The 57,397-nt window shown below is 69.1% G+C and carries 44 protein-coding genes (1 of these 44 cut by a window edge); 20 read left to right on the top strand and 24 right to left on the bottom strand.

Annotated features, from left to right (window positions below):
- Window positions 1-1,257: the 3' portion of a glycosyltransferase gene (locus tag F8M74_RS16660; protein ID WP_141255196.1), read on the top strand. The gene continues 1,086 nt to the left of window position 1, outside the view; 1,257 of the gene's 2,343 nt are visible here — the last part of the coding sequence; the start codon falls outside the window, past its left edge; its stop codon occupies window positions 1,255-1,257.
- Here the strand turns inward: F8M74_RS16660 and F8M74_RS16655 are convergent.
- Window positions 1,241-3,403, bottom strand: a complete 2,163-nt coding sequence (locus F8M74_RS16655) for a hypothetical protein (RefSeq protein ID WP_228559637.1) — start codon at window positions 3,401-3,403, stop codon at window positions 1,241-1,243. The two genes, F8M74_RS16660 and F8M74_RS16655, sit on opposite strands and share 17 nt — an antisense overlap.
- A gap of 176 nt (window positions 3,404-3,579) precedes the next feature.
- Here F8M74_RS16655 and F8M74_RS16650 point away from each other — a divergent pair, with 176 nt between their 5' ends.
- Window positions 3,580-4,773, top strand: a complete 1,194-nt coding sequence (locus F8M74_RS16650; protein ID WP_216620183.1) for a DUF2304 family protein — start codon at window positions 3,580-3,582, stop codon at window positions 4,771-4,773.
- 53 nt (window positions 4,774-4,826) lie between these two features.
- Here the strand turns inward: F8M74_RS16650 and F8M74_RS16645 are convergent, their stop codons facing one another.
- The 3 genes from F8M74_RS16645 to F8M74_RS16635 all read right to left on the bottom strand — a co-directional run bounded on the left by F8M74_RS16645 (window position 4,827) and on the right by F8M74_RS16635 (window position 9,343).
- Window positions 4,827-7,058, bottom strand: coding sequence for a glycosyltransferase (locus F8M74_RS16645; protein ID WP_228559639.1), 2,232 nt, complete (start codon window positions 7,056-7,058; stop codon window positions 4,827-4,829).
- A 133-nt stretch (window positions 7,059-7,191) separates the two neighbouring features.
- Window positions 7,192-7,713 (bottom strand): hypothetical protein, encoded by a 522-nt coding sequence (locus F8M74_RS16640; RefSeq protein ID WP_141255199.1) that lies wholly within the window; start codon window positions 7,711-7,713, stop codon window positions 7,192-7,194.
- Window positions 7,703-9,343, bottom strand: a complete 1,641-nt coding sequence (locus F8M74_RS16635; RefSeq protein ID WP_141255200.1) for a glycosyltransferase — start codon at window positions 9,341-9,343, stop codon at window positions 7,703-7,705. The genes F8M74_RS16640 and F8M74_RS16635 overlap by 11 nt, the downstream gene beginning before the upstream one ends.
- Window positions 9,344-9,463: 120 nt before the next feature.
- Between F8M74_RS16635 and rfbB the strand changes: the two genes are divergently transcribed.
- From rfbB to F8M74_RS16610, 5 genes are read left to right on the top strand one after another with little or no spacing between them, the layout of a single operon-like run.
- Window positions 9,464-10,489: a dTDP-glucose 4,6-dehydratase gene (gene rfbB, locus F8M74_RS16630; RefSeq protein WP_141255201.1), complete on the top strand. Its 1,026-nt coding sequence runs from the start codon at window positions 9,464-9,466 to the stop codon at window positions 10,487-10,489.
- Between the two features lie 3 nt (window positions 10,490-10,492).
- Complete coding sequence (locus tag F8M74_RS16625) at window positions 10,493-11,395, top strand: SDR family oxidoreductase (RefSeq protein WP_141255202.1); 903 nt, start codon at window positions 10,493-10,495, stop codon at window positions 11,393-11,395.
- A gap of 15 nt (window positions 11,396-11,410) precedes the next feature.
- Window positions 11,411-12,292: a glucose-1-phosphate thymidylyltransferase RfbA gene (rfbA, locus tag F8M74_RS16620; RefSeq protein WP_141255203.1), complete on the top strand. Its 882-nt coding sequence runs from the start codon at window positions 11,411-11,413 to the stop codon at window positions 12,290-12,292.
- Window positions 12,289-12,840 (top strand): dTDP-4-dehydrorhamnose 3,5-epimerase, encoded by a 552-nt coding sequence (gene rfbC / locus F8M74_RS16615; protein ID WP_141255204.1) that lies wholly within the window; start codon window positions 12,289-12,291, stop codon window positions 12,838-12,840. Before rfbA ends, rfbC begins: the two co-directional genes overlap by 4 nt.
- Window positions 12,841-12,843: 3 nt before the next feature.
- A complete protein-coding gene (locus F8M74_RS16610; RefSeq protein ID WP_141255205.1) occupies window positions 12,844-14,277 on the top strand; it encodes an MFS transporter in 1,434 nt (477 codons plus the stop codon).
- Window positions 14,278-14,287: 10 nt separating this feature from the next.
- Here the strand turns inward: F8M74_RS16610 and F8M74_RS16605 are convergent, their stop codons facing one another.
- Window positions 14,288-15,358: a hypothetical protein gene (locus tag F8M74_RS16605; protein WP_141255206.1), complete on the bottom strand. Its 1,071-nt coding sequence runs from the start codon at window positions 15,356-15,358 to the stop codon at window positions 14,288-14,290.
- A gap of 138 nt (window positions 15,359-15,496) precedes the next feature.
- Here F8M74_RS16605 and F8M74_RS16600 point away from each other — a divergent pair, with 138 nt between their 5' ends.
- Together F8M74_RS16600 and F8M74_RS38470 are read left to right on the top strand one after the other, a co-directional pair.
- The gene (locus F8M74_RS16600; protein ID WP_141255207.1) at window positions 15,497-15,946 is read left to right on the top strand and encodes an SRPBCC domain-containing protein; all 450 of its coding nucleotides are present in this window, start codon (window positions 15,497-15,499) and stop codon (window positions 15,944-15,946) included.
- Between the two features lie 49 nt (window positions 15,947-15,995).
- Window positions 15,996-16,127, top strand: a complete 132-nt coding sequence (locus F8M74_RS38470) for a hypothetical protein (protein WP_255470875.1) — start codon at window positions 15,996-15,998, stop codon at window positions 16,125-16,127.
- A gap of 32 nt (window positions 16,128-16,159) precedes the next feature.
- Here the strand turns inward: F8M74_RS38470 and F8M74_RS16595 are convergent, their stop codons facing one another.
- Genes F8M74_RS16595 through F8M74_RS16585 form a run of 3 tightly spaced genes read right to left on the bottom strand, consistent with a single transcriptional unit; the run spans window position 16,160 to window position 20,498 of the window.
- Window positions 16,160-17,929, bottom strand: a complete 1,770-nt coding sequence (locus tag F8M74_RS16595) for a serine/threonine-protein kinase (protein ID WP_141255208.1) — start codon at window positions 17,927-17,929, stop codon at window positions 16,160-16,162.
- A 36-nt stretch (window positions 17,930-17,965) separates the two neighbouring features.
- A complete protein-coding gene (locus tag F8M74_RS16590) occupies window positions 17,966-18,958 on the bottom strand; it encodes a lipopolysaccharide assembly protein LapB (RefSeq protein ID WP_141255209.1) in 993 nt (330 codons plus the stop codon).
- The gene (locus F8M74_RS16585) at window positions 18,948-20,498 is read right to left on the bottom strand and encodes a PEGA domain-containing protein (protein ID WP_228559641.1); all 1,551 of its coding nucleotides are present in this window, start codon (window positions 20,496-20,498) and stop codon (window positions 18,948-18,950) included. Before F8M74_RS16585 ends, F8M74_RS16590 begins: the two co-directional genes overlap by 11 nt.
- Before the next feature lie 246 nt (window positions 20,499-20,744).
- On the opposite strand from F8M74_RS16585, the gene F8M74_RS16580 reads away from it, so the two are divergent.
- Together F8M74_RS16580 and F8M74_RS16575 are read left to right on the top strand one after the other, a co-directional pair.
- On the top strand, window positions 20,745-21,824 hold the full coding sequence (locus tag F8M74_RS16580; RefSeq protein WP_141255211.1) for a YihY/virulence factor BrkB family protein: 1,080 nt from the start codon (window positions 20,745-20,747) through the stop codon (window positions 21,822-21,824).
- A 305-nt stretch (window positions 21,825-22,129) separates the two neighbouring features.
- A complete protein-coding gene (locus F8M74_RS16575) occupies window positions 22,130-26,218 on the top strand; it encodes a chitobiase/beta-hexosaminidase C-terminal domain-containing protein (RefSeq protein WP_153881037.1) in 4,089 nt (1,362 codons plus the stop codon).
- 96 nt (window positions 26,219-26,314) lie between these two features.
- On the opposite strand, the gene F8M74_RS16570 is transcribed toward F8M74_RS16575, so the two are convergent.
- Window positions 26,315-27,913 carry an ABC-F family ATP-binding cassette domain-containing protein gene (locus F8M74_RS16570; protein WP_141259029.1) on the bottom strand — a complete coding sequence of 533 codons (1,599 nt, stop codon included), beginning with the start codon at window positions 27,911-27,913 and terminating at the stop codon, window positions 26,315-26,317.
- Between the two features lie 314 nt (window positions 27,914-28,227).
- On the opposite strand from F8M74_RS16570, the gene tgt reads away from it, so the two are divergent.
- The 3 genes from tgt (at window position 28,228) to F8M74_RS16555 (ending at window position 31,265) form a co-directional block, all read left to right on the top strand.
- Window positions 28,228-29,397: a tRNA guanosine(34) transglycosylase Tgt gene (gene tgt / locus F8M74_RS16565; RefSeq protein WP_141258556.1), complete on the top strand. Its 1,170-nt coding sequence runs from the start codon at window positions 28,228-28,230 to the stop codon at window positions 29,395-29,397.
- The gene (locus F8M74_RS16560) at window positions 29,394-30,245 is read left to right on the top strand and encodes a tRNA (5-methylaminomethyl-2-thiouridine)(34)-methyltransferase MnmD (protein ID WP_141258557.1); all 852 of its coding nucleotides are present in this window, start codon (window positions 29,394-29,396) and stop codon (window positions 30,243-30,245) included. The genes tgt and F8M74_RS16560 overlap by 4 nt, the downstream gene beginning before the upstream one ends.
- A gap of 153 nt (window positions 30,246-30,398) precedes the next feature.
- On the top strand, window positions 30,399-31,265 hold the full coding sequence (locus tag F8M74_RS16555; protein ID WP_141258558.1) for an alpha/beta fold hydrolase: 867 nt from the start codon (window positions 30,399-30,401) through the stop codon (window positions 31,263-31,265).
- 449 nt (window positions 31,266-31,714) lie between these two features.
- On the opposite strand, the gene F8M74_RS16550 is transcribed toward F8M74_RS16555, so the two are convergent.
- The 6 genes from F8M74_RS16550 to F8M74_RS16525 form a co-directional block, all read right to left on the bottom strand.
- On the bottom strand, window positions 31,715-32,458 hold the full coding sequence (locus F8M74_RS16550; protein WP_216620518.1) for a type IV toxin-antitoxin system AbiEi family antitoxin domain-containing protein: 744 nt from the start codon (window positions 32,456-32,458) through the stop codon (window positions 31,715-31,717).
- 88 nt (window positions 32,459-32,546) lie between these two features.
- Window positions 32,547-33,080, bottom strand: a complete 534-nt coding sequence (locus F8M74_RS16545) for an OmpA family protein (RefSeq protein WP_141258559.1) — start codon at window positions 33,078-33,080, stop codon at window positions 32,547-32,549.
- 89 nt (window positions 33,081-33,169) lie between these two features.
- Window positions 33,170-34,543, bottom strand: coding sequence for a sigma-54 dependent transcriptional regulator (locus F8M74_RS16540; protein ID WP_141258560.1), 1,374 nt, complete (start codon window positions 34,541-34,543; stop codon window positions 33,170-33,172).
- The gene (locus F8M74_RS16535; RefSeq protein WP_171410426.1) at window positions 34,533-36,647 is read right to left on the bottom strand and encodes a nitrogen regulation protein NR(II); all 2,115 of its coding nucleotides are present in this window, start codon (window positions 36,645-36,647) and stop codon (window positions 34,533-34,535) included. Before F8M74_RS16535 ends, F8M74_RS16540 begins: the two co-directional genes overlap by 11 nt.
- A 211-nt stretch (window positions 36,648-36,858) precedes the next feature.
- Complete coding sequence (locus tag F8M74_RS16530; protein WP_228559643.1) at window positions 36,859-37,653, bottom strand: DUF3014 domain-containing protein; 795 nt, start codon at window positions 37,651-37,653, stop codon at window positions 36,859-36,861.
- A gap of 193 nt (window positions 37,654-37,846) precedes the next feature.
- Entirely contained in the window at window positions 37,847-38,464 is a 618-nt protein-coding gene (locus F8M74_RS16525) for a DUF2378 family protein (protein ID WP_141258563.1), read from the bottom strand.
- Window positions 38,465-38,747: 283 nt separating this feature from the next.
- Between F8M74_RS16525 and F8M74_RS16520 the strand changes: the two genes are divergently transcribed.
- The gene (locus F8M74_RS16520; protein WP_163884452.1) at window positions 38,748-41,486 is read left to right on the top strand and encodes a bifunctional acetate--CoA ligase family protein/GNAT family N-acetyltransferase; all 2,739 of its coding nucleotides are present in this window, start codon (window positions 38,748-38,750) and stop codon (window positions 41,484-41,486) included.
- A 130-nt stretch (window positions 41,487-41,616) separates the two neighbouring features.
- On the opposite strand, the gene F8M74_RS16515 is transcribed toward F8M74_RS16520, so the two are convergent.
- On the bottom strand, window positions 41,617-42,210 hold the full coding sequence (locus tag F8M74_RS16515) for a DUF4142 domain-containing protein (protein ID WP_228559645.1): 594 nt from the start codon (window positions 42,208-42,210) through the stop codon (window positions 41,617-41,619).
- 168 nt (window positions 42,211-42,378) lie between these two features.
- Between F8M74_RS16515 and F8M74_RS38465 the strand changes: the two genes are divergently transcribed.
- On the top strand, window positions 42,379-42,513 hold the full coding sequence (locus F8M74_RS38465) for a hypothetical protein (RefSeq protein ID WP_255470959.1): 135 nt from the start codon (window positions 42,379-42,381) through the stop codon (window positions 42,511-42,513).
- 194 nt (window positions 42,514-42,707) lie between these two features.
- Here F8M74_RS38465 and F8M74_RS16505 read toward each other — a convergent pair whose 3' ends face one another.
- Entirely contained in the window at window positions 42,708-43,388 is a 681-nt protein-coding gene (locus F8M74_RS16505) for a hypothetical protein (RefSeq protein ID WP_141258494.1), read from the bottom strand.
- Window positions 43,389-43,608: 220 nt separating this feature from the next.
- On the opposite strand from F8M74_RS16505, the gene F8M74_RS16500 reads away from it, so the two are divergent.
- Window positions 43,609-46,158 carry an RNA helicase gene (locus F8M74_RS16500; RefSeq protein ID WP_141258493.1) on the top strand — a complete coding sequence of 850 codons (2,550 nt, stop codon included), beginning with the start codon at window positions 43,609-43,611 and terminating at the stop codon, window positions 46,156-46,158.
- Between the two features lie 6 nt (window positions 46,159-46,164).
- Here the strand turns inward: F8M74_RS16500 and F8M74_RS16495 are convergent, their stop codons facing one another.
- Window positions 46,165-46,659 carry a hypothetical protein gene (locus tag F8M74_RS16495; RefSeq protein WP_141258492.1) on the bottom strand — a complete coding sequence of 165 codons (495 nt, stop codon included), beginning with the start codon at window positions 46,657-46,659 and terminating at the stop codon, window positions 46,165-46,167.
- Window positions 46,660-46,910: 251 nt separating this feature from the next.
- Between F8M74_RS16495 and F8M74_RS16490 the strand changes: the two genes are divergently transcribed.
- Window positions 46,911-49,580: a phosphoenolpyruvate carboxylase gene (locus F8M74_RS16490; protein WP_141258491.1), complete on the top strand. Its 2,670-nt coding sequence runs from the start codon at window positions 46,911-46,913 to the stop codon at window positions 49,578-49,580.
- Between the two features lie 33 nt (window positions 49,581-49,613).
- Window positions 49,614-50,327, top strand: a complete 714-nt coding sequence (locus tag F8M74_RS16485; RefSeq protein ID WP_141258490.1) for a hypothetical protein — start codon at window positions 49,614-49,616, stop codon at window positions 50,325-50,327.
- A gap of 14 nt (window positions 50,328-50,341) precedes the next feature.
- Here F8M74_RS16485 and F8M74_RS16480 read toward each other — a convergent pair whose 3' ends face one another.
- Both F8M74_RS16480 and F8M74_RS16475 read right to left on the bottom strand, forming a co-directional pair.
- The gene (locus F8M74_RS16480; RefSeq protein WP_141258489.1) at window positions 50,342-51,616 is read right to left on the bottom strand and encodes a GDSL-type esterase/lipase family protein; all 1,275 of its coding nucleotides are present in this window, start codon (window positions 51,614-51,616) and stop codon (window positions 50,342-50,344) included.
- 123 nt (window positions 51,617-51,739) lie between these two features.
- On the bottom strand, window positions 51,740-52,615 hold the full coding sequence (locus F8M74_RS16475; protein WP_141258488.1) for a hypothetical protein: 876 nt from the start codon (window positions 52,613-52,615) through the stop codon (window positions 51,740-51,742).
- A gap of 208 nt (window positions 52,616-52,823) precedes the next feature.
- Between F8M74_RS16475 and F8M74_RS16470 the strand changes: the two genes are divergently transcribed.
- Window positions 52,824-53,189: a TIGR02266 family protein gene (locus F8M74_RS16470; RefSeq protein ID WP_216608601.1), complete on the top strand. Its 366-nt coding sequence runs from the start codon at window positions 52,824-52,826 to the stop codon at window positions 53,187-53,189.
- A gap of 45 nt (window positions 53,190-53,234) precedes the next feature.
- Here the strand turns inward: F8M74_RS16470 and F8M74_RS16465 are convergent, their stop codons facing one another.
- From F8M74_RS16465 to F8M74_RS16450, 4 genes are all read right to left on the bottom strand, one after another.
- Window positions 53,235-53,636, bottom strand: coding sequence for a GNAT family N-acetyltransferase (locus F8M74_RS16465; protein WP_228559646.1), 402 nt, complete (start codon window positions 53,634-53,636; stop codon window positions 53,235-53,237).
- A 208-nt stretch (window positions 53,637-53,844) separates the two neighbouring features.
- The gene (locus F8M74_RS16460; RefSeq protein WP_141258486.1) at window positions 53,845-54,903 is read right to left on the bottom strand and encodes an alpha-ketoacid dehydrogenase subunit beta; all 1,059 of its coding nucleotides are present in this window, start codon (window positions 54,901-54,903) and stop codon (window positions 53,845-53,847) included.
- A 3-nt stretch (window positions 54,904-54,906) separates the two neighbouring features.
- Window positions 54,907-55,917 (bottom strand): thiamine pyrophosphate-dependent dehydrogenase E1 component subunit alpha, encoded by a 1,011-nt coding sequence (locus tag F8M74_RS16455; protein ID WP_141258485.1) that lies wholly within the window; start codon window positions 55,915-55,917, stop codon window positions 54,907-54,909.
- 125 nt (window positions 55,918-56,042) lie between these two features.
- Entirely contained in the window at window positions 56,043-57,152 is a 1,110-nt protein-coding gene (locus F8M74_RS16450; RefSeq protein WP_228559648.1) for a M50 family metallopeptidase, read from the bottom strand.
- Between the last annotated feature and the right edge of the window lie 245 nt (window positions 57,153-57,397).

Here is a 57,397-nt window from a genome sequence, read left to right as displayed (position 1 = left end):
CACAAGTATGACGGCAGCCTGGACGCGCTGGTGGTGGCCATGCGCAAGGCGTTGGAAGGACCGGAGCTGGCCCCCGTCCGCTGGACGGTGGACCGTCCCTATTGGGAGCGCCACGCGCGGGAGGCGCCGCCCACGCGAAGCCCTCAGGCGCCACTGGTCAGCGTGGTCATCATCAATCAGGACCAGGGCATCTTCCTGCCCATCGCGCTGCAAGGTGTCGCCGCCAGCACGTACCCGGAAGTGGAAGTCGTCGTCGTGGATGATGGGTCCACGAGCGCCTTCGACATGCAGGTCCTGCAGCGCCTGGAGCGGTCCGAGGCTGAAGGGGAAGGGCTTCGTGTCGTCCGCTCCCCGATCCGCCGCGGGTTCGCGGGGGCTCGTAACCTGGGTGTCCGCGCCGCACGCGGGGCATACGTCGTGTTCCTGGAGTCGGACGACAGCCTGTCCCCGGACTTCATCCAACACGCCGTCTCCGCACTCGAAGCGCGACAGGAGTTCTCAGGGGTGGTCCCCACCGGGGGCCGCTTCCATTCCAGCGAAGAGCTGGCCAACCGCCAGTTCAAGGGGTTCATGACGTACCTGGGGGATTGTCCGACGTACGCGCTGGCCGCGAACCAGGTCTCCGCGCCCACGGCGATGCTGCGCCGAACCGTCCTGGAGCAGCACGCCTACAATGAAACCCTGTCCGGCTATGCGGACTGGGATTTCTTCCTGCGGCTCGCGCAGGGGGGACACCGCTTCCTGGTGACGAACCAGGTCCACTTCTTCTCGCGGCGGGGGCATGCCATCACCCCGTCCGCGTCCCAGCAGCGCCAGCACTTCCGCTGGCTGGTGCGGCTCTTCGAAGGCGTGCCCGCGCCACTGCATCCGTCGACGCGGCTCTTCGCCCTGCTCGCGCACTCCCGCGAGGCCATGGTCGACCCATATGGCGCGCTCGACACGCAGGAGCGGCGGCCGTCCTCCGCGGCGTCCGCGGCCTTGGAGTCCGCCCAGGTGCTGGCCGAGGCCGTGCGCCCGCTGCGCTACGACGTGGTGGATTTGATGAACGCGGCCCTGAAGCGCCTGCCCCTCGTGCACCCTTTGCTCAAGCAGGCCGTCGCGGGCAAAACCGTTCCCACCAGCGGGGAGTCGGGGGGCGCGAGCCCCGGGGAGGCGCCTCCGCTTCGTTACGTGCTCGTGGACCGCGCGAACACGCTCTTCAAGCGGATGCCCGTCATTCACCGCGCGATTCGGAGCACGGTCAGCCGGCTGACCTGAGCGACGGCGCGTCCTGCGAGACGGAAGGCGCGCGCCGCGGCGCCTCGGCCGGCGGCGCCGCAGTCAGTCGCATCCCCGCGAGCCACGCGGGAACGAACATCAGGGCCACGAGGAACACGGGGTACTGATAGCGCACGTCGGGTGACGGAATGAGCGCGGCGAGCGCCGCCGTATGCAAGACGACGGGGAGCGCCACGGCGGCAAGTCGCCAGGTCCGATGGCGGATGCAAGCCACCGCGCAGGCGAGCAGCAGCAGGTAGAGCGGCAGCGCCGGGCGCCAGAGCAGCCAGGCCAGGTCTGGCTGAAGCGTCCGGACGGTCCACCGGAGAAGGGGCTCACGTAGGACTGGAAGGAGTGAGTCGGACCGAAGGTGTCGCGCTCCGGGCTCGATGGTGTCCAGTTCCCCGTGGGGCCCCCTCCAGATGGGAGGGCCATTGAGGTGGTCCGAGCCTTGCGAGAGCTTCCAGAGCACCGAACTGCTGCACAGCACGTGTGAGAGCACTGGCGCTGCGTCTCGTTGTGTCAGGCGGACGAGGAGCGGAAGCAATGCCTTGTCGTGCCGGGTCAGCGCGTCCCTGTCGAAGCGCCCGTCCCAGATGGTGAACACGTTGCTGAAACAGCGGTAGTTCCACTGGTCGTCGAGCGGGTGGAGCTCCTCGAGGAGGGCCCGTTCACCGGGCTCCAGGGGCGTTCCTGCCGCCACGTGGGCGCCCAGGAATCCGACCAGCGTCATCCCCTTGGGGAAGGGTTTGATGGTGTACGTCTGGCTCAGCACCCAACGGGTACCCGAGGCGACGACAAACGTGGCCACGAGCGCGAGCGCCACCGCTTTGTAGCGCTCCCTCCGGAGGAAACCCAGTGCCAGGAAGGTTCCGACCACCGCGGGCAGGCCGTTGTGACGGAACAACATGGCCATGGCTCCCAGCACCACCATGCTCACCCAGAACGGCACGTCCCAGCGCGTGGTGGGGTCGGTCGCGGAGCGGAAGAGCCAGATACACAGCGCGAGGATGCAGAGGCTGAACGGGACGTCCTTCCAGAGGGTGACGGCCATCGTCCCGTTCACAGGCGCAAGCGCGAACACCGTCGCGGTGAGCGCGATGATGCCTCGGGAGACACCTGCCCTCGCCAGGGCCGCGCAGCCCCAACCCACGAGCCCCCCCAGGCCGGCAATCTGCGCGAGCGCCACCGCCGCGGGTGATTCCCAGAGCTTCTGGAGGAATCGGATGGAGGCGGTGTGGAACAGTGGATGCGCATCATCCATGTCCCCGGAAAGGGCGTCACGCCATTGTGACGTCGAGTCTGGACTCAGCATCCCCGGGTAGACAGTCAGCAGCCAGATGCCAGCCACCACCACGGTGGGGATGGCCGTCAGCAGTCCCACCCAGCGTCGTGGCATGGGCTTGAGGGGTGGTGGCGGACGGCTCGTGAGCCAGAGCCCCATCAGGAGCAGGAGGGTGCCGAGGACCAGCGCGTGGGCCGCCAACACGACGGTGATTCGAATCCCGGCACTGGCGGTCAATGCGCTGGGGGAATGGTGGAGGACCAGGTCCCGGCGCGCGTCTGTCCCGGGCGGCGAATAGAGGTCGAGCCGTTCGGTTCGACCGTTCACGGTGTACTCCACGATGCCGGAGTACCCGTGCGCCAACAATTGGAGGACCCTGGGCTTGTGACCGCCTGCTTCCCAATGCAGGCGCGCCGGCTGGTCGAGGTGCGAAAGCCAGGCGCCTCCATCACGGCGTTCCCACTTTCCTTCGGGGCGCCAGCCATCGGAAGGCAGCGGGTTGCCGTGGGCGTCGAGCAGCCCGAGAACCCACACCTCGCTGCCCTGGGAACTGGGGTTCCGCTCGCCCGTGGCATGGACCGTCACGGGCAGCCGTTCCGCGGGCATCATGACGTGGAGCGGGGTGGCTACCATCAGGAGCACGGTGACCAGGGCGACGACTCCCAGCCAGGTCCGCTGCCGCGCGGGCGAGTAGCGCGCCAGCCGACTGTGCAACCACGGAAGTAGAAAGCAGTACAGCACCGGGCCCAAAGCCAGGCACCCCAGGACCAGCACGAGACGGGAGCTCAGGGACTGGAAGGGTGAGACCCATGCCCCCAGCGTCAATACCCCCGCGGTACTGAGCGCGAGCAACATGCTCATCGCGGCGCGAGGCCAGCGCCGTGGGGCGGGGCGTACGTCAAGGACTGGCACCGGGGCTTCAGGGGATTGCATTGATGGCGTGAGTACCGTACGGAGGGGGGGGCAATGCAAACCTGAGAAGTGTGAGTGCTTCTCTGCGTGTTCAAACGTCTGGGCATTGCTGTGGGAACTCCGAAATGTCGCTGCCATTCATTACCGTGGTGGTGGGCTTTTTCTTCGTGGTCATTTCCCAGTTCGGCTCGCGGCTCGCGGCACGGCATTCCGTGACGTGGCTCCTTGCCAGTGGCTTCGTGCTCGTGGCGGCCATCCGTCCGGATTGGTTGCTGCCCGTGGCTCGACTGATGGGCATCAGTTTGGTCAGCAACATGGTCCTGGCTGGGCTCACCATGTTCCTGTTCGTTCAGATGCTGGCGCACTACGCGGAGAGCACACGCGTGCAGCGGCAACTGGGGCAGGTCGTGTCAGCTCTTGCCGCTCAAACGTTTCCCGACGCGCCAGCGACGTCCGAAGGTGATCGCCCCCGCGTGCTGGTGGTTCTCCCTTGCTACAACGAGTCGGAAAGCCTTCCTACACTCCTGCCGCGTCTCTCGGCGCTGACTCGCGCCACGCCGGACTGGGAGCTGGATTTCTGTATCGTCAATGATGGGTCGGTGGACGGCACGGCCGGGGTGCTACGGCGGCTGGCTCCACGAAACCACGTCACACACCACACCAACATCGGCGTGTCCGGGGCGCTGCGGACGGGGTTCCTCCTGGCTCAGCGGTTGGAGGCCAGCTACGTCGTGCAGTGTGACTCCGACGGACAACATCCGGTTGAGTCCATCCCCGACCTGGTTCGCTCGGCGCGGATCGGGCAGACCGACCTGCTCATTGGCTCCCGTTTCTGCGATGTCTCGATGGGAGGCACGGACACGTTGGTCAGCACGACGCCGCTTCGCTGGGTGGGAGGTCGCGTCGTGAGCATGCTGCTGGGGATGTTTGGCCAGCGGGCCCAGGTGACAGACCCGACATCGGGCTTCAGGGTGTACTCGCCTCGCGCCGTGGCCACGTTGTTGCGCCTCATGCCGGATGAGTACCCGGAGCCAGAGTCCATCGCGCTCGTCGCGCTCGCCGGGCTTCGAATCGGAGAGGTCGCGGTCGCGATGCGCCCACGCACTACGGGGACCTCGAGCCTGACGGGGCTCAAAGGGTTCCAGTTCATGACGAAGGTGGCTTCCGCCCTGTTCGGGTTGCGGCTGCGCTCGTTGATTCGCAAGGAGCCGAGCGCTCTCGTGCCGACGGCGGAAGGCGCCGCGACCCCCATGGTGTCGCTCACCCCTCGAGAGCCTGCTTCACTTCCACCGGCAGAGGAGGGGCGGTTGGGCGGGTAGCGGGGGGAGCGCACGTCAATGGGCCTGCTCCGCCGCGTGGAGCGGCCGGCGCTTCAATTGCGGCGTCTGAAGAACCGCTCCATGACCTGATGACGCAGTGGGCGGGAGTCGTCGTCTGCTCCCGCGACCCAGATCGCGGCGCGCCTCAAGGTGGCATGGGCGAAGTCGAACCGCTTGAGCGTGGCGTTCATCTTGTCGGCGAAGCGATTCAGGAGCGGTGGGGAGGCCGCGCCTGTCGCGCGCAGACGGAGTTCCTGCCTGTGGGCCCGGCCGAGCTGCATGCGGAGTGCGCGCTCCGGGTGGAGCGGCAACGCAGGGTGCTTCTGGCACAGGTAGGCCATCTGCGCATGACGGTCGTTCACTCGCATGCTGCGGGTCATCGAGTCCGGACGCAGCCGGTACAGGAAGAGTGGTTCCGGGATGACGGAGCCCACGAGCCCTCGCTCTGCCAGGGAGCAGAAGACGTCCCAGTCTTCATAGGCCGTGAGCCACTCGTCGTAGCCGCCGATTTCTTCGATGCGCTGTCGCTCCATCAGCGCGGTGCAGGTGGATGCCACGTTCTCCGCGAGGAGTGCGTCACGCTCGGTGCCCCAGGGAATCCATCCGCCCACGGGCTGGTCCGGCGTCTCGACGAAATAGGAGACGAGTGACGTGACGTAGGCCAGCCCGGGTGTGCTGTCCATCACCGCGACGGCTTTCTCCAGGAAGGTGGGCTGGATGAGGTCGTCCGGGTCCAGCGGGAGGACATACCGGCCCCGTGCCGCGCGCAGACCGGCGTTCCTGGCCGAGCTGAGCCCTCCGTTGGGCTGGCGGAGGATGTGGAGGTCTGGCGCGTGGAGTGTCTCCAGCACGGCTCGGCTCTCCAAGTCCGTCGAGCCGTCATCCACGAGGATGATTTCGTAGTCCGTGAAGGTCTGGGCGCGAATGGACCGCAGCGTCTCGGGGAGGTAGCGCCCCATGTTGTAGTAGGGCACGAGGATGGACACGTAGGGCGTGGCCGAGTCCTTCTTCCTGGGCGCGGCGCTGATGGGGCCCACGTGACGATGGCGCCGGGCATCCGCCACTGCCGCTTCGAACTGGCGGACGATGCTGGCGGGGGCGCAATAGGACGCGATACGGGCTGGCGCCGTCTGCCGGACGGCGTCTTGGAGCGCCGGTGTGGACAGGGCTCGCTCGAGCGCGCGGGCAAGCCGCGAAGCATCGTCGCTCCGGAACAGCAAGCCGCTCTGGCCGTCCTCGATGAGCTCGGCGTTGCCCCCTCCATCGCTGCCCACCACGAGCGCTCCAGCGGACATGGCTTCCATGCACACGTGGGAGAAGTGCTCCCAGCGAGAGGGGATGCAACACACCGTTGCTTCGGCGAGCGCCGAGGCGAGGTCTGCCTCCTCGCGCGGAGGTGTGAAGTGGAACCTGTTTCGCCATGCGGGGGCGATGCGCTGGTCCAACCACTGTCGCAGGGAGCGGCCGAACGGGCCGGTGCGCGTGTCATCCCCGATGAGCCGGACCTCCGCGACGACTCCTTGCTCGAAGAGCACCTGCATGGCTTCGACGAGAAGATGCACGCCTTTTCGGTACTCCAGGTCTCCGACGTACAGCACCTGGGGCAGTCCTTCGCGGGAGCGAGGGGAGGAGCGGTGCTCCCGGAATGCCGCGAACGGAGGCGGAATGACGACGCCGGTGCGCTTCAGCTCCAGCCTGGTGCGGACTCGCTCGATGGCTGGCCCGGAGGGAGACAGCACGAGGTCCGCTTCACGGATGGACGTGTCCTCCATGTGCTCGCGCTGGGCGGTGTCCATGTCGAGCGTGGCCACCCTGTTGAGCAGCAGGCGGTCGTGGGTGGAGTCGTGCAAGCGCACCGCGAGGACCGCTGGCTCGAAGTGCCCCAGCGTCCGCCGGGCGCGCATCGCGAAATAGCCCTCGCCTGCGTCGTCGGGGAACTCGATGACGTCGAAGGGATGACGCGCGTTGAGTTCCAGCAGGCTTCTGTACGCCGACCACGCATGGCGAAGTGGTGCGTGTGGAAACGCACCCTTGAAGTCCACCTCTCGCTCATCCACGGCGTGCAGGTGCACGCCGGGAAGGTAGGACACGGCCCGCTGCCAGTCGGCATGCGCCGCCGTCAAGACATGGACCTCATGTCCGGCCTCCGCAAGCGCCCGGCTCATGGTTGCCACGTAGGTCGCGATGTCGCCCCTGTCGAAGGGGGCGAGTTCTTTGGAGACGAGGCAGATGCGCAAGGACCGGACCCTGGACAGAGGAAAGCGTCGAACGGATGGGGAATACACCCGAACGGCCGCCAGCCTCAACGCTGCCCCTGAGTCACATGCTCATGGCAGGTCGAGGCCGGAGGCTTTCGCGCATCCTCCTGCGGGACGCGGGTTCACGAGGATGACGTGTCGAGGTCCCGAGCCCTGGTCGTCACCGGCCTCGCTTGCGTGTCCGCTTGGAGGACGCGGCAGGCGTGGGCGCCTGCTGCTCCGTCTTGACGGGCTCGGTGGGGGTGCCCGTGGCTTCGAGCATCGCCAGCCTGCGCTCCAACTCCTTGCGCCATGCGGCCTGGGCACGCGCCTGTTCGCGCTGCACGTCGTGCAGGGTGGCCAGCGCGTCGAGGATGGACTCGTTGAACTCCACCTGCTTGCGCAGCACTTCGTTGATGAAGGGCTGGAAGGTGAGTCGGAAGGCTCGCTTGGCCAGGACGAGCGCGGTGCCCGTGAGGCCTCCCCGGTGGGAGGTCGCCGGTTCCGCGTAGCGGCTGTCCATCTTCCCACGCGCCTCCTGGAGCAGCGCGGGCCAGGGGGCGGGTGTGGGTGGACGAGCCGCCGCCTCCAGTGTCTGGCGAAGCGCATCCTGGGCTTCATGGGAGGGCGTGGGCAGTTGCTGCGTTTCGCGCGCCACGGCTTCGGCAGTGGGGCTGCGCGTGATGAGGTCTTCAGGTCGCACGTGGGAAGACTCCCGTTGTAGCCAGCGTCGTGAGCAGTGCCTGCAGCGCCGTCTCGACGTGAGCCGGCTCCTCCACCACCAACCTGTCACCCAGGTGCTCCCGGGCGGATGCGAGCAGGGCCGGCTGGCTGGCAGGTTCACAGACGCCCCAGGCTCGCGCCGAGACATGGGGCAGCAGTGTTTGCGCTGACACCGTGTCCGCGCTCAGCAGCACCACGGGCGCGCTCGAAGCCCGCACCGCCGTCTCCAGCGCGGAGGACCCCGGTAGGGCCGTCCTGGGATTTGAGTCCACCGGTTGGTCCGGCGTGAAGTGCGTCACCGCGACCCCCTCGTCGCTGATGGGTTCCGGCGTCAGGGCCGCGTCTTCACCCCACGGGCGCAGGGCAAGCACCCGGGCACCTGGCAGGTGCTCCGCCAACCGGCGGGCCAGACGCGAGGCTGGCTCCTCGGGCCGTACGGTGAAGCCTGGGCAGACGAGTTCCACGGTGGCTGCCGGCGCCGTGGCCACCGGGCGCTGCGGCGCCGTACCGGAGCAGATGCCTTCGAAGGCCACGCGGACCTGTTCGGCGACGGCCTCCTGTGACAGCTCGGCGATGCGTTCACGTTGCGCGGTGATGACCTGCGCGCGCAGCCCGGCGTTGCGGTCCAGCACGGCGAGCAGCTTCGCGACCTCGCGAGGCTCGTCCGAGCGCGTGGCGAGCCCCGCGCCGCCCATCGTCTCCGGCACGGCGGCGGCGCCGTAGGCCACCACGGGAACGCCCCGGTACATGGCTTCCAGCAGCGGCACGCCGAAGCCCTCGTGGCGGCTCATGGAGAGGTATGCGGACGCCGTGGCGAAGCAGGCGGAGAGCTGCGCGGCGCTGACGCGTCCCAGGAAGCGGACCTGCTCGGCGCCCAGCACGTCCTTCAATCCGTGCAGATAGGCGCCGTAGGCCCCATCCCGGTGCAGGTAGCCCGCGACGACGAGCCGGCTGCGGGGCTGGTAGAGCCGCTGGTACGCGGTGAAGACGCGCAGCACGTCATCCACCTTCTTGCTGGGCACCGCGCGGCCCACGAAGAGGATGTTGGACATGCCGTCGTCCAGCTCGGCCTGGAGCGCCGGGTCTGTCGCCGTGTCGAACGCCGCCCAGTCGATGGCGAAGGGCAGCACCGCGACGTTCGGGTAGCCCGCGGCCACCAACTCCTCGGCGCTGAAGCGCGAGTAGGCGAAGGCCGCTTCGACGTGGGGACGCAGCGCCAGCAGTTCATCCCGAGCGGCGTCACACGCGGCGGCCACTTTCCGCTCGAAGCCCTCGAACAGCCTCGCGGGCGTCACGTTGTGGTAGACGAGCACCTTGCGGCCTGGGCTCTTCGCGATGCGTGGCACCAGCCGCGACTCGAAGCTGTGATGCACCAGCAGGACGGTGTCGCGGTCCGCTTCCCGCGCGTAGTCGCGCATCGGGCGGACCTGGTCCTTGCAGGCGTCGTCCCAGGCCTCGGCGTAGATTTCGGAGGCATGTCCCCAGCGGCGCAGCAGGCCCTGGAGATAGCGCACCTGATTGCCCACGGCGTCGCCCCAGGCGAGCCGAGGGAGCACCTGATGGATGGCGGGAAGCCCGGTCCGGCGGGGAGGGGGGCGCGGTATGCTCACGACCGGCTCCCTTACCGCCGTGCAGGGCCGCCCACAAGCCTGGCCTCCCTCGCGCCTTGACGGTCGTGGACCCCTTCGATACGCAGGCGCTCGCTCCGAGCGCATGAGGTCCACGGGACAATGAACGTACTGGTGACAGGTGGCTGTGGCTTCATCGGGTCCAACCTCGTGAAGTATCTGCGCCGCGAGCGGCCTGCCTGGACGGTGGTCAACCTCGACAAGCTCACGTACGCCGGCAACCTGGAGAGCCTGTCCGAGCTGGAGGGCGACCCCCAGCACGTCTTCATCCGGGGCGACATCGGCAATCGCGAGCTGGTGGAGCACCTGATGTCCGTGCACGCCATCGACGCGGTGATGCACCTGGCGGCGGAGAGCCACGTCGACCGCTCCATCCTCGGGCCGGAGGTGTTCGTCACCACCAACGTGCTGGGCACCCAGCAGCTCCTGGAGGCCAGCCGCGCCCGCGGCGTGAAGCGCTTCCTCATGGTGTCCACCGACGAGGTCTACGGCTCGCTGGGGCCCACGGGCGCCTTCACCGAGTCCTCGCCGTTGCAGCCCTCCAGCCCGTACTCGGCCAGCAAGACGAGCTCCGACCTGGTGGCGCTCGCGTATCACCACACGTTCAACCTGGACGTCGTCGTCACGCGCTGCTCCAACAACTACGGCCGCTACCAGTTCCCGGAGAAGTTGATTCCGTTGATGGTGGTGAACGCCCTGCACGACAAGCCGCTGCCGGTGTACGGCGACGGCGGCAATGTGCGCGACTGGCTCCACGTGGAGGACCACTGCCATGCGCTGCTGTTGGCGCTGGAGAAGGGCCGGGCCGGCGAGGTCTACAACATCGGCGGCGGGGCGGAGCGGCGGAACATCGACATCGTGAAGGCGATTCTGGGCCTCGTGGGCAAGCCGGAGTCGCTCATCCAGTACGTGAAGGACCGGCCGGGGCATGACCGGCGCTACGCCATCGACCCGTCGAAGATTCGCGCGGAGCTGGGCTGGACGCCCGCGCACACCTTCGAGCAGGGCCTGGCGGAGACGGTGCGCTGGTTCGTGGACCACCCTGCGTGGTGGCAGCGCGTCACGAGTGGCGCCTATCGCCAGTACTTCGAAACGCAGTATCGCACGCGCCTGCAGGGGAGGGCCTGAGCCATGCGCTTCCTCGTCACGGGGTCCAACGGGTTGGTGGGCAGCCGCGTGTGTTCCTTGCTCCACCAGGGCGGGCACCAGGTGGTGGGCCTGGGCCGCGGTGCCCGGCGCACGGGCGGAGAGTATGGCTACGCGAGCGTGGACCTCACGCGCGAGGCGGACGTCTCCGCCGCGGTGGAGACCGCCGCGCCCGAGGTGGTCATCCACTGTGCCTCCATGACGGAGGTGGATGCCTGCGAGAAGGACCCGGAGGCAGCCTACGCGGGGAATGTCACCGCGGCCGCCGCCGTGGCGCGGAGTGCTCGCAAGGCCGGTGCGCACCTGGTGCACGTGTCCACGGACTACGTCTTCGACGGCGAGACCGGGCCCTATTCCGAGGACGCGATTCCGAATCCTCGCGGTGTGTACTCAGTGACGAAGCACATGGGGGAGCAGGCCGCGCGCGTGCTCGCGCCCGGCTGCGCCATTGCTCGCACCGCCGTGGTGTATGGCTGGCCTCCGGTGGCGGGCCGGCTCAACTTCGGTGCCTGGCTGGTGACGGCGCTGGAGAAGGGGCAGCAGGTGCGCCTCTTCGAGGACCAGATTGTGTCGCCCAGCTTCGCGGACAACGTGGCCGCCATGCTGGTGGAGCTGGGGACGCGGCGGCTGGGTGGCGTGTGGAACACTTGCGGCGGAACGGTCATCGACAGGGTGGGCTTTGGCCGCGCGCTGTGCGAGGTGTTCGGGTTCGATGCGAGGCTCATCGTCCCCACCCGCATGGCGGAGCTGAAGCTCGCCAGCCCCCGCCCGCTCAAGAGTGGTCTGCGCACCGATAAGGTCCGCGCCGAACTTTCCGTTCCTCCCTTGGCGCTCGCGGAGTCCTTGTCGCGCTTCCACGCGACCTGGCTCGCGGCTCGGGGACACTGACGTGCCGAGGTGGACATGAAAGGCATCATCCTCGCCGGTGGCTCGGGGACACGGCTGTACCCACTGACGCGCGTGGTCAGCAAGCAGCTGCTGCCCGTGCACGACAAGCCGATGATCTACTACCCGCTGAGCACGCTGATGCTCGCGGGCATCCGGGACGTGTTGGTCATCTCCACGCCGCAGGACCTCCCGCGCTTCCACGAGCTGCTGGGCAGCGGCGAGCAGTGGGGCATGCGCTTCACCTACGCGGAGCAGCCCAGGCCAGAGGGCCTGGCCCAGGCCTTCGTCATCGGACGGGACTTCGTGGGCGCTGACAGCGTGTCGCTGGTGCTGGGCGACAACATCTTCTACGGCCACGGCCTGAGCGAGCTGGTGAAGCGCGCGGCGTCGCGTACCTCGGGCGCGACGGTGTTCGGGTACTACGTGAAGGACCCGGAGCGTTACGGCGTGGTGGAGCTGGACGCGAAGAACCGCGCGGTGAGCCTGGAGGAGAAGCCGCTGAAGCCGAAGTCCAACTACGCCGTCACCGGGCTGTACTTCTACGACAACCAGGTGCTGGACATCGCCGCGGACCTCAAGCCGAGCAAGCGGGGCGAGCTGGAGATTACCGACGTCAACGCTGAGTACCTGCGACGCGGCCAGCTCGACGTGGAGCTCATGGGGCGTGGCTATGCGTGGCTGGACACCGGCACGCACGAGTCGCTGATGCAGGCGTCGAACTTCATCGAAATCATCGAGCGCCGCCAGGGCCTCAAGGTGGCGTGCCCGGAGGAGATTGCGTTCCGCATGGGGTACATCGGCGCGCAGCAACTGCTGACGCTGGCCGAGCCCATGCTCAAGAACGACTACGGCCAGTACCTGCGGGCGCTCGCGGAGAACCGGGGAGCCATTTCGTGAAGGTGACGCCGCTGGAGATTCCGGACGTGCTGCTGCTGGAGCCCAAGGTCTTCGGTGATGACCGCGGCTTCTTCATGGAGATGTTCCATGCGGCGCGGTACGCGGCCGTGGGCATTCCCGGGCCCTTCGTGCAGGACAACTACTCGCGCTCGGCGAAGGGGACGCTGCGGGGCCTGCACTTCCAGGAGCCGCAGGCCCAGGGGAAGCTGGTGCAGGTGCTGGCGGGCGCCGTGTACGACGTCGCGGTGGACGTGCGGCGCGGCTCGCCCACCTTCGGCCAGTGGGTGGCGGTGGAGCTGTCCTCGGACAACCGCCGTCAGCTCTGGGTACCGCCGGGTTTCGCCCACGGCTTCTGCGTGGTGAGTGACTCCGCGGACTTCCACTACAAATGCACCGCGCTCTACGCGCCGGAGACGGAGCGGAGCGTCGCGTGGAATGACCCGGACCTGGCGATTCCCTGGCCGGTGAGCGAGCCGCTGCTGTCGCCCAAGGACGCCCGGGCCCCGAGACTCCGCGACGCGCCCTTGCTTCCGGAGTACGTGGGCTGAGCAGTGCCTGAGCACCCGGGGCCCAGCAGCACCGACGCAGGTGGAGATTCTCCCCGGGGCTCGCGGTTGGCCTCGATTGCGGTGGCCAGTGCGCTGTTCATGGAGTTCGTGGACTCCACCGCGCTGTCCACCGCGCTGCCCCGGCTGTCGCAGGCGTTTGACACCGACCCCATCCACCTGAAGCTGGCGCTGACGTCGTACATCCTGGCGTTGGCGGTGCTCGCGCCCGCGAGCGGCTGGGTGGCGGACCGGTTCGGGCCCCGTCGCGTCTTCATGTTCGCGATGAGCGTGTTCCTGCTGGGCTCGGTGCTCTGCGGCTTCTCTCAGTCGCTGACCCAGTTGGTCATCTTCCGCACCCTCCAGGGGCTGGGCGGCGCGTTGATGACGCCCGTGGGGCGCATCATCGTGGTGAGCTCGGCGCCGCGAGAGCGCCTGGTGGCCGCCTTGAGCTGGTTCACCATGCCCGCGCTGGTGGGCCCGCTGGTGGGGCCTCCGCTGGCGGGCCTCATCCTGGGCGTCGCGGACTGGCCGTGGATTTTCTTCATCAACGTGCCCGTGGGCATCCTAGGCATGCTCGCGGTGGCGCGCTTCGTTCCGCCGCTGCACCAGCCGGACCCAGGGCCCTTCGACACGCGGGGCTTCGTGCTCGTGGCCGTCGCCATCACCACGCTGATTGGCGCGGCGGAGACGGTGGGCATCGGGCTGATGCCGCTGCCGTTGCAACTGGGGCTCGCGGCCGTCGCGTTCTCGTCGCTGGGGGCCTACGTGTGGCACGCGCTGCGCGTGGAGCGGCCCGTATTGAATATCCGGTTGCTGCGCATCGACACCTTCCGGGCCAGCATGATTGGCGGAACCCTGACGCGCATGGGCCTGGGGGCGACGCCCTTCCTCTTGCCGCTGCTCTTTCAGGTCGGCTTGGGCTGGACGCCCGTCGAGGCAGGGCTGGTGACCATCGGCGGCGGCGTGGGCGCGCTCGCCTGCAAGTCGGTGGCGCCCTACATCATCCGGCGGTTCGGCTTCCGGCAAACGCTCATCTTCGCCAACCTGACGTCCGCCGTCCTGACCGCGCTGCCGGCCTTCTTCCGGAACAGCACGCCGATTCCGCTCATCGTTGGCGTGCTCGTGGTCAGCGGATTCATGCGCTCGATGCAGTTCACCGCGATCAATACCGTGGCGTATGCGGACATCCCCTCGGACAGGGTGAGCAACGCGTCCACGCTGTCCGTGGTGACGATGCAGATGGCGCTGGGGGTGGGCATCAGCTTCGGCGGGTTGATGCTGCACCTGGCGCGAGGCGCTGGCGAGGCGCCGTTGACGCCGGACCGCTTCGTGCTGCCGTTCATCGCGGTGGGCATCGTGTCGTCGCTGGCCGGACCGCTCTATCGCCGGTTGTCGCCCAATGCCGGGGCGCACATCGGGGGCCGCAGGGTGGGGTGAGCCGAGCGGCTCATGTGCCCGAGCGAAGCCACTCCGCGAGTCTTGCGCGTTTCTTCCCGCGAAGGTTCGTCATCAACGCGCTGTCGCTGATGTTCCACTCCGCGCCGAGGCGCTTGGCCGTGCGCGCAATCCAATCAGGAAGTTGCATCAACTCGCATGCGCCAAGTCCCCGGATGTCTTTGTGCAGCTTTTCGTTGTCGAAGTGGGTGTCGCTCCAGGGGTTTCTATCGAGGCCATCCATTCGGGATGTCTGCCAGACACTGAACCAGCGAGGGGAGCGGCTATCCACGTTGATGTTGCAATGATGGACGAGGGAATTCGTCGCCTGGGTGTCCCCAGCCAGAAAGTAGATCCTGAACCAGATGGCATCTTGTTCACCGAAGCCCAGGTGCCGCGCCAGGTCGAGCGCGGGCGAGCGCGCGCGACGTCCCTGGAGCAGGGCCTCCATTCGCGCGAACAGGTCGTCCATCACGGGTGTGGAGCGCGCGTGCTTGCGCAGGTCCTCCAGACGGTCCAACTCCCAGCCCTGGCTCTGCACGGCCCGCTCCACATGGGGAATGAGCGCATCGACCGAGGCGTCCGATGCATCCACCGTCAGCACGGCCAGCATGTCCAGCGACACCTGCTCACAGGCCACGACAGCGGTCTGGATGGCCTGGAGCAGGGATGGGGTGTTCGCCAGCGCCTGGAACTTTGCTTTGCGCTGCTTCGAGCCCCACGCATAGGTCGTATCCAGGTCGAGCAGGCCCTGGAGTGCTGCCTTCCATGTCGCTCGGAGCGCTTCGTCGGAGGCTTCCTGGGGGACCGCTTCGCGTAGGAAGTAGGCGTGGGGCCGGGAGTCGGCTTCGAGCCGACCCAGGAGCGCGCGGATGACAGGGGCAGGGAGTTGCTGGCAGTTACGCCCGAATGACCAGAGGGACGCGGATTGCACGTGAATGAGGCTCAACGCGGCTTGTGACGCAAGGTCGGGGTCGACATCCGCTGGCAGCGTCTTGAGCGTCTTGGTGAACTGCTCCCAGTTCTGGCGGACTGGCGTGCGGAGAATGGATTCCACTTCCGCCACGGTGGGGCGCTGAGGCATGCCCCAGGCTCTACCAGAAACGCCCCGGACTCACCCATGACGAAGGTCAACCAAGTGGTTGTTCATTGCCACGGTCGGGAGTATGCTGAACCATGTGGTTTAGCAAAGGCGCCAAGCCTCGGATTGAAAGGAACAGCCATGTCCTCAGCACAGAGCGTCCAGGTTCGCGTCACACGGCGTTTCAACGCGTCGCCTGAGCGGGTGTTCGACGCCTGGCTCAAGCCGGAGATGGTCGGCCAGTGGATGACCGGGCCGACGGTCCGGGACGAGGAGGTGCTGCGGCTCGCCATCGACCCGCGCGTGGGCGGCAAGTTCTCGTTCTTCGTGCGGCGGGCCGGAGAAGAAATCGACCACGTGGGCACCTACCTGGAAATCGACCGGCCGCGCCGGCTCGTCTTCACCTGGCACATCGACAAGGAGGAGGACGAACTCAGCCGGGTGACGGTGGAAATCACACCGCGCGACACCGGCTGTGAGCTGACGCTCACCCACGAGATGGACGCGAAGTGGGCCGACTACGCGAGCCGGACGGAGCAGGGCTGGGCCACCATGATTGACGTCCTTGTCCGCTTGCTGGCGCAGGGCTGACACTCCGGTCGTCCGTCGCGCCTTGATTTAAAGGGCCTCCTGGGGCCGCGTGGATCACCGGAACACGCGCGCGGGATTGGAGGGCAGTGGCATCGAATGCCCGCTGGTGGACGAGTCCCTCTTCCGCACCTACTTCAAGTACTTCGTCGAGAGCGGCTTCCTCCGCGCGCCTGGAGCCTAAGCCCCGGTCCATGCCGGACGGGGCCTTCCCGCCTAGTCGGACACCTCTGGAGGCAGCATGTCCTGACAGCGCCGGATGCCCCGCTGGGCCTCCACGAGCTGCGGATGGTCGCGCTTCAGGGCGCGATAGAGGGTGATGGCCGTCTCGCAGTTGCCGTCGTTCTCCAGGGCGCGGGCGCGGGCCATGCGCTTCGAGGCGTCCTCCACCTTGCCCGCGAGTGCCGCCAGCTCGGGCTCGACGGCCTCCAATCCCAGGCTCCGTGCCTGGGCCAGCCGTTTCATCGCGCTGTCCAGCCGGCCTTCGTTGAAGTCATTGCCGATGTCGATGGCCTGTCCCGCCGCGAGCACCTTGAGCTGCCGGGTCGCGACATCATCGGGCGCCGTCTCCACCGTCCCGGTGGGGCCATGAGGTGACGCTCCGGCCTCTTTGGCGGGTAGCGCCGCAGGGGGCGCCGCTTGCGCCGGGGAGCCGACTGGAACCAGGGTTCCCACCTTGACGTCGTCGCCGCTCCCGCCCCGGAGGGACACGAGGCCCACTCCGCCCAGGAGCAGGACGCCCGCGATGCCCAGCCCCACCACCGCGCTGGACTTCGAGCGCTTCGGCGCCGCGTAGGGGGAGGCCGCGTGCGCCGTCTTGTTGAAGCCCTCCGAGCCCACCCGGAGCCCGGAGGGCGCGGCGGGCTGGGTCAGCGGAATGGGCGCGGTGCCCGTCACCGGCGCGGCCTCCGCCGGGGCGGCGCGCACCAGGGTGGCCTCGGAGCCCTCCGTGCCAAGGAGGAGCGTGGCCGGTCGCGCCGGTTCGAAGCCGCCGCCGGTGATGGCGGGGTTGACGCCGCTGACGGCGCGGCGGCTGGTGAGGGTGGGCAGCGCGTTGACCAGGTCCGACGCGAAGGCCTCCATGGTGGCGTAGCGCTCCTCGCGGCGCTTCGCGGTGGCCTTCTGGATGACGGCGTCGACGGCTGGATGTTGGAGGTCCGCCACCACCTGCGCCAGTCGTGGCATGGGCTGGTGGACCTGCTTCTGCATGATTTCGGAGATGCTGTTGCCGTCGAAGGGCTGCTGACCGGTGAGCAGCTCGAAGAGGACGATGCCCACCGCGTACACGTCCGCGCGGGCGTCCACGTCCAGGCCCATGGCCTGCTCGGGGGACATGTAGCGCGGCGTGCCGGCCACCGAGCCCTGGACGGTGAGCCGTGTCGCGCCGTCGGTGATTCTGGCGATGCCGAAGTCCAGCACCTTCACGTGCCAGCCGCGCATGCCCTGCCGGACCATGATGTTCTCCGGCTTGAGGTCGCGGTGGATGACCTGGCGCGCATGGGCATAGGCGAGCACGTCCGCCACCTGGAGGACGATGTCCACGGCTTCGTCGAGCGCGAGCCGGCCACACGCGGCGAGCAGGCTCTTGAGGTCATCCCCCTCCACGTACTCCATGGAGATGTAGAGGCTGCCTTCCTCGTCCTGCCCGAAGTCGTGCAGCGTCACCGCGTTGGGGTGGGCCACCCGCGCGTAGCTCTTGGCTTCGTTGAGGAAGCGGCGGGCCACGTCCGGGTCCATGGACAGGCCGCTGTTGAGGAACTTCATCGCCACCTGCTGGCCGATGCCCACCTGTTCGGCCAGGTACACCGAACCCATGCCGCCCTGGCCCAGCCGCCGGAGGATGCGGAAGCGGCTCGCCACGACACGGCCGAGCATCCGGTCCACGGCCGGCGCCACCGTCAGCAGCTCGGTGCCACCACAAGCAGGACAGGCGCCGTCCCACTTCTCATGCTGGACCTCGCACCGCTGGCAGATGAAGAGCGACATGGTGTCCTTGCAGGGCCGGAGGGGAGGGGACCGCGGTCAGCGCGTGGCCGGGGCGTAGCGCTGGAAGAGGATGCGTTCCAGCTCGCGAGCTCCCGCCTCGGGGGACTTCCGCTGGGCGGAGGCGGCGCGGAGCACGTCCGTGCGCGCATCTTGCGGCAGGTCCGTCTCCAGCACCGTCAGCGCGCCGTCCAAATCTCCGGCGCGTTGGAGCGCGGCGGCGCGCCACACGCGGTACTCGGTGCGCTCGGGCGCCGCTGATGCGGCCTTCGCGAACAGGCGCTGCGCCCCGGCGGAGTCTCCACTCTGGAGCGCCGCGAGCCCTTCCAGGAAAGGCGCCTGGGCAGCGGCCGTGGCGGACGACTCCCCCGTGTCGCGAGCCAGGTCGAAGAGCGCGCCGGACTCCCGCAGGCGCGCCGTGGGGAGCGCTTCACCGGCCAGGGCCCGTTGGTGCAGGTTGTCGGTGGTGGACTGGGAGGCCGCGCTCAGCCGTGCGGCCATGTCTCCCAGGTCCGTGCCCAGGTAGCCCTCGGACACCAGCGTGCGCAGCGTCTCGCCCGCCGCGCCGGGGCCCACCAGCCGGCCTTCCTCCAGCGCGGCGAAGAAGCCGGCCTTCAGCTCCACGTGCCGGGCCGTCATGTCGGGCGGCACCTTGTTGCGCTTCTTGCGGCGCGCGGCCTTCAGCTTGCGCTCGCACAGGGCCAGCTCGCGCTGTGCCTTGGTGCGGTCCTGGATGTCCGGCGCGCTGCGCACGTAGGCGCGGTAGGCGGCGCAGGCACCGGGGACGTCCTTCGCCCCCATGCGCGCGCGGGCCAGGCCCAGGTAGGCGGGCAGCAGGGACGGATTGGCGCGCGTGGCCTGGAGCAATACCTCCGCCGCGTCCTTGTGCTTGCGCTTGTTGTAGAGGCGGGTGCCCTCGGCCAGCAGCGCATCGCCACGGCCGACGGAGGGCCCCACCAGGGGCTCGGCCAGGGACAGGCCACACGTCAGCAGAACACACGCCCACGTCAGGCGCCGCAGGTCAGAACGCATAGCCCAGCCCTCCGCGAATGTTGCTCGTTCCGGCAATCTTCTTCAGCAGCGTGAAGCTGTGCTGGTACGCGGCGGAGGCGTACAGGCCCTCGTACACGAAGATGCGCGCGGTGGCCTGTCCGGACGCGTGCAGGTCCATCGCGTAGAGGCCGTCCTTGAAGATGGCCGCGTCACCCGCGCGTTCCTTCACCAGCAGTCCTCGGCCCTCCAGTCCCACCTGGATGGCGAAGGACACGGGCCCGAGCACGTAGCGCAGCTGCGGCTGGAGCGCGCGCAGCGACACCGCCTGCACCCGCGTGTCCAGCGACGACACGCCGTCCGGCCCCGCGCCGCCCACTCCAGGCGGTACGTCGATGCCCAGCGTCCATGTGTCGCCGGTGGAGGCGTAGGTGGCGCCCACCAGCATGACGCCGAAGAACTGGCCATAGCGGCCGTACTCGACGCCCACGCCGCGCAGGTTGCGCGAGCCCGGCGCGCGCACGTCCCGGGTGCGCAGGCTCTCCAGCTCCTCCGAGGTGCTCAGCGGCTGGGACGCCAGCGACGTGCCCGTGAGGCGCTGCATCTCGAATGAGGCCTCCAGGTAGCTTTGCCGCGCCATGGTGGCTTCCTTGCGGCGGCGCATGGCCAGCTTGAAGGACTGCATGGAGGTGGGCGTCAGCGCGTGCTCCAGCGTGTATGTCCCGCCGGGTGCGATCTCCGCCTTCACCTCGTGGGGCTCGTAGCCGTCCAGCGTCAGCGACACCCTGCGCGTGCCGGGCTGGATGCCCTGGTCCACCGCGGTGGTCCCCACCGGCTGGCCGTCCACGCGAATCTCCGCGCCCTCCGGCTGTGCCTTCACCACCAGCCGCGCGGGCACCTTCTCCAGCGCGGCGTCCAGCTTCACCTGCTGGCGCGAGCTCATCACGCGCGTCTCTTCCTTCGGAAGGTGCGAAGCCAGCTCGAAGCGGAAGGTGTGCTCACCCGGAAGCACCTCCGTGGTGAAGGGCGTGGAGCCCACCTTCACGCCGTCGATGAAGACGGTGGCCCCCGCGGGCGTCGTCTCCGCCACCACCGTGGCATTGAGCGACAGGAACTTCACCAGCACGCCGGCCAGGGCCTTCTCGAACGCCGGGTTCGCCGTCTCCGCCTGACCCCGGGCGCCCGTGCCGGGCCGGACGCTGACGGCGCGGAAGCGGTAGCCGGCGTCGTCCTGACCCACCTGCACCAGCACCACACGCTCCAGGCCCAGTGATTCCAGGTACGCCTCCAGCGGCTCCCGGCAGTGGGCCTCCCCGGACACGCAGCGCAGGTCGCCGCCCTGGCCCTTCAGGTGCATTGCCAGGGCGCCCCGGCCGATGAGCTGCTCCGCCTGCACGTCCTGCGGTATCAGCGCGGCAATCCCTTCCTCGGTGCGTTGCAGCAACGCGTCCTGTCCTGGGTACAGGGCCTGGACGAGCCACAGCGTGTGCGAAGGGGTGGGAGCCTGGGTGCCCGGGGGCATTCCGGGTGCGGCGCCGGCGCTCAGCGCCAGGCTGACACTCAGGAGACAGGAGACGAACATGGCGTCCTCGGGGGAGGGGGCCGCGGCGGAACCGACCGGCGGCCCCCGTCCAAGGTGTACGCCAATGAACGCTCTCCTGCCTAGGGGGGAGGCCCGAGAACGGAGGGATTTCTGGGAAGGCGCCTTCCAGGGCCTTCCTGCTCGCCTGTCCTTCGGCCGCATGCAGGGAAGCTGGGGGCTGGAGGTCGCCTGGGGTGTGAGGAATGCGCATCGTTCCCCCGGTCGCAACACCTCCGAGGAGGCGGAATGGTTCTCCCTGGCAAGGGAATGAGCTGGAAGAAGTTCTTTCTGGCGCTGAAGGACGAGTGGACGCGCGACGAGGTGGGGGACGTCGCTGGCGCGCTCACCTTCCGGATGATTCTGGCGCTGTTCCCATTCCTGCTGTTCCTGGTGTCGCTGGCGGGCCTCCTCATCGAGCCCGCCCAGGCCCAGGTGCTCATCCAGGAACTGGCGCGGGTGGCGCCCCGGGAAGTGACGTCCATCCTGAGCGAGCGCATCGAGGCGCTGGCGAACAGCCGGCCGGTGGGGCTGCTGACAGTGGGCGGTGTCGGTGCCGTCTGGGCGGCCTCCGCGGGCGTGGTGGCGCTGATGACGGCGCTCAACAAGGTCTACGGCGTGACGGAGTCGCGTCCCATCTGGAGACTGCGCGGCATCGCGTTGCTGGTGACGCTGGGCGGAGCGGCGGTGGCCATCCTCGCTGCGTTCGCGGTCATCGTCACGCCCGTCATCGCTGGCAAGCTTCCCGGCGGGTTGGGCACCGTGCTCATGTGGCTGCGGCTCCCGGTAGCGGGCCTGATGATGATGTTCCTGTGGGCGGTGCTGTATTTCGTGCTGCCGGACGTGAATCAGAAGTTCCGTTTCATCACCCCGGGCTCGGTGGTGGGCGTGCTCATCTGGGTGTTCGCGTCGTGGGGCTTCTCCCAGTATGTGGCCAACTTCGGCAGGTACGACGTCAACTACGGCGCCATCGGTGGTGTCATCGTCATGCTGCTGTGGATGTGGATCTCCGCGCAGGTCATCCTGCTGGGCGCGGAAATCAACGCCATCCTCGAGCACCGCTCCCCGGACGGAAAGGCGCCGGGCCAGAAACTCCCGGAGCAGGGTAAGGCGCTGACCGCCACCAAGACGGAGCTGGAGGCGGGAGGCGCGTCGCTTCCGGGCGCTCCGGGCTTCCAGCCCGTGGTGGACCCGGTGACGGGCCGGCCCCTGGATGACCCACCGTCTGCTCCACCCAGGCTGCGTGACACGCCGCTCGCGGCGGCCTTCAAGTGGACCGTGGGCATCGGCCTGGGGTTGTTCCTGCTGCGCAAGTCGGCCCCCCGGTAGGCCGTCTTTCTTTTCCCAGCGAAGAATGGGCAGACACGCCCCGGCTTCCATCCGCGCCACCTGCCGCGGATGGGAGCGGGGCGTTCGTGCGTGACGACTGGTGGCTTTTGACTCACGGCGCCATTCCGGTGTGAAGGGTTGTCGTGGCAGGGGGCTTGTGGTGCGCCTACCCCCAGTGCGAGCGTGCGCGCCTTGTTGGATGGACGACAGTGACTGACGTCGTCCACTGGCAGTCCCCCTCGGACATTCCCCCCCCCGCACCCTGATTGCCCCCGCGCACGCACGACGTGCGCCCTGGAGTTCCGATGTCTCAGACCCCCTTCTGGCCACTGCGCTGCGGCGCGGTGCTTCTCACGGCTCAACTCGTCCTTGCCTGTGGCGGTGGCGAACCGAAGCCTCCACCTCCCACCGACCTCACGCCGCCCACGACGCGCGCCACGCCCGCGGGAGGCGACTTCACCACCTCCGTGGTGGTGACGCTGGCCTGTGACGACGGCGGCGGCAGTGGCTGCGCGGCCACGTACTACACGCTGGATGGCTCCACGCCCGGCACTGGCTCCACGCAGTATCGCGAGCCCTTCACGCTGGGGAGCACCACCACGGTGCGCTTCTACTCCGTGGACGCGGCGGGCAACGCGGAGGCGCCGGGGACGGCGACATTTACTCTGGTGGGTTCGGCGGACACGGAGCCGCCCAGCACGGTGGCCAACCCCGCGAGCGGCTCGTTCAGCAGCCCCCGGAGCGTGGCGCTGACGTGTGACGACGGCGCGGGCAGCGGCTGCTCGGCCACGCACTACACGCTGGATGGCAGCGTTCCCACGCAAGCCTCGCCGCGCTACACGGCGCCCCTGTCCATCGCCACGTCCACCACGCTGCGCTTCTTCTCCGTGGACCGGGTGGGCAACGTCGAGGCGGTGCGGCAGGCGCGCTACGTCGTGGACACGGAGGCGCCCCAGGTGGCCGCGGTGCCACGAGGTGGCACGTTCACCGGTACGCGTGCCGTCACGCTGACGTGTGATGACGGCGAGGGCAGCGGCTGCGCCGCCATTCACTACACCACCAACGACGCCATTCCCTCATTGGACTCGCCCGTCTATCAGGAGCCCCTGGTGCTGACGGCCACCACCCGCGTGCGCTTCATCGCGGTGGACTGGGCGGGCAATGTCTCCGACGTGGTGTCGGAGCTGTACACGCGGGAGGCTTCAGCGGAGGACCGCACCTCGCCCACGACGACGGCGACGCCCGCGGGAGGCACCTACCGGAGCACGCAGTCGGTGGTGCTGGCCTGCACGGACAACGCCGACGGCAGTGGCTGCGCGGCCACGTACTACACGCTGGATGGCAGTGCGCCCACGACTTCCAGCCTCCGCTACACGGCGGCCATCTCCATCTCCTCCAGCGCCACGCTGCGCTTCTTCTCCGTGGACCTGGCGGGCAACGCCGAGCCGGCGAAGTCCGAGCAGTACACCCTGGACACGGTGGCGCCGGTGACGACGGTTTCTCCCGGGGGCGGATCGTACACGGATGCCGTCACCGTGACGTTGTCGTGCAGCGACAGCGGCTCGGGTTGCCGCGAGACGCGTTACACGCTGGATGGCTCCACGCCTGGCACCGGCTCCACGCAGTATCGCGAGCCCTTCACGCTGGGGAGCACCACCACGGTGCGCTTCTACTCCGTGGACGCGGCGGGCAACGCGGAGGCGCCGGGGACGGCGACATTTACTCTGGTGGGTTCGGCGGACACGGAGCCGCCCAACACGGTGGCCAACCCCGCGAGCGGCTCGTTCAGCAGCCCCCGGAGCGTGGCATTGACGTGTGACGACGGCGCGGGCAGCGGCTGCGCGGCCACGCACTACACGCTGGATGGCAGTGTTCCCACGCAAGCCTCGCCGCGCTACACGGCGCCCCTGTCCATCGCCACGTCCACCACGCTGCGCTTCTTTTCCGTGGACCGGGTGGGCAACGTCGAGGCGGTGCGGCAGGCGCGCTACGTCGTGGACACGGAGGCGCCCCAGGTGGCCGCGAACCCACGGAGTGGCGCGTTCACCGGAACGCGCGCCGTGACGCTGGCGTGTGACGACGGTGAGGGCAGCGGCTGCGCCGCCATCCACTACACCACCAATGGCGCCATTCCCACCCTGGACTCCTCCGTCTATCAGGAGCCCCTGGTGCTGACGGCCACCACCCGCGTGCGCTTCATCGCGGTGGACTGGGCGGGCAATGTCTCTGACGTGGTGTCGGAGATGTACACGCGGGAGGCTTCAGCAGAGGACCGCACCCCGCCCTCGACGACTGCGACGCCCGCGGGAGGCACCTACCAGAGCACGCAGTCGGTGGTGCTGGCTTGCACGGACAACGCCGACGGCAGTGGCTGCGCAGCCACGTACTACACGCTGGATGGCAGTGCGCCCACGACTTCCAGCCTCCGCTACACGGCGGCCATCTCCATCTCCACCAGCGCCACGCTGCGCTTCTTCTCCGTGGACCTGGCGGGCAACGCCGAGCCGGCGAAGTCCGAACAGTACACCCTGGACACGGTGGCGCCGGTGACGACGGCCTCGCCCGCAGGCGGCTCGTACACGGATGCCGTCACCGTGACGCTGTCGTGCAGTGACAGCGGCTCGGGGTGCCGCGAGACGCGTTACACGCTGGACGGCTCGGCGCCGGAGGCGGGCTCGCCGGTGTACGCGGGACCTTTCTCCATTTCCGTCAGCACGACGCTTCGCTTCGCCTCGGTGGACCACGCGGGCAACGTGGAGCTGGCGAAGCAGGCGGTCTACGTGCTGCCCTCCCTGGACCGGCTCGCCTCGGAGCAGATCCAGGCGGTTCGCAATGCCGCGACTGGCTCGGTGAACCTGGTCATCAGCGGCGCTCGCATCACCTATGTCAAGCCGGCCGTGGGCAACATGGTGAATGACGCGGCGGGCTTCTTCCTCCAGGCCGAGCAGGCAGGGCCCGCGCTCTTCGTCGAGGTGGACCCGCTCACGTTCACTCCCGAGCCGCAGGCGGGCGCCCGGGTGCGTGTCACCGTCTCCGAGAAGAGCCTCGTGAATGGCCAGACACGCGCCCGCATCTCCGCGTACACCGTGCTCAGCACGGGCCACTCGCTGTCGGACCTGGTCCAGGACGTGAGCGGCGTGGATGTCACCACGGGCACTCCGCCCGCCTACGAGTCCGAGTACATCTCCATCACCGGCACCATTGGCAACCCGGGCTTCTCCAATGCCGGGCTCGGCCACGTCCAGGCGCCGTTCACGACGGCGGGCGTTCCCGAAAGTTCTCCAGGCGCGGCGGCCCTGCGGCTGCGCGTCGCGGAGCCGTTCCACGACACCCTGGCGCTCTCGCAGGGGTGCTCACTGACGGTGGTGTCTCCGCTCTGGGTCTTCATGAGCGGGACACAGACGACTCATACCATCCAGCCCTCCGTGTGGACGGAGAGCCAGGCCACCGTCCACTCCTGCCCGGCGCCTCGGGTGACGGGGGCGCAGGCGATGCACCACGATTCGGTCATCCTGCGATTCACCCGCGCCATCGACCCGCTCTCTGTCCAGCGCAACGGCAGCCAGTTCTCCATCCCAGGGCTGAGCGTCGTGGATGCGGTCGTGCTGAGTACCGGCGAGGTCTGGCTCAGCACCGCCAGCCAGACGCCGCGGCAGCAGTATACGGTGACGGTGGCGAGCAGCGTGCGGGACCGGCGCGGCGTCTCCGTCGACAGCGCGGCCGATTGGACGAGCTTCCCGGGCTACCAGGTGCCGGCCCGGCTGCGTCTGTCCGAGGTGGCGCCCAATGTTCAGCAGAACCGGGACCTGGTGGAGCTGTCCGTCCTGACGAGCGGCTCCGTCATGGGGGCCACGCTCCTGGATGGAAACGCCATCTTGGCGACGCTGCCGGACGTGCAGGTCGCGTCGGGGGACATCATCGTCATCCACCTCAACCCGGACCGCGTCACACCGGGCGCGGATGCCCCGGGCTCGGAGACGCTGAGCAAGACGCAGTACCCCGCCTCCTCCTACTTCTGGAACTATGACACCGCCTGGGATTTCCACGGCACCACGCTCGGCGTGGGGACCGGCAACCGGACCTTGCGCATCCGGGACGGATTCGACGTCACCCAGGATGCGCTGGCTGTCGTCGTTCCGAGCAATTCCTTCGCGGGCTATCCCGCGCTGCTCCAGGCGCTCCAAGACGAGTCCCTGTGGCTGCCGGCGAACTGCAACGGCGTGCTGTGCACGTATTCGAGCTTCCCGACTGCATGGGAGGTCTCCGTGGATTGGTCTCAGGCCTTCGTCACCCAGGGCCGGTCCTATTCCGTGCAGCGCATCGGTGCCACGGACTCGGACACGCGGGGTGACTGGTTCGTGGGCGGCTCCTCGTTCGGCGTCCGGAACCCGTAGTCCCTCCAGGGCAGGGTGAAACGACAATCGCCGCCTCGTCCCGGGAGCGTATCCCCGGGCCGGGCGGCGATTCGTGTTTCCGCGTCGTGCCTGTTCCTACCGGCGGCGCGCGGCGACGTCGGAGTGCTTCTCCACGAACTCCGAGTAGGGCCCGTTGAAGTCGAGCACCTCCTGGCCTGCCTGGAGCGACCAGATGCGGGTGGCCACCTCGGAGATGAGCTCCTGGTCGTGCGTGACGACGATGACCGTGCCCTCGTACTTCTGGAGGCCTTCGGCCAGCGCGGCGATGGACTCGAGGTCCAGGTGGTTGGTGGGCTCGTCGAGCACCAGCACGTTGTCCTGCATGATCATCAGCTTGGACAGGAGCAGCCGCACCGTCTCACCACCGGAGAGGGTGTCGGTGTTCTTCATCCGCTCCTCACCGGAGAAGAGCATCCGGCCCAGCACGCCGGAGATCTCCTCGTTGGTGAGCTTGTCGTGCAGGTCACGCAGCCAGCCGAAGCAGGTGGTGCCCTTGCGCACGACGCCATGGTGGTCCTGCGGCAGGTAGCCCACGGAGGCCTGGTGGCCCCAGCCAATCTTCCCGCCGTCCGGCTCCAACTGGCCGGCAATCATCTTCACCAGCGTGGACTTGCCCACGCCGTTGCGGCCGATGACGCAGACCTTCTCGCCCTTGCAGACCAGGGCGTTGAAGGGCTTGATGACCTCCTGGCCCTCGAAGGACTTGTGGATGCCTTCGACCATCAGCGTCTGCTTGCCGCTGACCACCTTCTGGTCGAAGCGGATGAACGGGCGCGCGATGTTGGAGCGCTTGAGGTCGTCCGACTTCAGCTTGTCGATCTGCTTGATGCGGCTCTGCACCTGCGAGGCGCGGGTACCGGCGTGGAAGCGCGCGACGAAGTCCTGGAGCTGGGCAATCTTCTTCTTCTTCTCCTCGGTCTCGGACTCGACGCGGCTGCGCACCTGCGCCTTCTGCCGGACCATGTCGTCATACCCACCGGGGTAGTGGATGATGGTCTCGTAGTCGATGTCCGCGATGTGCGTGCAGATGGCGTTGAGGAAGTGCCGGTCGTGGCTGATGGTGACGAGCACGCCCTCGTAGTCGTGGAGGAAGCTCTCCAGCCAGCGGATGGAATCGATGTCCAGGTTGTTCGTGGGCTCGTCGAGGAGCAGGCCTTCCGGCTTGCCGAACAGCGCCTGCGCGAGCAGCACGCGGAGCTTGAGGCCGCCGGTGAGCTGCTTCATGGGCTCTTCGTGAAAGGCCTGGTCGATGCCAAGGCCCGCCAGCAGGGTGGCCGCGTCGCTCTCCGCCGAGTAGCCGTCCTCCTCGGCGATGACGCCCTCCAGGTCGCCCAGGCGGTTGCCGTCCTCCTCGGTGATGTCGGACTTGGTCAGCAGCTCGTTCTTCTCGGACATGGCCGCCCACAGGGGACGGTTGCCCATGAGCACCACGTCGAGGACGCGGTTGTCCTCGTAGCGGAAGTGGTCCTGGCGCAGGATTCCCAGCTTGCGAGGCCGGACGATGTTGCCCATGTCCGCTTCCTCGTCCCCGGCGAGGATCTTCATGAACGTGGACTTCCCGGCCCCGTTCGGACCGGTCAGGCCGTAGCGGCGGCCCGGCGAGAACGTGACGTTGACGTCCTCGAAAAGCTTCTTGGGCCCGTAGGCCTTGGAGACGTTGATGACGTTGAACATGGCGGCGGCGTTGTAGCGGAAATGGTGCGGTGGGCCAAAGCGGCGAGGTGTTTCGCGTTCTGAAGGAGACCGCGAGGACTCCATGTAACCGCTGGGAAGGCGGGAGAATGCCGCCCCGGTGTCGACTTCAGGCCCCGGAAGCGGCGGCGGGGGACGTGAGATGCCGGGAGGCCGGCGGCGTTCCGCCTCGGACGGAATGCCAGGACGCCTGTACGGCTGTCCAGGAGGGCAGGAGGCCCGGATGGCGGGTGGGGGCGCGGGCAGGGCAGATGGATGCGGTGCCTGCCGGGCATGACGGGTATAAGGGCCGGCCCATGGCCGTTCGTTTCGAGCTCCTCACCACCGACCCTACGGGCGCCCGTGCAGGCATCCTGCACACACGCCGGGGTTCCTTCAAAACCCCCATGTTCATGCCGGTGGCCACCCACGCGGGCTTCCGGCACCTGGCCATGGAGGAGGTGAAGGAGGCGGGCGCCAGCATCCTGCTGGCCAACACCTACCACCTGATGCTCCGGCCGGGCGCCGAGGTCTTCAAGCGCTTCGGCGGCATCCACCCCTTCATGCAGTGGGACGGGGGCGTGCTCACCGATTCGGGCGGCTTCCAGATTTTCTCCCTGCCGGAGGACCGGCTCATCACGGAGAAGGGCGCCCACTTCCGCAGCTTCTACGACAACAGCCGGCAGCTCCTCAGCCCCGAGTCGAGCATCGCCATGCAGCAGGCCATCAACTCGGAAATCATGATGGTGCTGGACGTGTGCATCGACTCGCGGACCGACGAGGCCGGCACGCGCGAGGCCATGGAGCGCACCCACCGCTGGGCGGTGCGCAGCCTGGAGGCGAAGGCGTCGCGAGACACCGGGCAGGCGATGTTCGGCATCGTCCAGGGCGGCGTCTTCCCTCACCTGCGTGACGAGAGCGCGGACTTCCTGACGAAGCTGCCCTTCGACGGCTTCGCCATTGGCGGTCTGGCCGTGGGCGAGACGAAGGTGGAGCGCGAGTCCATGACGTTGCGCGCCACCGCGTCCCTGCCCGCTGACAAGCCGCGCTACCTGATGGGCGTGGGCACGCCCACGGACCTGGTGGAAGCCGTGCTGCGCGGTGTGGACATGTTCGACTGCATCATCCCCACCAAGATGGCGCAGCAGGGGTATGCGTACACGTTCAGCGGGCTCATCCGCATCTCCCGCAGCGTGTTCCGCCTCTCCGACGAGCCGCTGGACGCGGAGTGCGACTGCTACGTGTGCAAGCGCTACACGCGCGGCTACCTGCAGCACCTGATGCGGGGCAAGCACCACCTGGGCTCGCGCTTCCTGTCCGTGCACAACGTTCGGCACTACCAGAAGCTGATGGGGCGCATCCGCGAGGGCATCCTGAGTGGTACGTACGCGCAGGTGTACCGCGAGCTGAAGGCGGCCATCGCCACGCCCAAGGACTTGAAGGACGAGGCCAACGCGCGCGAGGTGACGCTGAAGGAGGTCGGGTGAGCACCGCACCCGAAGCCAACCCGCGCGACGGCGACTTCGAGCTCATCACCCTGCGCAATGGCGCTCGCGCCGTGCGGCACCTGGGCCATGGCGAGGTGATGCACCCCTCCGTGGGGCCGTGGCAGGAAGCGCTGCGCCTCTATGTGGAGCAGGCACGGCTGGCGGACCGGCTGCGCCAGCCAGGGCCGCCGCTGGTGATTCATGACGTGGGGCTGGGCGCCGCCACCAACGCGGTGGCCGCGCTCACCTGTGCCAGGAGTCTGGGCGCGGAGCAGCGCCGGCTGTTGGAGGTGGTCAGCTTCGAGGTGGACCTGGCGCCGCTGCGGCTGGCACTGGCGGACGCCGAGGGCTTTCCCTTTCTCCAGCCGTTTCGTGACGCCGCGGAGACGCTGATGCGCGACGGGGTGTGGGAGGAGGAGGGGCTCCGCTGGCGGCTGCTGCTGGGGGACGCGGTGCCTCACCTGGACGGCACGCTGCCCGTGGCGGACCTCGTCTACTTCGACCCGTTCTCTCCGGCGTCCAATCCGGACATGTGGACCGAAGCGGTGCTGGCCCGCGTGCGCCGGCACTGCCGCGAGGACGGGGAGGGGACGTTGCTGCTCACGTACAGCGCGGCCACGCCCACGCGGGTGACGTTGCTGCTGGCCGGGTTCTTCGTTGGCGCGGGTGTGTCGACGGGGACGAAGGGCGAGACGACGGTGGGCGCCACGCGGCGTGAGTCGCTGGAGGCGCCGCTCGGTGAGCGGTGGCTGGAGCGATGGAAGCGATCGTCGTCCCGGGCACCTCATGGTGGGCAGCTCACGCCCGACATCGAGGCGCGCGTGCTGGCGCACCCGCAGTGGCGGTGACGGGCCGGGCCGCACGGTGCCCGTCGGCACGCCAAGATGTGTGGCTCGGCACGGCGTTGGGTCGGGTTTCCGGGGCGGGTGCTGCTTCCTCCCCTGCGTGCGGGCTCCGAGTGACGGAAGACATTCGCCGCGGTCCGGGGTAATCGACGGGACATGCACGACGTCCTTCAGATGGAGGACTGGGGCGGCACCGGTCCGGTGCTGCACCTGGCCCACGCCAACGGCTTTCCTCCGGGGTGCTACCGCAAACTCATCGAGCACCTGAAGCCGCGCTACCACGTCTTCACGCTTCGCACGCGGTGCCTCGTGCCGGGCTCCGACCCGTTGGAGATGCGGACCTGGGATGACATGGCGGATGACCTGATTCACGCCCTGCGTGCTCACGGCGTGCAGGGTATCGTGGGCGTGGGGCACAGCATGGGCGGCGTGGCGACGCTGCTGGCCTCCGCGAAGGCGCCCGCGCTCTTCCGGGCCGTGGTTGCGTTGGACCCGGTGTTGTTCACGGGGGCGCGGGAATGGGCGCTCCGTGCCTTGACGCTGCTCGGGCTGCGAAGCCGCGTGCCGCCCGCGAGTCTGGCGCGGCGGCGGCGTGAGTCGTGGGGCGCTCGTGAAGACGCTGCGCGAAGCTACGGCAAGAAGCCGCTGTTCGCGCGCTTCGACCCGGAGTGCTTCCAGGACTACATCACCCACGGCCTCACCGAGGCCCCGAGCGGTGGCTTCCGGCTGACCATCCCCAAGGCCTGGGAGGCGCGTGTCTTCGAGACGTCTCCGAAGGATGTCTGGCGCGAGCTGGGCACCGTGAACGTCCCGTCTCTGGTGATTCGCGGCGGTGAGTCCGGCACGCTGACGCGCGACGCGCTGGAGCGGGCCCGCCTCACCTTGAATGATCCCCAGACGGAGGAGCTTCCCGGCGCGGGGCACCTCTTCCCGCTGGAACAGCCGGAGCGATGCGCCCAGCGCATCGTCGCGTTCCTCGATGGCCTGGAGTCGGCCCGTTCGGCTGCCAGGGCCGTGCGTTGAACCGCAAGGGCGGGTGCTGAGATGTCCGACCCCGACGGCCTTCAGGGGCGCTGACCGGACCCCTCCGGAGTGACCTTGCGAGGTCGCTGTTCGGAAATGTCGGGACTTTTGTCGCGCCAAAACCCCCGACATTTCCGAACAGCGAGCTCCGTGTCCGCGACCGGACCCCCACCTGCTGAGGCCACTTCGGGGGCGTGCACCCTGCGTTCGGACACCCATCCGTTGGGTTCGGCGCTCGTCGATGCCGGCCCAGCGGCTTGCGCCTCCCGATGGCCCGAGACCTGACGGGGCCAGAGAGCCTGCGCGCAAACGCCCATCCATTGGGCTCGGCGCTCCTTGCGGCTGGCCCAACGGCTTGCGCCCCTCCGGATGGCCCGGTCCCGGACGCGGCCGGGTACCCGCGCGCGGATATTCATCCGTTGATGATCTCGGCGCTCCTTGGAGTCGGCTCAGCGGCTTTCGCTCTCCGGATGCCCCGGGAGCTGATGGAGCAGGGGCGCTTCCAGGAACCTCGCCCGTGCAGCCTCGCGCGCGAGGAAGGCCTGCCTCGCGCGCAGGATGTCCTGGCCTCGCCGTGCTTCGAGGACCTCGAGATAGGGGCCGACACTCTTCCTGACGCGGCAGATTTCCGCGAAGTGTCGAACCTCATCCGAGGTGGTGAGCCCTGAGAGGAGGGAGTCGTGGAGTGCCCGCACTGCGATGGGGAATCCCAGCTTGTTTCGATACTTGAACAGGTCCGCGACCGTCTTCGCGACGCCGTAGACGGTGATGGGCAACCCCCAGAGCAGACGGTGCTCGATGCCCTCGGTCTGTGCGCACCCCGAGAAGCGGACCACCTGGAGCGGTGGCTGGTCCCAGCGCGGTTTACGCGCATGCGCTCCAATGGCCATCCAGACCTCTGTGGGGGATTCAGGCAGCAAGCCGTGGACCCACAGCGCGGACTTCAGGCAGAGCACGCCCCGGGGGACGCGCTTCACGGCAATGGCCGCGGCTGTCACCATCGCGCTCGAGCGAGCCCAGACGCCGGGCGCGACTTCTCGCAGGGCTCCGACATTGCACAGCAGGTTGAGCTGGCTGCGTGGAGCGCCATGTGTCTCCAGGTCTCGAGACCGCAGCAACCCCAATGATTCCGCCAGCGCGGCCACGGAAGGCCGGCTCTTGTAGCCAGGCCGCCGGCGAATTCTGCTTCCCATTCCCCATCCCTCCCCAGCGCCCGGCGTTCCCGGCGCGCATACCGGGATCAGCGTACCGGGGAGGCCCGACAGACTTCCGCCAGGTGGCTCAGCGCGTGGCCTGCTCCTTCGTGGAGAAGGTGAACTCCGCGCGGCGGTTCCTGCGGAACGCATCTTCCGTGTGCGCGTCCGACAGCGGGCGCTCCTCGCCGTAGGAGACGATGGAGAGCTGCGAGGACTCCACGCCCAGGTTGCGCAGGTAGTCGCGCACCACGGCCGCGCGGCGGTGGCCCAGCGCGATGTTGTACTCCGTGGTGCCCAGCTCGCAGGTGTGGCCCGACACCGTCACCCGCGTGAGGGGCCGTTCCCGCAGGCCCGTGGCGAGCTGCGCGAGCATGTCGCGCGACTCGGGCCGCAGCGTGGCCGAGTCGAGCTCGAAGTACACCGGGTCCGACGACAACGAGCCCATTGCCCGGCGGGCCGCTTCTTCATCCTCATCCGCGTTGCGGGTTGACGTCGCCGCCGTGGCGGTGGGGCTCCGGTGCTGGTCCGGAAGATTGTCCGTCACGGAGGACGGCTTCTGCTTGGAGGCGCAACCAACCAGACTGACCGCGGCAAGGAGAGACAGGAGGGTTCGGTTCATGCCTCCTGTCATTTTCAAGCCCCGTGCCGTGCGTCCGTCCCTCTGAGACACCCGAACCGTGGCACGTCCACCGTTGCAGCGTGCCCAGGTCAGCGTTGCGGATTGCCTTCCGCGCGTTCGCGGCGGTGGATGGTGGAGACGTCGATGCCGAGCAACTCCGCGGCCTTCGTCTTGTTTCCCCCGCAGCGAGCCACGGCCCAGGCGATGTACTCCGTCTCCACCTGCCGCAGCGGGATGATGGTGCGCTGCGCCGCGGCCAGCGGGTGGTTCTCCTGGCTGGTGTCCGAGGGCAGATGGGGGCGCAGTTGCGGCAGATCCACCACCTCCGTCGAGCCGAGCACGACCAGCCGCTGCACCAGGTTCTCCAGCTCGCGCACGTTGCCCGCCCAGGGCAGGGCCGCCAGCGCTGCCAGCGTCTCCGGGGAGAACCGCTGCACGACGGAGCGCGGATTGCGCGCCTTGGCCTGCTGGAGGAAGTGCTCGATGAGCGCGGGGATGTCCTCGCGGCGCTCGCGCAGGGGCGGCAGCCGCAGCGTGACGACGTTGAGCCGGTAGAAGACGTCCGCGCGGAAGCGGCCTTCCTTGACGCGCGTCTCCAGGTCCTGGTGCGTCGCGGCCACCACCCGCACATCCACCGTGCGCGAGCCGTCCGCGCCCACGGCCCGCACCTCGCCGTCCTCCAGTACGCGGAGCAGCCGGGCCTGGAGCTCGGGGGCCATGTCGCCAATCTCGTCCAGGAACAGCGTGCCGCCGTCCGCCTCCACGAAGAGGCCACGCCGGGCCGTGGTGGCGCCGGTGAAGGCGCCTTTGACGTGGCCGAACAGCTCACTCTCCAGGAGCGCGTGTGGCAGCGCGGTGCAGTTGACGGCCACGAAGGGCCCCTCGCGCCGGGTGCCCTCGAAGTGCAAAGCCCGGGCGACCAGCTCCTTGCCGCTGCCGCTCTCGCCGCGCACCAGCACCGGGGCGCCGGACCAGGCCACCCGCTCAATCAACGCGTAGAGGTCGCGCATCGCGGTGCTGCTGCCCACCAGGGCGCCCAGGCCCCCGCGGTCCGCGGCCTGCTGCTTGAGCGCGCGGTGCTCGGTGCGCAGGCGGCGCTGCTCCAGCGCGCGCTCCAGGGACAGGCGCACCTCGTCCAGCCGGAAGGGCTTGGTGAAGTAGTGGAACGCGCCGCGCTTCATCGCCTCCACGGCGTTCTCCACGCCGCCGAAGGCCGTCATCATCACTACGGGCAGGTCCGGGTCCAGCTTGCGCGCGGCGTCGAGCACGTCGAAGCCGTCCACGTCCTGCATGCGCAGGTCGCACAGCACCGCGTCGTAGACGCGCGCGCGCAACTGGGCGATGGCATCCGCGCCGCCGGTGGCGATGTCGACCTTGTAGCCGTCGTCCGTCAGCGGTTCCTTCAACATCTGCCCCATCTCGACGTGGTCGTCGACGACGAGGACCCTGGCTCTAGACGACATGTCGCTCCTCTCCGGCGGGCGCCGCGGCGGGCCAGCGCACGGTGACGCGGGTGCCTCGCTCTGGCGCGCTGTCCAGTTCGATACGGCCTCCGTGGTTGCGCACGATGTGCGCCACCATCGTCAGGCCCAATCCGGTGCCCTGGCCGCGCTTCTTGGTGGTGAAGAAAGGGTCGAAGACCTGGTGGACATGGCGGGGGGCGATACCGCAGCCGTTGTCCTCGACGTCCACGCGCACCATGCCCCAGGCGCCCGGTGCGTCTCCGGTGTCCATGCTCGCGCTCAGCCGGACGAGTCCGCCGGCCCCGCACGCGTCACATGCGTTGAGCACCAGGTTGATGAGCACCTGCTGGAACTGGTCGGGGTCGGCCGCCACCGCGGGCACGGGCGAGGCGACCGTCACCTCCAGCTTCAGGCGCCGCCGCTCGGCCTCCATCCACAGCAACTCCCGCACGCTGTGCACCAGGGGCTCCAGCGGGACCGACTGCGCGTCCGCTGGCCGGAGCCGGGAAAAGTCGAGCAGCTGGCGCAGCGTCCGGCTCACCCTGTCTATCTGCCCGACGATGGTGCCCAGGCCGGCTGCCTGCGGGTGCTCGCGTCCCAGCTTCTCCTGCACGTACTCGGCCCGGCCGCGGACGATGCCCAGCGGCGTGCCAATCTCATGGGCGATGCCCGCCGCCAGCACGCCCACCGTGGCCAGCTTCTCCGCGCGCAGCAGCTGTCCTTCCAGCGCGCGCAGGCTGCTCAGGTCCTCGATGACGACCAGCGTGTGGACCTCCGGGGTGTTCGGCTCCAGCGGCACCGCGTGGACGTTGTACTGGCCGGGCTCTTCGAAGAGGCAGAGCGGTTCACCGTGGAGGCTGCGCACCCGGCCGTCGCTCGTGGCCGCGTGAACCAGGTCCTCCAGCCGCTGGATGACGGGGGCCTGGGCCTGGGGAAAGGCCGCCGTCAGGGGCTGGCCCACGACGTCCGCCGGCATGCGGGCGCTCAGCGCGCGGTTGGCGGCGGAGATGTGCCGGGTGGAGGAGAGCGCCAGGACCCCGGTGGGGATGTTGTCGAGAATCTTCTGCGTCTTGTCGTGCAGGTGCGCCAGCCGCTGCGCATGGAGCTGGCTGTCCCGCAGGGCTTCCGCCCGGCTGCGCGCGAGCACCACGTACACTCCGAAGGCGATGAGGAACCCGGAGACGAGCACCGCCGCCAGCGACAGGCGCAGCACCAGGCCGCGCTCATGGATCCGGAGCACGCGCGTCGACGCGAGCGTCGCCACCGGCCATGCCGCGCCATTCTTGAACCGCACCGGGCTGAAGGTGGCCACCACCTCCGAATCGCCCAGGCCGAGCCGGGCGGCCTCCTTGCGATCGATGATGCGCGTGCCCGACTCACCCGCGCGAAGCGCCCGCGCCAGCGCCGCGAGGCCGGGCGTCTGGTGGCCGTCGGTGTCCAGCCGCCGGTACCTGTCCGCCAGGTTCGGGTGGGTCAACGCCGTCGGCGTTCCATCGACTCCCAGCACTAGCAGCTGCGTCTCCGAGTCCGACGCGAGCAGCTTCAGCGGGGCGAAGCGCGGCTCGGCGTCCACCAGCACCACGACGACGGCGCCGCTGTCCTGCGCGTCCTCCGGCAACGCGGTGGCGAAGGCGCGCAGCCAGCCCGATTGGGCCCGGGGAAGGGGCGGGGATGAGATGACGTGGCCCGGCGGATGACTGCGGGCCTGCGCCACGGTGAGGGCCAGGTCCTCCGCGGTGAACTGGTGCGTCATCGTCGCCGCGCTGCGCCGGTCCACCAGTCGGAGCCGTTCCTGTCCGTCCGTTCCGAAGACGAGGATGGCCTTGTACTGACCCACCGCCTCCAGCAGGGCGCGCATCTCGCGCCGGTGCTCCTCGGCGGTGCCCGGCTGGGCCAGCAGCTCGCCCGCGAAGCGCAGGTCCTCCTCCGCGCTCTCCAGGGCGGCGGAGACGCCGCGCACGGCCTCCAGCAGCTGCGCCTGTCGCTCGCGGGCCATCTGGTCCACCAGCGCCTGCCGGTCGCGCTGCATGAAGTGCAGGACGCCCGCGATGATGCCGGAGAGCATCAGACACAGCAACAGCACGGGGAGGACAGGCAGGCGCATGAACACGGGACGCAGGGGCGACACCGGCGCGGGGGCTCCGGTGCTTGCCGGGCCTCCACGCCGCCTGGCAGCGCTTCGTCCCGGAGGAAAGCTCCTCCGATAGCAACGCCCGTGCCCCCCGGCTTGTCCCTCTGCGCGGAGGCGGCGCCCCATGGCGAAGCGCCGCAATCTGCATGGCCCCCGTTGCATCCTGCCAGGGCCGGTGACCGCTTCAGCGGCGGGACGCCTGCTGGGTGAGCTGCTGGGACGCCTCGCGGACCTTGTCCTGGATGCGGCGGAGGTTCTGCGGCCCCATCCGCAGCAGGTGCTTCTGCGCGGCCGTCAGCCCTTCGAGCTTCGGGTCGGCGTAGACGAACATCGCGCCCTTGGGGACCACCTCGACGTCACCGTCGATGACAGGGACGGCGAGCACCTGCTCGAAGGCGAGGTGGAGCGAGGCGTCGAAGGTGCTTCCGGGGCGAGCCGTCTCCTTGTGGAGGCGCTCGGCCAGGTGACGCACCTCGCGGTAGGTGGATACCAGCACGCCCATGTCGAGCGAGCCCACCACCTTGCCGATGACGTCGTAGCGCGCGTAGCTCTGCCTTTCGATGACGAGCTTGCCGGCCTTGCGGCGTGCCTCGAAGGTGCCGGCCGGAGCGAGGAAGCGCACCGCCTCGCGGGGGCTGTCACCATGGGCCACGTTGTCCACGACGGTGACGAAGCGGCGCAGCAGGTCCTGCTCCTTCAGCCACGTGGCGAACTCCGGCATGAGCGACGCCCCAGCGAGCCGTGTTCGCAGCAGCGCGTCCATCTCCGCGGAGGAGGGCAGCGGCGGCTCCGCGCGCGGCGCCAATCCGGGGTGGGACGGCTTGGGGATGACCGCCATGGACGGGTGCGGCAGCTCTGTCGCCGACTGGCGCAGCACCAGCCACGTGCCCACGCCCGCGAACAGCATCACCAGCGCCGCCACGCCCACGCCCCAGTGCATCCGGCGCTGGGACTTCGTCACCACTTCAGGGTTGCTCATGCGTCCATCCTCCGAGGGATGCCGCATGGGATTGCAGCCGCGATGCCAGCAGGTCCGCGCCGCCGTGAAGCCGCGCGTTTCCCTCTGAGACGCAGGCCGCCGTGTGGCCCCGTGGCCACGCTCGGCTGCCTTGCGAGCGTGGCGTGCTGCGCGGCATCCCGTGGCGAAGCGCCACGGGGCGCGCAGGGGATTGCTATGCGCGAGGCCGGGACGCGCCCGAGTCGTCATCCGTGGCGGTGAGGGCGGCCTCGGCTGGGGCCTCGGACCAGCGGATGTGGAAGGTGGCCGCGGTGCCGTCGAACTCCTCGGGGATGCTGACCACCCGCCACCCACCGCACAGCTCCACCGCGCGCGCCAGCAGGCCCGCGGAGAAGGTGGGCAGGTCCGCCAGCACGTCATTCATCCGCAGCTCCACTGAAGTGGGAGTCCGCTCGACGATTTCGACCACACTGAAGTTGTTGCCGGCGCGAAAACCCATGCCTGCGCGAAGCAGCATCCGCCGGGGCCCGGCCAGCCGGACGACACCCAGCAGGGCCCGGCCGAAGAAGGTGCCGAAGTACGCGTCCATGAACCGCTCGCCCAGCGAGTAGTAGGCCGCCTCGGCGGGGACGCCGCCGTAGACGTGGCCGGCGGCGATTCGGAGGAACTCCTTCCACTGCTCCAGGGTGTAGGCCCGCTCCAATTTCTGGTCGAGCTCCAACCCCGCCCGGCGCAGGTGCTCACGGCACGCCGGGGTGAGGCGGTTCTCGAGGGCGCGCACGAAGAGCGCCTCGACGGTCTGGGTGAAAACAAGCTTCTCGGAAGGAGTCATAGAGGCGCCCCGTATACACCGGGCGGGCCGTGGGATGCTTGCCCACCGGTGAAATTTCGTTCAGTGAAACTGTCAGCGAGTGTCAGAACTGCCTGCGTCACGTACTGGCTGTCAGAGCGACATGTGAGTGACATGCGCAGGGCGCACCTCCTGGTTCCTTGGCGGGGAGTGCAGTTATTTCAGTTCTATCCTATTCATGCGAGGACCTGGGAGGGGGGCGTTCACGGGGCAGGCACGAGAAGGCCATTGCGCCCTGGCGAGCCCGGCCACAATGACGGAGGCCATGGACACGCGCACCCCTGGTACCTCGAAGACGGACCCGTCCTACAACGTGCTCCACCAGCAGCGAACGCGGCTGCCGCTGGACGTCCTCTTCGCGCCGCGCAGCGTGGCCGTCGTCGGGGCCACCGAGCGGCCCGGCAGCGTGGGGCGCACCGTGTTGTGGAACCTCATCAGCAACCCCTTTGGCGGCACCGTCTACCCCATCAACCCGAAGCGGCCCAACGTGCTGGGCATCAAGGCCTGGCCGTCCCTGGGGGCCTTGCCGGAGCGGGTGGACCTGGCCATCGTCGTCACGCCCGCGCAAGCGGTGCCCGGCGTCATCCAGGAGTGCGCGGAGCTGGGCATCCGGGGCGCCATCATCCTCTCCGCGGGCTTCAAGGAGATTGGGGCGGAGGGGGAGCGCCTGGAGCAGGAGATCCTCCGCATTGCGCAGGCGGCCCAGGTGCGCATCATCGGCCCCAACTGCCTGGGGGTGATGCGCCCGCCCAGCGGCTTCAACGCGACGTTCGCCGGCGCCATGGCCCGGCCGGGCAACGTGGCCTTCATCAGCCAGAGCGGCGCGCTGCTGACCTCCATCCTCGACTGGAGCCTGCGCGAGGCGGTGGGCTTCAGCGCCTTCGTGTCGGTGGGCTCGATGCTGGACGTGGGCTGGGGCGACCTCATCGACTTCCTGGCCGACGACCCGATGACGCGCTCCATCCTGCTGTACATGGAGTCCATTGGCGACGCGCGGGCCTTCCTCTCCGCGGCGCGCGAGGTGGCGCTCACCAAGCCCATCATCGTCATCAAGGCTGGCCGCACGGCGCAGGCCGCGCAGGCGGCGGCGTCCCACACGGGCTCGCTGACGGGCAGTGACGAGGTGCTCAGCGCCGCCTTCCGTCGCACCGGCGTGCTGCGCGTGGATTCCATCGCCGACCTCTTCTACATGGCGGAGACGCTGGCCCGGCAGCCGCGCCCCGCGGGCCGGCGCCTCACGGTGCTCACGAACGCGGGCGGCCCCGGGGTGCTGGCCACGGACGCGCTGGTGTCTGGGGGCGGCGAGCTGGCCACGCTCAGCGCGTCCACGCTCAAGGCCCTGGACGCCTTCCTGCCGACGCAGTGGAGTCACGGCAACCCGGTGGACATCCTGGGAGACGCGGACCCGGAGCGCTTCGCGAAGGCGCTGGAAGTCACCGGCCAGGACGAAGGCAGTGACGGGCTGCTCGTCATCCTCACGCCGCAGGACATGACGGAGCCCACGCAGACGGCGGACCGTCTCAAGCCCTACGCGAAGCTGCATGGCAAGCCGGTTCTGGCCAGTTGGATGGGCGGCTCGGAGGTCGCGGCCGGGGAGCGCATCCTCAACGATGCGGGCATCCCCACCTTCGGCTATCCGGACACGGCGGCGCGCATCTTCAATTACATGTGGCGCTACACGTACAACCTGGCGGGCCTCTATGAGACGCCCGCGTTGGCACAGACGGTGAGCAGCGCCCGGGACGAAGTGCGCCGGTGGGTGGAGTCAGCACGCGCGGAAGGGCGGACGCTGCTGACGGAGTACGAGTCCAAGAAGCTGCTCGCCGCGTATGGCATCCCCACCGTGGAGACGCGGCTGGCGGTGACGGAGGACGCCGCGGTGGCGGAGGCCGCGGCCCTGGGCTTCCCGGTGGTGGTGAAGCTCCACTCGCTCACGGTGACGCACAAGACCGACGTGGGCGGCGTGCGGCTGAACCTTCCGGATGCGGAGGCCGTGCGCGCCGCCTTCCGGGACATCCGGACGCGGCTGGAGACGATGGGGCAGGGGCCCGCGTTCGACGGCGTCACCGTGCAGCCCATGGTGCGGCTGGATGGCTATGAACTCATCGTGGGCAGCAGCGTGGACGCGCAGTTCGGTCCGGTGCTGCTCTTCGGCGCGGGCGGGACGTTGGTGGAGGTGTTCAGGGACCGGGCGCTGGGGCTGCCGCCGCTGAACACCACGCTGGCGCGGCGGATGATGGAGCAGACGCGCATCTACGAGGCGTTGAAGGGCGTCCGGGGCCGCCCGCCGGTGGACCTGAAGGCGCTGGAGCAGCTCATGGTGCGCTTCAGCCAGTTGGTGGCGGAGCAGCGCTTCGTGAAGGAGGTGGACATCAACCCGCTGCTGGCCTCGCCCGAGCGGCTGCTGGCCCTGGACGCGCGCGTGGTGCTGCACCCGGTCTCGGTGACGGAGGCGGAGCTGCCGAAGCTGGCCATCGAGCCGTACCCGAACCAGTACGTTGCGCCCTACCGATTGCGCAACGGAGAGGAGATTCTGCTGCGGCCCATCCGCCCGGAGGACGAGCCAAAGATGGCGGAGTTCCACCGCACGCTGTCGGAGCAGACGGTGTTCCTGCGCTACGCGGGGTTGATGCAACTGAGCACGCGCGTGGCGCACGCGCGGTTGTCCCGCATCTGCTTCAACGACTACGCGCGAGAGATGGCGCTGGTGGCGGAGCGCAAGGATGGAGAGTTGCTCGGCGTGGGCCGGCTCACGCGGCTGCGAGGCACGCGCGACGCGGAGTTCGCCATCCTCATCAGCGACCCGGTGCAGCGGCAGGGGCTGGGCGCGGAGATGCTGAAGCGACTGGTGGAGATCGGCCGGGACTGGGGCATGGAGCGCATCGTCGCGGACATCCTCGCGGGTAACCGCGCCATGCAGACCATCAGCCGGAAGCTGGGCTTCTCCATCCTCCAGCACGAGGAGCTGTCGCCGGACATGGTGAAGGCCGTGAAGGTGCTTTGACGCGCGCTGGAGTCGGGCGTTCACCATGCCATCGCCCCCAGGGACAGGGGGCATTGTCAGGAAGCCGCCACGCGCGAAGCGCCGTCACGCTCGGGGCTGCGACTCCCGGGCGGACGGCTGCACGTGGCGGCTACGGCTGCTTCGCGTTGTAGAGCGTGGTCTGGATGTTCGAGGCCTCCTGGAGGTGGGCCTGGACCGTCTTCCGAATCGCCATCAGCTCTTCCTTGAGCGCCGGGTTCTGCACTTGCAGCGCGAGCAGAGAATCCCCCAGCAGGGCGGTACCGGCATGGGCGGCGACTTGCGCATCCATCACCGACAGGTCGAAGGCAGGGGCCTTCATGGTGCTCAGCAGGTCGATGGTCTTCTCCACCGTCTGATGGAGGTGCTCAGACACCGGGCTCTCCGCGGGCGCGATGCCCTGGGCCATGGCCAGCTGCTCCAGGCGCTGGATGACCTCTGAGTGCATGGTGACCATGCGTGCGTTGTAGTCACGTGCCGTCGGGTCGGTGGCCTGCGCCTGTCCCACCTGGCCCAGAATCACCTCGCCCGCGTTGGCCACCAGGAGCACGCCCAGAATCTGGCCGTCCGTGAGCGTCACTGGATGGTCCGCGGCCGCCTGCTGGGGCCCCAGCGTGTTATCGCTGGCGCTGCTCTCTCCGCAGCCGGCGAACATCACGGCCGTCCCCACCATCGCCACACCCAACATCGCTCGTGTGATTCGCATGACTATTGTCCCCCTCAACTGCTGTTCAGCTGAAAGTTGGGCAGTTGAAAAGCACACCGCCATGGCCGGGAAGCACGAGCGAGATGTGCACGCGACAACGCTTTGGTGGACGGGGGGGCGGTCCGAGGCGGCCGGGTCATCGGGGGGGCGCGCGGCGGCATCGAGGCCATGCTCCAGGCAGCCGGGACATGGATGGGCACCGGGCCGCATGCGCTGATGGCGTCGATGAACGACGTGCTGGAGGACATCAGGCAGCAGGGGGCGCAGGCCCCGGTCATCCAGGCGATGCAGCCGACGCGGTAGGCCGCGTCATCTGGGTTTGAGCGCTCGGGATGGGTGGAACGGTCCGCTCATCCCGTTTGTGTTTCGAGGCGTGTCGGGCCCAGGCGACACACGCTCCGGCCGTTCCTCCAGAGCGATTGCAACGCGCGTGGCGGTGAGGTGCGCCGCGTGAGGCGGCGTCAGAGCCCCAGCAGCCCACCGGACCGCGAGACTCCCTAGTCGCTGCCGTCGCCGGACGTGCTGTTGCCGCCACGGGTGCTATCCAGCCCTCCTCTTTCCGAGGACGAGCCACCCGCGCTGCTTCCTCCGCCGCGCAAGCCCGTGCCTCCACCCGAGCCACTGCCGCCGGAGATGACTCCGCTGCCGCCGTGACCGGTGCTGCTGCCGCCCCCCGTCACGCTGTTTCCGCTCGACAGGCTGTCCCCACCGGTGGCGCTGTGGCCACCCGTGAGGCTGCCCCCGCCTCCGAAGCCACCTCGGCCAGCGCCGCTGCCACCACCGGTCCGGCTGCCGCTATCGTGCGGGCCGCTGCCACCACCGGTCCAGTTGCCGCTGTCCCGCGGGCCGCGGCCGGGTGTGTATGCGCTCGCGCCTGGAGTCTCGCTCCGGCTGCCGGTCCCGCCGTGGGCTCCCGCGCCACCCGTGCCGGTGTCGGCGTGGCCTGGCGTCTGGCCCGGCCCTGCGCCAGCATTCCCGCCGTCAGCCGTTGGAATCGTGGTGGTGGAGGGACCGCCTTCCAGCCCCGCGACACCCGGGGCCTCGGCAACATCGGCCGCGTTCACCGTGGGGCCCCGTCGCTGCTCACAGCCGCTCCAGAGGCAGGGCGCGGAAGCCAGACCTCCCAGCAGCGCCGCACGCTTGAGGCGCGTCATCTTCTGTCTGACGGTTCTCCGCATCCCCACCCCCTGACCTTCAGTCCATGGGCAACGGTACGGAGCGGGCCGGGGCCCGGGTATCGCGCCCCCGGACCTTGCGCCCGGGGCCTCGCGGACACGCCTCCAGGGGGCCTTCCCCCGGCCCTTCCGAGCGGGAAGGGGGCGCCTGCCGTCACGCCCCGTGCCGCCGATTGCGATTTTCCCGGTAGGGGCCGGGCGCGCCGCCTATTGTCCACGGGTGATGGCCACCTCTGAAACCCAAGCTCCGCTCGCCGCACTGCTCCCCAAGAAGGGCGAACCGCCCCTGGACGCGGATGAAATCCTCAACCGCTTCGTCGGCTACGTGGCGGCCAATGGCTTGAGCCTCTATTCGGCCCAGGAAGAGGCCATCCTGGAGCTGCTGGCGGGCAAGCACCTGTTCCTCAAGACGCCCACCGGCTCCGGCAAGTCGCTGGTGGCGACGGCGCTCCACTTCAAGGCCATGGCGGAGGGGAAGGTCTCCTTCTACACCTGCCCCATCAAGGCCCTGGTGAACGAGAAGTTCTTCGCCCTCTGCGACGCCTTCGGCGCGGAGAACGTGGGCATGCTCACCGGCGACGCGAGCATCAACCGCGACGCGCCCATCATCTGCTGCACCGCCGAAATCCTCGCCAACCTGGCCCTGCGCGACGCGAGCGCCCGCGTGGACTACGTCGTCATGGACGAGTTCCACTACTACTCGGACCGCGAGCGCGGCGTGGCCTGGCAGTTGCCGCTCATCGCGCTGCCGGACACCACCTTCCTGCTGATGTCCGCCACGCTGGGCCCAACGCACGTCATCGAGGAGAGCCTGGCGAAGCTCACCGGCCGGGAAGTGGCCACCGTGCGCAGCGCCGAGCGCCCCGTGCCGCTGGACTTCGACTACCGCGAGTCGCCGCTGCACGAGACGATTGAAGACCTGATTGCTCGTGGGAAGTACCCCATCTACCTGGTCAACTTCACCCAGCGCACCGCCGCCGAGCAGGCGCAGAACCTGATGAGCGTGGACTTCTCCACCAAGGAGGAGAAGGAGGCCATCCGGCTGGCGCTCCAGGACGCGCCCTTCGACACGCCCTACGGCAAGGAGTTCCAGCGCTTCCTGCGCCACGGCATCGGCATGCACCACGCCGGCCTGCTGCCCAAGTACCGCCTGCTGGTGGAGAAGCTGGCCCAGCACGGACACCTCAAGGTCATCAGCGGCACGGACACGCTGGGCGTGGGCGTCAACATCCCCATCCGCACGGTGCTCTTCACGCAGCTCTTCAAGTTCAACGGCGAGAAGCTGACCACGCTGAGCGTGCGCGACTTCCAGCAGATCGCCGGCCGCGCGGGCCGCAAGGGCTTCGACACCCAGGGCAGCGTGGTGGCCCAGGCGCCCGAGTACGTCATCGAGAACATCAAGCTGGCCGCCAAGGAGGCCGCGGGTAAGAAGAAGACGCCCAAGGCCAAGCCGCCGCAGAAGAACTTCGTGCAGTACGACCGGAGCACCTTCGAGCGGCTCCAGAGCGGCATGCCGGAGCCGCTGGAGTCCCGCTTCGCGGTGTCGCACGGCATGATTCTCAACCTGCTCCAGAGCGACCACCAGACGGAAGGCAACGGCGGGTACAAGCGGCTGGTGACGCTGGTGCAGCGCAGCCACGACTCGGACTACCTCAAGCGCCGGCACCTCAAGGAGGCCGCGCGCGACTTCCGCACGCTGCGCGACGCGGAAATCCTCGAGGTGGAGAAGGGGCAGGGTGGCTCGGGCGCCACGGTGAAGGTGGCGGGGGAGATGCAGCACGACTTCAGCCTCAACCACACGCTGTCGCTGTACCTGCTCGACACGTTGGAGCTGTTGGATCCGACCACGGACACGTACGCGCTCGACGTGGTGTCGCTGGTGGAGGCCATCCTGGAGAACCCGGACGTGGTGCTCTACGCGCAGCTCAACCAGCTCAAGGGCGAGAAGATCAACGAGCTGAAGGCGCAGGGCGTGGAGTACGACGACCGCATGGCGGAGCTCGAGAAGCTCGAGTGGCCCAAGCCCAACCGCGACTTCATCTACGGCACCTTCAACAAGTTCGCGCAGAAGCACCCGTGGGTGGGCGAGGAGAACATCCGGCCCAAGTCCATTGTCCGGGACATGTTCGAGCGGTTCATGTCCTTCCCGGACTACATCCGTGATTACGGCCTGCAGCGCAGCGAGGGCGTGCTGCTGCGGTACGTGAATGACACGTACAAGACGCTGGTGCAGACGGTGCCGGAGCGCTTCCGCACGGAGGAGGTGGAGGACTTCATCGACCACCTGCGCGCCACGCTCCGGCAGGTGGACTCCAGCCTGCTGGATGAGTGGGAGCGCATGCGCAACCCGGACGCCGCCGTCGAGGCGAAGCCGGTGGTGGAGCTCAAGCCGAAGGAGCTCACCGACGACCCGAAGGCCTTCGCCGCGCGGGTGCGCGAGGAGCTGCACCGGCTGCTCAAGGCGCTGGGCCAGAAGCGCTACATGGACGCGTTGGCCATGCTGGACAACGCGCTGGGCGAATGGACGGCCCCCAAGCTGGAGCAGGCCATGGCGCCGTACTTCGAGGAGCACAAGGTCGTGGTGCTCACACCCCAGGCACGCAAGCCCGCCAACACCTTCTTGAAGGAGTCAGGCACGCGGCTGTGGGAGACCCAGCAGCGCATCATCGACCCGGAAGGGCACGGCGACTGGATGATCGACTGCGAGATCGACCTGCGGGACAGGCGCCTGGATGAAGGCCCCATCCTGATGCTCCGCCGCATCGGCGTGTAGCCCGGCTCAGTCCTCGGAGGCCGGTGTCTCCGAGGGACGCGCCGCCGACAGCGACTCGGGCTCCGGCGGCGTCAGCTCACTCACCTCCAGCCCGCCGCCCGCGCCTGGCGTGAGCACCATCCGCCATTCGCCCGCGGCCAGCACCACGCGGTCCGTCTCACAGCGCACTTCCAGCCCTGCGTCCTCGACGGTCCACGAGCCCGCCCACACCGTCGTGAGCGACTCGCAGCCGGCGTCGTCGCACGCCTGCGTCTCCGCCACCCACACCCGGCCCTCGGGCGCAGCGGGGCAGGACACCGGCTCCGCGTAACGAAGGACGGGGCCGTCCACCTCGCCTGGGCCCGCGTCGGGGAACATCGGCTCTGAGGGGAGCAGTTCCGCGCCACGGGCGGCCCTCGCATCCCGGGGCACCCCGTCGAGCATCGCCGTCTCGGCCATGGCCACCGGCGCGGCCAGCCAGCCACACAGCAACGTCACCTTCCACCCCCGCATCGTCCACATGGCGACAAGCTCCTCGGCCGCGGTGTCGTTCGCGGCCCACGGGAGGCCTGTTGTGCAAGGCCTGGACCGGGTGGGTGTGTGGCTCTGGAGCCACGGGGTCGGGTGGCTTTCGGGCGGTGGCGCGTGCTGGCGCGTTTCGGGACCGAGTCTGTCGGGAATGACAGACGCATCGCCGTGATTCGCGGGCGCACGTCACTTTCTCGCGCGGAAATGCGGGCCAGTTCGCTGCTCAGCGGCTACCGTCGCACCATATGGCCCGACTGCGTGCCGTGGATCAGCCGCTGCGCCGGGATGTCCGCCTGCTTGGCCGGCTCCTGGGAGAAGTCCTCGTCGAACAGGAAGGGCAGGCGCTCTTCGACCTGGAAGAAGAAGTGCGCCGCCTCGCCATCCAGCGCCGCCGAGGCCCCGTGGCCGGCCGGCGCGCGGTGGCGGCCGAGCTGGCGGAGGTGCTCCAACGCCTGCCGCTGGAACGGGCAGAGCCGGTGCTGCGCGCCTTCTCCGTCTACTTCCAGTTGGTGAACCTGGCGGAGCAGCACCACCGCATCCGCCGCGCCCGCACCCACGCTGAGGCCGCGTCCGCCAAGCCCCAGCGCGGCTCGCTGGAGGCCACGCTGCTCGTGCTCAAGGAAGCGGGCATCCCCGCGGAGCGCGTGCGCGAGGCCATGCGCACCATGCGCGTGACGCTGACGCTCACCGCGCACCCCACGCAGGCCGTGCGCCGCACCCTGCTGGAGAAGCTCGACCGCATGGCGGGCCTGCTAGAGGAGCGGGACCGCTGCGAGCTGACGCCGCGCGAGTCCTCGGTGAACCTGGCGCTGCTGCGCGAGGAAATCACCCTCCTGTGGCAGACGGATGAGCTGCGCCGCGAGCGCCCCACCGTGGGTGACGAGGTGAAGAACGTCCTCTGGTACGTGGAGGAGGTTCTCGCCGACGAGCTGTCCCTGCTGCCCGAGCTGCTGGACTGGGCCTTCGAGCGCGCCTACGGCGAGCCGCTGGGGCCGGTGGACACGCCCGTGCGCATCCACTCATGGGTGGGCGGGGACATGGATGGCAATCCGCTGGTGACGCCCGACGTGTTCGCGGACACGCTGCGCGCGCACCGGGCCCGTGGACTGCGGCGGTTGCTGCATGACCTGGAGCGGTTGGGCGGGCGGCTGTCCCAGTCGGCGCGTCACGCGAAGCCGTCCGAGGAGCTGCTGAGCTCGGTGGCGAAGGACGCGGAGGCGCTGCCCGACACCGAGCGCCGCTACGGTCCCCGTACCCCGGGCGAGCCGCTGCGGCACAAGCTGCGCTTCATGGAGGAGCGGCTGCACCGTGCGCTCCACTACGTGACGCAGCAGCGCGCCGGGGCGAGCGTCCCCATGCCACAGGGCGCCTACCGCACGCCGGAGGCCTTGCTGGCGGACCTGGACGTGCTGGGTCGCGCGCTGGAGGCGTCGAAGGGCACGCACGCGGGACTTCGCGACGTGCGGCAGGTCCGGGAGCGGGTGCTCGCGCTGGGACTGTCACTGGCGGAGCTGGAGGTGCGCGCGCCGGCCGAGGACGCGGTGAGCGCGGCGGGCTCGTTCAACGGGGGCCCGGCGCCGACGGAAGGTGGGGCGCGGCTCCTGGAAGTGCTGGCACGGCTGAGGGAGGCCCAGTCGGAGTCGGGTGAGTCCGCGTGCCGCACGCTCATCCTCAGCATGGCCAGCACCGCCGAGGACGTGCTCGCGGCCTTCCGCTGCTTGAAGCACGCGGGCCTGTGGGACGAGAAGCGGGGCTGCGCCACGGTGAATGTGGTGCCGCTGTTCGAGCAACTGGGCGCGCTGGACTCGGGCCCGGACGTGCTGCGCACGCTCTTCGCGGACGCGGAGTACCGCAAGCACCTGGACGTGCGCGGTGGCCAGGAAGTGATGGTGGGCTACAGCGACTCCGGCAAGGAGGTGGGGCTCCTGGCGGCCAGCGCGGCGCTGTACCGCGCGCAGGTGGCGCTCACGGAGGTGTCTCGCGAGGCGGGCGTCCCGCTGCGACTCTTCCACGGCCGCGGCGAGTCCGTGGCGCGTGGTGGTGGTCCCGCGCAGGAGGCGATTCTCGCGCTGCCGCCTGGCGCGGTGGCGGGTGGCTACAAGGCGACGGAGCAGGGCGAGGCGCTGGACCACAAGTACGCGCGCCCGGAGCTGGCGCGGCGCACGGTGGAGCTCATCCTGGGCGGCGTGCTGCTGCACACGCTGGATGCGCAGCCGCGACCGGAGCCCGAGGCCGAGCGCACCTTCCGTACCGTGTTCGACACGCTGGCGGAGACGGGGCGCAAGGCGTATCGCGCCCTGGTGTGGGAGGACCCGCGGTTCCTGGAGTTCTTCACCGCCGCGACGCCGGTGGAGGAGATTGCGTCGCTGCCCATCGGCTCGCGCCCCAGCAAGCGCAGGGCGGGAGGCCTGGACACGCTGCGCGCGATTCCGTGGGTCTTCGCCTGGACGCAAAACCGGGCCATCCTCCCGGGCTGGTACGGCGTGGGCTCGGCGCTGGAGGCCTTCTCGAACGAGGAGGGTGGGGCGGCGCAGCTCAAGCGCATGTACCGGGAGTGGCCCTTCTTCCGCGCCGTCATCGACAACGTCACCATGGTGCTGGCGAAGTCGGACGTGGCCATCGCCGGGCGTTACGCGTCGCTGGCGCCTCCCGCCACCCGTTCGGTGTGGCGGCGCATCCAGCAGGAGCACCGGCGCACGCGCAGGCAGGTGAAGCGGCTGACGGGCGAGTCGAAGCTGCTCGACAACAACCCGCAGCTCCAGCGCAGCATCTCCCTACGCAACCCCTATGTGGACCCCATGTCCTTCCTCCAGGTGGAGCTGCTCAAGCGCAAGCGCGAGGGCCAGGCGGAGGTGGATCGTCCACTGTTGCTCACGCTCAACGGCATCGCCGCCGGCATGCGCAACACCGGGTAGGCTCCGCGACGTCGGACATCCGAGGAGACGGCGATGGCCAGGGAGACGTTCAGCGTGGTGGAGGTCAACCCGGCGCACCGCTTTGCGCGGCTGCGGCCCGAATCGGGCGGGCCCCTGCTGCACGCGGGGCTGTACCCGGAGGAGGAGGCCCCGGAGCCGCAGCTCCAGCTGCGTGAAGGAGACCGGGTGGAAGGCCAGCGCCGCGGGCAGTCGGTGGCGGACTGGGGCTGGGTGTCCCGCGCCGAGCCGCCCGCGGACCTGGTGGAGCGGATGGGCGAGCTGCTCGCGAAGTTGGAGAAGTACGAGCTGCGCGTGCCCGCCACGGCCTATGACCTGGCCGAGCACCACTGGCGGCAGAGCCGCGCCAACCCGCTGCACCAGGAGCTGCTCGCGCAGCTGCCCACCTTCTTCGACTGGGAGCTGTCCCACCCCTACGAGGACGGTGCGCTGTTGGAGCGGCTCCAGGCCGCCATGCAGCCGTACCTGCCCGGTTTCGAGGTGACGCCCCAGTCTGGCCGCGCCGCCTTCCACCTGGAGCCCGGTGGACACGACGTGTCGGCACCGGAGGGGAGCCGCGAGGCCCCCGTCTCCACCTTCGAGCCGCTGCTCCTTCAGGTGAACAGCCTGCTGGAAGGGGCCGGGGCCCCGGTGCGCTGGGTGCCCACGGAGGACGACTGGATTCTGGCGCCGCCGGGGCTCGCGGAGTTGCTGGTGCTCCACGGTGTGCTCGGCTCGCGCCAGGGCTGATCGCGGGGGCGCGGCTAGAGGCCGCCCTCTTCGCGCAGCACGCGCGTGACTTCGTCCGCCATCACCCGGTGGCCTTCGACGCTGGGGTGGATGCCGTCCACCTCCAGCCCGTCGAGGAACAGGTGCACGTTCGCTGGCTGGCGCGTCACCGCCTCCAGGTCGATGATGTCCGGGCCGGCGTCGCCGCCGCGGAGCCACGTGTTGACCTCCAGCCGCTGGACTTTCACCACTTCGTAAGGCGCGTAGTTCGACTTCTCCTTGGGCAGCAGGGTGCTGACCCAGGTGCGGCAGAAAGGCGCGAGCCGGCCCAGCATCGTGATCATCCGCGCCTGGATGACGGACAGGGAGTTTTTGTCGCCCAGGTCGTTGGTGCCCAGCAGGACGATGCAGTCGGTGATGCCCTGGAGCACCAGCACCTCGCCGTCGAGCAGCGCCAGCGCGTCGTAGAAGCCCTGGCCACTCACGCCCGCGTTCACCACGGGTACGCCCAGCGCGGCCTCCACCTTGGCGGGCCAGGCGTTGCGGGTGTCGTTCTTCGTGTCGATGTAACCCTCGGTGATGCTGTCTCCGATGGCCACGAAGGCGCGGCCCGTGGGGCCTTCCACGTCGACGGTGGCCACGCCGATGGCGCGGTCGAACAGGGTACCGCCCAGCGCGCCGGTCACCAGCGCATGGTTCCCCGCGCGCGCGAAGCTGCCTGGGAAGGCGCTGATGGCGCTGGCCGCCATCGCGCCCCGGGCCTCGAAGGTGATGGCCAGCTCGTCCCGGAACGTCACCGGGAAGTCCACCGGGTCCGACGTCCTCCGCGAGCGCGCGTTCACGGTGAAGCCCTCCGCGCCATCGAAGAAGAGCTTCACCGGCGTGGACGCCAGCGCTCCATTGGCGCCCGCCTGGGCCACGGTGGCACGCACCAGCGTCATGCTTCCGTCGCCCGAGCGGAACGTCACGCGGAGGCGCCCGCCGTCACGCGCCACCGGCACGCGCATGCGGAAGGTCGTCACGCTTCCCGCTGAGTGGGACGCGCGGAGCGCTTGATGGAAGCCCGGTTGGAACGAAGTCGCCGGCGGCCCGAAGGGTGGCACGGCCTGCACCTGCCGCCCGTCGTTCAGCACCAACACGGGCGCGACTTCCAGTGACGCGTCCGGCGCGTTCTGCTCCATCGTGGAAGTGTGGCTGTCGTCGTCTGGCGGCACGTCGCCGTCGGGTGAGTCCGCCACGCTGCCAGCACACGCCAGCAGCGCGCTGCTCGCGCACACGACGACCCTCCGCCACCCCGGCTTCATTCCCATTCCCATTCCTCCCGGCTTTGCAGGATGCACACCACACCGTGCCCTGCCAGCCGGCCGTCTGGGAACCCTCCGCCTCCGAAGCCTCGTCTGCCTGGCCGCCCGCCACAGCGATCGGCCTGCTGTCTAGGGGACGCAAGCCCCCACGCCTGGGTTGCCCTCCAACGCCCGGCAGTTGCTCGTAGAGCAGGTGGGCGTGCCACCAGGCTGACAGAGCGGGCGACAGGTGAGGCCTCCTCCCGCATTCACACACGCGCTTCCCGGCGCGCATTGATTGCTGAAGTCGCACGACTGCCCCTCCGTCCGATTGCCGCTGCCCGCGCACAGCGGACCGGACGTGGACGGGTAGCAGCTGAGTGGAGCCTCGCAGTCATCGCCAAAGGGGTTGCACGCCGTGGACGGCGGGCCGCAGACCAGCGGCAGCTCGTCGGTGCCTTCCAGGCGGAGCACGGTGTTGCACTCGCTCGAGTTCCCACATTGGGTCGTGGCATGGCACAGGCGCTGGCAGGTGAAGCCACTTCCTTCGCCGTCAGGCGCCTCGCGGCAGAACAATCCGTGCCGGCAGGTGTCGTAGGCCAGGCCCCCGTCACTGGGAGCCAGCGTGCAGGGCGCGCCTTCGTCCGCGGTGCCCGGGGCCACGCAGCGCCGCTGGGTGACGTCATTCTCCATCGCATACGTGCAGCGCTGGCCCTGGGCGCAGTCCTGGGCCACCACGTCGCACTCCGCTTCGAAGCAGCGGCTGCCGGTGCCGCCGTCCGCCATGTCCGCGAAGTAGCAGTCCTGGCCGTCGGCACAGCCTTCCTGCCGAGCCACGTCGCAGGCGAAGTCCCGCGCGCCGCCGTCCGCGTCCGTCCCGCCACCGTCCACGGTGGGCGTTCCGCCTCCATCGGTGCCCGCGTCCCCCTGGTCGCCGGGGCCGGGCCCGTTGCCGCCGTTGCAGGCCACGGCCCAGAGGGCCAAAGCCAGGGTCCCAGTCAACACATAGAGGCGGTCCACACGCATTCCAGAGCTCTCCCGGGGAAGTCTCCGAGGACATAGGCACCCGAATTCGATAGAGGGGGCCCCTTGAATCAGGCGTGGAAAGCAGCGGACACTTGGCGGACGCCCGGGGCCTGGAGGTTGGCCTGGCGCGTCACCCTGTGGAACTGTGGGTGTGGGAAGCAGCGTGGTGTTCGCCAGGAGCGTCGAACGTGGGGGCTATCGGGTGCGTATGACAACCAAGGCGGCGGATGACATGGAGAACGGGGATCCAGCCGCATACGCGAACCGGCGGGCGGATGAGCGTGTGGCGGCGCGGTTCGAGGTTCGCTTCAACCAGACGCAGGACGCGGCGCGGGCGCTGCGTGCGTACTCCATCAACATCTCCGCGGGCGGACTGTGTCTGCTGACGCGGAAGTCCTACGACGTGGGCTCCCACGTCCGCCTGTCCATGGCCATTGAAGGCGAGGAGTTCCACCTCACCGGCGTCATCGCCTGGGTGCGCGACGAGGCCGAGGCCATTGGCGTGCGCTTCACGGACATGAGCGACGAGGACCGGGCCCGGCTTCAGCGCGTGGTGGACAGCTTCAAGCGATAGCGGCCGGGGGCACCGCGAATGACGGTGCCCGCCGCCTCGCCGCGGTCAGCGCTGGGATTCCGTATCGACGTGGCGGAACACGCCCGAGTCGATTTCGGAGAAGCCACACGCCGTGTAGAAGTTGCGCGTCTCCGGCGTCGTCGTCATGGGGGAGACGAGCTGGAGCTGCTTCGCGCTCAGCACCTTGCAGCGCTCCAGAATCTGCCGGATGAGCGCGCGGCCCACGCCGCGACGGCGCCAGGTCTCCGTCACCACCAACTCGTCGATGGTGGCCACGCGTCCGCGCAGCCGGAGCTGGGGACGGTGCGAGAAGGACACCATGCCCACGGGCCGGTCCTGCGGGTCGCCGGCCACGAAGATTTCAATCTCCGGATGGCTGACGACCCAGTGGACCGTCTGCTGGTCCGTCCCCTGGGGGTAGCCCAGCTCCTTGAGGAGCGACGCCATGGCTTCGGCGTCACCCCGGCGGGCGCGGCGGATACGGAAGGCCGGCGCATCAGCGCCAGCGACGGGAGTGGCTGTCCGGAAGATTGGCTGTGACAAAGCCTTTGGAGTCTAACGAATGGGCCGCCATCCCTCCAAAGAGGAATGGCGGCCCGGGGTGCTTCTCCCGTGAGACAAGGGGCTCACGAGCAGGCGACTGTGGGTGTCGCTCTTACGGCTGCTCGCCCGCGAGCGACCGGATGGCGGTGGTGATGTCGCCCAGCTGCGGCACCGACGCCATCTCCAGCGCGTCCGCCAGGCCGATGCCCGGCAGGAACTTGCCGGCAAGCAGCCTCGGCGGGGCCAGCAGCGAGTAGAACAGCTCCTCCACCGTGCGGCGCACCAGGTGCTCTCCGAAGTTCGTCACCTCGGTGTCCTCGTTGACGAAGAGGACGCGGCCCGTCTTCTGGACGGAGGCCTTGATGAGCTCCCAGTCGTACGGCCACAGCGAGCGCAGGTCGATGACCTCCGCGCTGATGCCGTCCGCGGCCAGCGTCTCCGCGGCCTTCGCGCACAGGGGCAGGGTGCGGCCGTAGCTCACCACGGTGAGCTGCGTGCCCTCGCGCACAATCTTGCCCTTGCCGAAGGGCACCGCGTACGCCTCCAGGCCCGCGGGCCACTGCGGCTTCCACTGGGAGCGGTCTCCCAGCGGCGCGTCGATGAGCTTCGACAGCGCGCGGTCATCATCCGGCTCGCCCGGAATCCGCTCCTCGCCCTTCACGCGCAGGAGCGCCTTGGGCTCCAGGAACATGACGGGGTTCTTCTCCTGGCACGCGGTGATGAGCAGCCCGTACGCGTCCAGCGGCGTGGAGGGCATGACCACCTTCCACCCGGCGATGTGGGTCATCGTCGCGTCGAACGAGTGCGAGTGGTAGATGGACCCGCGGATGCCGCTGCCCACCGGCGTGCGCACCACCATGGGCAGGTTCCAGTCACCGAAGGTGGACCAGCAGGTGTTGCCCGCCAGCTTCAGCAGGTCGATGGTGTTGTAGACGTAGTCGCAGAACTGGATCTCCGCCACCGGCCGTCCGCCGGCCATGGCGATGCCCATGGCCGCGCCGATGATGCCGCGCTCGTCCAGGGGAGAGTTCCACGTCGTCTTCAGACCCTGCGTGCAGGTGAAGACGCCGCCCAGGGGGGCGCCCACGTCCTCGCCGAAGATGTCGGTGACGCCCAGGTGCTCCTCGGCGTAGTGCAGGGCCATGCGGATGGCCTGTGCCATGTTCGCCATGGGTTACTTGTCCTCCGCGTAGATGTGCTTCCAGATGGATTCCGGGTCGGGCTGTGGCTCGTCGCGCACCAGTCGGGCGGCGGCGGCCATCTCCTCGGTGTAGTTGTTGCGCAGCGCGTCCATCTGCTCTCGCGTCAGGACGCCGTCCTTCTCCAGCTTCGCCTCGAAGTCCGTGAGGCAGTCGACCTCGTTGCTCGCGTAGTTGGCGCCGGAGGCGGACGAATGGCCGTAGAGGCGCGACACGTTGGCCTCCAGGAGGAAGGGCTTGCGCTCCGTGCGCACGTAGGCCATGGCCTCGCGCAGCTCGGTGTAGGCCTCCACGACGTCGTTGCCGTTGATGGTCTTGCTGCGGATGCCAAAGGCCTTGCCGCGGTCGCTGATGCGCTGCTCGCCGTGCTGGCCCTCCGCCGCCGTGGAGATGCCCCACTTGTTGTTGGTGACGATGATGAGGATGGGCAGTGGGTTGACGGGGCGGCTGCTCCACACCAGGCACGAGGCGAAATCGCCCTCGGCCGTGCCGGCGTCGCCACCGGTGACGATGGTGATGCCGTCACCGCCGTGGCGCTTCTGCACCATGGCCGTGCCCGGGGCGATGGCGTACTGGACCTCGATGGGCGAGGACACCGGCGCCACGTTGTACTTCCGGGCGGAGTAGTGGCCCGCGAAGTTGCGGCCGCCCGAATACGGGTCCGTGGCCGTGTTCTTCATCTGCCGCAGGGAGCCGATGGGCTCCTCACCCAGCGCGAGCAGGGTGCCGGACTGCCGGTAGTGCGCATGCAGATAGTCGAAGTCGGGGCCCTGGCCCTTCTTCATGAGCAGGCCCAGGGAGACGTTGAACGCCTCCTCGCCGGGGCCGCCAATCCAGAAGTATCCGTGGCCCTGCTTGTACATCTGGATGAGACGCTCCTCGAGGACGCGCGTCTTCACCATGAGGTCATGGATGCGGACCAGCAGCTCCCGCTCGAGCGGCGCGGACGCTTCTGAGGATTCTTTGATGAGTCGGGGACGAGACACGCGCGACCTTCCTCTGGCTGGAGGGGACGCCCCTATAACCCGGATACGTGCCTCCCGCTCAAGGCAGTTGATGGGCCGCCTGTCGGGACGTCAGGCGGAGAGCACCTTCTGGCGCGGCGCGGCAATCAGCGGGGCTCATCCGTGGCAGGAGTCCGCCCGTGCCGCAGCGCGGTAATTCGCTCGGTGAGTGTGGTCTCGCTGGCCGTCCCGGCGTGCTCGGAGATGAGGGCCAGCGTGTCCTCGGATAGCTGCCGGGCGTGTGAGCTGTCGAGCAGCGAGGCCAGTTCCTGGAGCCGCCCAGTGTGCAGCAGCGCCAGCACCAGGGCATGGCCGGTGCGCGGCAGGGGCGCCTGCGTGAAGGCGGATTGGAGCGAGCCCACGGCCAGCTCCGGTAGCCCGTTGTCCAGGAGCATCTCGCCCACCAGGGCCGGATCGTGAGGGCCCTCCAGGTCATCATCCGCGTCGGCCGCACCCGGGGGGCGGGGCGTTCCGCGCAGCTCGTCCATCAGCTGCTCGATGGAGATGGCGCCCGCCGGTGCCGCCTGGGGCTTGCGGACCACGCGGGGGAGGGCGAACCGCCGCTTGGAGGGGCGCCGCTTCGGCGTGCGGCGGAGCTGCTCGAGGTTCATCACCCCCAGCACCATCGCCAGCATCCCCATCCACAACTGCTTCGACCAGATGGCCAGCCCCAGCACCACCACCGCCGTGGCGATGCCCACGCCGAGCACCACCCGTTCGTGGCGGTAGCCGCCGCGGGCGCGCACCAGGTCTGCCAGCAGATGTCCACCGTCCAGCGGCTGCATGGGCAGCAGGTTGAAGAGCCCCCAGCCGATGTTGACCCACAGGAACTGCCGCACGCCGTGGTCCGCCAGTCCGCCCGGCTCACCCAGGGGACGGAGCTGCGACAGGCCCCACACGAGCCCGCCCGCCAGGAAGCCGATGCCCGGCCCGGCGAAGCTCACGAAGGCCGACTGCAGGTGAGTGAGGTGCGCGGCGTCGTGGGTCTGGGTGGTGCCGCCCATGCCATGCAGCTCGATTTGAGCGGGACAGCCGTAGCGGCGGAAGGCCAGCGCATGCCCCAGTTCATGGAGCAGTACCGACACAAAGACGATGCCCACCCACAACGCGAGCCGCGCGGGCTCGGTGATGAGCGTCCAGCCCGTCATCAATGCGACGAGGAAGAAGAGCGGATGGAGCCGGACGGGAAAGCCGGCCACGTGGAAGTGGGGCCGCATGGACATCCGACTGTAACGGGCACACCCGCACCGTGCCCGGTGAAGGGGGGAGAGGCGCGGCGGACCCGGGGGGAATGACGCGGGGCTCCAATCAGGGCCATGACATTGGCATGACATGGCTTCAGTGACATGCCGACCGTGGCGTCTTCCCCGGCGCGGCGTGGATGTGGGGACAGGGCCTCGCGAAGCACGAGAAGTGAGATAGAGTCTCGAAACACCCCTGTTTCCCCCGCGCTCCCCCGCGC

Source organism: Myxococcus sp. CA023 (assembly GCF_010998615.1).
GTDB lineage: Bacteria > Myxococcota > Myxococcia > Myxococcales > Myxococcaceae > Myxococcus.
The sequence above is the reverse complement of the archived record's forward strand: the minus strand, read 5'-3'. Positions and strand labels throughout refer to the sequence as shown.

Bases quoted from the DNA above. Each gene is read 5' to 3' on its own strand.
- F8M74_RS16655 (WP_228559637.1), bottom strand. From the start codon at position 3,403: ATGAGCATGTTGCTCGCGCTCAGTACCGCGGGGGTATTGACGCTGGGG.
- F8M74_RS16650 (WP_216620183.1), top strand. From the start codon at position 3,580: ATGTCGCTGCCATTCATTACCGTGGTGGTGGGCTTTTTCTTCGTGGTC.
- rfbB (WP_141255201.1), top strand. From the start codon at position 9,464: ATGAACGTACTGGTGACAGGTGGCTGTGGCTTCATCGGGTCCAACCTC.
- F8M74_RS16625 (WP_141255202.1), top strand. From the start codon at position 10,493: ATGCGCTTCCTCGTCACGGGGTCCAACGGGTTGGTGGGCAGCCGCGTG.
- rfbA (WP_141255203.1), top strand. From the start codon at position 11,411: ATGAAAGGCATCATCCTCGCCGGTGGCTCGGGGACACGGCTGTACCCA.
- F8M74_RS16605 (WP_141255206.1), bottom strand. From the start codon at position 15,358: ATGCCTCAGCGCCCCACCGTGGCGGAAGTGGAATCCATTCTCCGCACG.
- F8M74_RS16600 (WP_141255207.1), top strand. From the start codon at position 15,497: ATGTCCTCAGCACAGAGCGTCCAGGTTCGCGTCACACGGCGTTTCAAC.
- F8M74_RS16595 (WP_141255208.1), bottom strand. From the start codon at position 17,929: ATGTCGCTCTTCATCTGCCAGCGGTGCGAGGTCCAGCATGAGAAGTGG.
- F8M74_RS16590 (WP_141255209.1), bottom strand. From the start codon at position 18,958: ATGCGTTCTGACCTGCGGCGCCTGACGTGGGCGTGTGTTCTGCTGACG.
- F8M74_RS16585 (WP_228559641.1), bottom strand. From the start codon at position 20,498: ATGTTCGTCTCCTGTCTCCTGAGTGTCAGCCTGGCGCTGAGCGCCGGC.
- F8M74_RS16580 (WP_141255211.1), top strand. From the start codon at position 20,745: ATGGTTCTCCCTGGCAAGGGAATGAGCTGGAAGAAGTTCTTTCTGGCG.
- F8M74_RS16575 (WP_153881037.1), top strand. From the start codon at position 22,130: ATGTCTCAGACCCCCTTCTGGCCACTGCGCTGCGGCGCGGTGCTTCTC.
- F8M74_RS16570 (WP_141259029.1), bottom strand. From the start codon at position 27,913: ATGTTCAACGTCATCAACGTCTCCAAGGCCTACGGGCCCAAGAAGCTT.
- tgt (WP_141258556.1), top strand. From the start codon at position 28,228: ATGGCCGTTCGTTTCGAGCTCCTCACCACCGACCCTACGGGCGCCCGT.
- F8M74_RS16555 (WP_141258558.1), top strand. From the start codon at position 30,399: ATGCACGACGTCCTTCAGATGGAGGACTGGGGCGGCACCGGTCCGGTG.
- F8M74_RS16550 (WP_216620518.1), bottom strand. From the start codon at position 32,458: ATGGGAAGCAGAATTCGCCGGCGGCCTGGCTACAAGAGCCGGCCTTCC.
- F8M74_RS16545 (WP_141258559.1), bottom strand. From the start codon at position 33,080: ATGAACCGAACCCTCCTGTCTCTCCTTGCCGCGGTCAGTCTGGTTGGT.
- F8M74_RS16540 (WP_141258560.1), bottom strand. From the start codon at position 34,543: ATGTCGTCTAGAGCCAGGGTCCTCGTCGTCGACGACCACGTCGAGATG.
- F8M74_RS16535 (WP_171410426.1), bottom strand. From the start codon at position 36,647: ATGCGCCTGCCTGTCCTCCCCGTGCTGTTGCTGTGTCTGATGCTCTCC.
- F8M74_RS16530 (WP_228559643.1), bottom strand. From the start codon at position 37,653: ATGAGCAACCCTGAAGTGGTGACGAAGTCCCAGCGCCGGATGCACTGG.
- F8M74_RS16525 (WP_141258563.1), bottom strand. From the start codon at position 38,464: ATGACTCCTTCCGAGAAGCTTGTTTTCACCCAGACCGTCGAGGCGCTC.
- F8M74_RS16520 (WP_163884452.1), top strand. From the start codon at position 38,748: ATGGACACGCGCACCCCTGGTACCTCGAAGACGGACCCGTCCTACAAC.
- F8M74_RS16515 (WP_228559645.1), bottom strand. From the start codon at position 42,210: ATGCGAATCACACGAGCGATGTTGGGTGTGGCGATGGTGGGGACGGCC.
- F8M74_RS38465 (WP_255470959.1), top strand. From the start codon at position 42,379: ATGCTCCAGGCAGCCGGGACATGGATGGGCACCGGGCCGCATGCGCTG.
- F8M74_RS16505 (WP_141258494.1), bottom strand. From the start codon at position 43,388: ATGCGGAGAACCGTCAGACAGAAGATGACGCGCCTCAAGCGTGCGGCG.
- F8M74_RS16500 (WP_141258493.1), top strand. From the start codon at position 43,609: ATGGCCACCTCTGAAACCCAAGCTCCGCTCGCCGCACTGCTCCCCAAG.
- F8M74_RS16495 (WP_141258492.1), bottom strand. From the start codon at position 46,659: ATGTGGACGATGCGGGGGTGGAAGGTGACGTTGCTGTGTGGCTGGCTG.
- F8M74_RS16490 (WP_141258491.1), top strand. From the start codon at position 46,911: ATGGCCCGACTGCGTGCCGTGGATCAGCCGCTGCGCCGGGATGTCCGC.
- F8M74_RS16485 (WP_141258490.1), top strand. From the start codon at position 49,614: ATGGCCAGGGAGACGTTCAGCGTGGTGGAGGTCAACCCGGCGCACCGC.
- F8M74_RS16480 (WP_141258489.1), bottom strand. From the start codon at position 51,616: ATGGGAATGAAGCCGGGGTGGCGGAGGGTCGTCGTGTGCGCGAGCAGC.
- F8M74_RS16475 (WP_141258488.1), bottom strand. From the start codon at position 52,615: ATGCGTGTGGACCGCCTCTATGTGTTGACTGGGACCCTGGCTTTGGCC.
- F8M74_RS16470 (WP_216608601.1), top strand. From the start codon at position 52,824: ATGACAACCAAGGCGGCGGATGACATGGAGAACGGGGATCCAGCCGCA.
- F8M74_RS16465 (WP_228559646.1), bottom strand. From the start codon at position 53,636: ATGGCGTCGCTCCTCAAGGAGCTGGGCTACCCCCAGGGGACGGACCAG.
- F8M74_RS16460 (WP_141258486.1), bottom strand. From the start codon at position 54,903: ATGGCGAACATGGCACAGGCCATCCGCATGGCCCTGCACTACGCCGAG.
- F8M74_RS16450 (WP_228559648.1), bottom strand. From the start codon at position 57,152: ATGCGGCCCCACTTCCACGTGGCCGGCTTTCCCGTCCGGCTCCATCCG.